General features: G+C 66.7%; 60 protein-coding genes and 2 pseudogenes (1 of these 62 cut by a window edge). 28 read left to right on the forward strand and 34 right to left on the reverse strand.

The genetic code is table 11. From position 1 onward, the window contains the following. Nucleotides 1–124 precede the first annotated feature (124 nt). Nucleotides 125–442, forward strand: a pseudogene (locus ABLE94_RS15435) (hypothetical protein); the annotation flags it as partial. A gap of 149 nt (nucleotides 443–591) precedes the next feature. On the opposite strand, the gene ABLE94_RS26460 reads toward ABLE94_RS15435, so the two are convergent. The 6 genes from ABLE94_RS26460 to ABLE94_RS15460 form a co-directional block, all read right to left on the reverse strand. After that, nucleotides 592–837, reverse strand: coding sequence for a DUF234 domain-containing protein (locus ABLE94_RS26460; protein ID WP_425476214.1), 246 nt, complete (start codon nucleotides 835–837; stop codon nucleotides 592–594). A gap of 182 nt (nucleotides 838–1,019) precedes the next feature. Beyond that, nucleotides 1,020–1,499: a hypothetical protein gene (locus tag ABLE94_RS15440; protein ID WP_348809190.1), complete on the reverse strand. Its 480-nt coding sequence runs from the start codon at nucleotides 1,497–1,499 to the stop codon at nucleotides 1,020–1,022. Further along, on the reverse strand, nucleotides 1,496–2,767 hold the full coding sequence (locus tag ABLE94_RS15445; RefSeq protein WP_348809191.1) for a TFIIB-type zinc ribbon-containing protein: 1,272 nt from the start codon (nucleotides 2,765–2,767) through the stop codon (nucleotides 1,496–1,498). The genes ABLE94_RS15440 and ABLE94_RS15445 overlap by 4 nt, the downstream gene beginning before the upstream one ends. A 28-nt stretch (nucleotides 2,768–2,795) precedes the next feature. Beyond that, nucleotides 2,796–3,965 carry an SPFH domain-containing protein gene (locus ABLE94_RS15450; RefSeq protein ID WP_348809192.1) on the reverse strand — a complete coding sequence of 390 codons (1,170 nt, stop codon included), beginning with the start codon at nucleotides 3,963–3,965 and terminating at the stop codon, nucleotides 2,796–2,798. A 136-nt stretch (nucleotides 3,966–4,101) separates the two neighbouring features. Next, nucleotides 4,102–4,875, reverse strand: coding sequence for a DUF2127 domain-containing protein (locus ABLE94_RS15455; protein WP_348809193.1), 774 nt, complete (start codon nucleotides 4,873–4,875; stop codon nucleotides 4,102–4,104). A gap of 99 nt (nucleotides 4,876–4,974) precedes the next feature. Beyond that, nucleotides 4,975–5,232, reverse strand: a complete 258-nt coding sequence (locus ABLE94_RS15460; protein WP_348804551.1) for a hypothetical protein — start codon at nucleotides 5,230–5,232, stop codon at nucleotides 4,975–4,977. 554 nt (nucleotides 5,233–5,786) lie between these two features. On the opposite strand from ABLE94_RS15460, the gene ABLE94_RS15465 reads away from it, so the two are divergent. From ABLE94_RS15465 to map, 10 genes are all read left to right on the forward strand, one after another. After that, the gene (locus ABLE94_RS15465) at nucleotides 5,787–6,716 is read left to right on the forward strand and encodes a hypothetical protein (RefSeq protein WP_348804550.1); all 930 of its coding nucleotides are present in this window, start codon (nucleotides 5,787–5,789) and stop codon (nucleotides 6,714–6,716) included. Between the two features lie 790 nt (nucleotides 6,717–7,506). After that, complete coding sequence (gene rpsH / locus ABLE94_RS15470; protein WP_348804549.1) at nucleotides 7,507–7,905, forward strand: 30S ribosomal protein S8; 399 nt, start codon at nucleotides 7,507–7,509, stop codon at nucleotides 7,903–7,905. 15 nt (nucleotides 7,906–7,920) lie between these two features. Further along, on the forward strand, nucleotides 7,921–8,457 hold the full coding sequence (rplF, locus tag ABLE94_RS15475) for a 50S ribosomal protein L6 (protein ID WP_348809194.1): 537 nt from the start codon (nucleotides 7,921–7,923) through the stop codon (nucleotides 8,455–8,457). 3 nt (nucleotides 8,458–8,460) lie between these two features. Then, nucleotides 8,461–8,868, forward strand: a complete 408-nt coding sequence (gene rplR, locus ABLE94_RS15480; RefSeq protein WP_348804547.1) for a 50S ribosomal protein L18 — start codon at nucleotides 8,461–8,463, stop codon at nucleotides 8,866–8,868. Between the two features lie 49 nt (nucleotides 8,869–8,917). Further along, nucleotides 8,918–9,568, forward strand: a complete 651-nt coding sequence (rpsE, locus tag ABLE94_RS15485; RefSeq protein ID WP_348809195.1) for a 30S ribosomal protein S5 — start codon at nucleotides 8,918–8,920, stop codon at nucleotides 9,566–9,568. Nucleotides 9,569–9,571: 3 nt separating this feature from the next. Then, nucleotides 9,572–9,751, forward strand: coding sequence for a 50S ribosomal protein L30 (gene rpmD / locus ABLE94_RS15490; protein WP_348804545.1), 180 nt, complete (start codon nucleotides 9,572–9,574; stop codon nucleotides 9,749–9,751). A gap of 3 nt (nucleotides 9,752–9,754) precedes the next feature. Continuing rightward, nucleotides 9,755–10,195 (forward strand): 50S ribosomal protein L15, encoded by a 441-nt coding sequence (rplO, locus tag ABLE94_RS15495; protein WP_348804544.1) that lies wholly within the window; start codon nucleotides 9,755–9,757, stop codon nucleotides 10,193–10,195. Between the two features lie 264 nt (nucleotides 10,196–10,459). After that, complete coding sequence (secY, locus tag ABLE94_RS15500; RefSeq protein ID WP_348804543.1) at nucleotides 10,460–11,782, forward strand: preprotein translocase subunit SecY; 1,323 nt, start codon at nucleotides 10,460–10,462, stop codon at nucleotides 11,780–11,782. Further along, a complete protein-coding gene (locus ABLE94_RS15505; RefSeq protein ID WP_348809196.1) occupies nucleotides 11,779–12,333 on the forward strand; it encodes an adenylate kinase in 555 nt (184 codons plus the stop codon). The genes secY and ABLE94_RS15505 overlap by 4 nt, the downstream gene beginning before the upstream one ends. A gap of 44 nt (nucleotides 12,334–12,377) precedes the next feature. Next, nucleotides 12,378–13,172 carry a type I methionyl aminopeptidase gene (map, locus tag ABLE94_RS15510; RefSeq protein WP_348809197.1) on the forward strand — a complete coding sequence of 265 codons (795 nt, stop codon included), beginning with the start codon at nucleotides 12,378–12,380 and terminating at the stop codon, nucleotides 13,170–13,172. 461 nt (nucleotides 13,173–13,633) lie between these two features. Here map and ABLE94_RS15515 read toward each other — a convergent pair. The 7 genes and pseudogenes from ABLE94_RS15515 to ABLE94_RS15545 form a co-directional block, all read right to left on the reverse strand. Further along, nucleotides 13,634–14,119, reverse strand: a pseudogene (locus tag ABLE94_RS15515) (TetR family transcriptional regulator); the annotation flags it as partial. Beyond that, a complete protein-coding gene (locus tag ABLE94_RS15520) occupies nucleotides 14,061–14,345 on the reverse strand; it encodes a ferredoxin (RefSeq protein ID WP_348809198.1) in 285 nt (94 codons plus the stop codon). The gene ABLE94_RS15520 and the pseudogene ABLE94_RS15515, both read right to left, overlap by 59 nt. After that, on the reverse strand, nucleotides 14,333–15,454 hold the full coding sequence (locus ABLE94_RS15525) for an NADH-ubiquinone oxidoreductase-F iron-sulfur binding region domain-containing protein (protein WP_348804538.1): 1,122 nt from the start codon (nucleotides 15,452–15,454) through the stop codon (nucleotides 14,333–14,335). The genes ABLE94_RS15520 and ABLE94_RS15525 overlap by 13 nt, the downstream gene beginning before the upstream one ends. After that, on the reverse strand, nucleotides 15,451–16,017 hold the full coding sequence (locus ABLE94_RS15530) for a ferric reductase-like transmembrane domain-containing protein (protein ID WP_348804537.1): 567 nt from the start codon (nucleotides 16,015–16,017) through the stop codon (nucleotides 15,451–15,453). Before ABLE94_RS15530 ends, ABLE94_RS15525 begins: the two co-directional genes overlap by 4 nt. Further along, a complete protein-coding gene (locus ABLE94_RS15535; protein WP_348804536.1) occupies nucleotides 16,014–17,030 on the reverse strand; it encodes an FAD:protein FMN transferase in 1,017 nt (338 codons plus the stop codon). Before ABLE94_RS15535 ends, ABLE94_RS15530 begins: the two co-directional genes overlap by 4 nt. Beyond that, nucleotides 17,027–17,563: a hypothetical protein gene (locus ABLE94_RS15540; RefSeq protein WP_348809199.1), complete on the reverse strand. Its 537-nt coding sequence runs from the start codon at nucleotides 17,561–17,563 to the stop codon at nucleotides 17,027–17,029. Before ABLE94_RS15540 ends, ABLE94_RS15535 begins: the two co-directional genes overlap by 4 nt. A gap of 19 nt (nucleotides 17,564–17,582) precedes the next feature. After that, on the reverse strand, nucleotides 17,583–18,806 hold the full coding sequence (locus ABLE94_RS15545; protein ID WP_348809200.1) for an oxygenase MpaB family protein: 1,224 nt from the start codon (nucleotides 18,804–18,806) through the stop codon (nucleotides 17,583–17,585). Nucleotides 18,807–19,109: 303 nt separating this feature from the next. Between ABLE94_RS15545 and ABLE94_RS15550 the strand changes: the two genes are divergently transcribed. From ABLE94_RS15550 to ABLE94_RS15565, 4 genes are read left to right on the forward strand one after another with little or no spacing between them, the layout of a single operon-like run. Further along, nucleotides 19,110–20,027 (forward strand): carbohydrate ABC transporter permease, encoded by a 918-nt coding sequence (locus tag ABLE94_RS15550; RefSeq protein ID WP_348804533.1) that lies wholly within the window; start codon nucleotides 19,110–19,112, stop codon nucleotides 20,025–20,027. Beyond that, a complete protein-coding gene (locus tag ABLE94_RS15555) occupies nucleotides 20,024–20,860 on the forward strand; it encodes a carbohydrate ABC transporter permease (RefSeq protein WP_348804532.1) in 837 nt (278 codons plus the stop codon). The genes ABLE94_RS15550 and ABLE94_RS15555 overlap by 4 nt, the downstream gene beginning before the upstream one ends. A gap of 49 nt (nucleotides 20,861–20,909) precedes the next feature. Then, entirely contained in the window at nucleotides 20,910–22,220 is a 1,311-nt protein-coding gene (locus ABLE94_RS15560) for an ABC transporter substrate-binding protein (RefSeq protein WP_348804531.1), read from the forward strand. A gap of 46 nt (nucleotides 22,221–22,266) precedes the next feature. Continuing rightward, a complete protein-coding gene (locus tag ABLE94_RS15565) occupies nucleotides 22,267–23,334 on the forward strand; it encodes an ABC transporter ATP-binding protein (RefSeq protein ID WP_348804530.1) in 1,068 nt (355 codons plus the stop codon). 6 nt (nucleotides 23,335–23,340) lie between these two features. Here ABLE94_RS15565 and fdhD read toward each other — a convergent pair whose 3' ends face one another. Next, nucleotides 23,341–24,201, reverse strand: a complete 861-nt coding sequence (fdhD, locus tag ABLE94_RS15570; RefSeq protein ID WP_348804529.1) for a formate dehydrogenase accessory sulfurtransferase FdhD — start codon at nucleotides 24,199–24,201, stop codon at nucleotides 23,341–23,343. 120 nt (nucleotides 24,202–24,321) lie between these two features. Here fdhD and ABLE94_RS15575 point away from each other — a divergent pair, with 120 nt between their 5' ends. Beyond that, nucleotides 24,322–25,011: a hypothetical protein gene (locus tag ABLE94_RS15575; protein WP_348809201.1), complete on the forward strand. Its 690-nt coding sequence runs from the start codon at nucleotides 24,322–24,324 to the stop codon at nucleotides 25,009–25,011. Between the two features lie 150 nt (nucleotides 25,012–25,161). Here ABLE94_RS15575 and dtd read toward each other — a convergent pair whose 3' ends face one another. Continuing rightward, a complete protein-coding gene (dtd, locus tag ABLE94_RS15580) occupies nucleotides 25,162–25,614 on the reverse strand; it encodes a D-aminoacyl-tRNA deacylase (protein ID WP_348804527.1) in 453 nt (150 codons plus the stop codon). 45 nt (nucleotides 25,615–25,659) lie between these two features. Between dtd and ABLE94_RS15585 the strand changes: the two genes are divergently transcribed. Beyond that, nucleotides 25,660–27,426, forward strand: a complete 1,767-nt coding sequence (locus ABLE94_RS15585) for a hypothetical protein (protein WP_348804526.1) — start codon at nucleotides 25,660–25,662, stop codon at nucleotides 27,424–27,426. A gap of 27 nt (nucleotides 27,427–27,453) precedes the next feature. Here the strand turns inward: ABLE94_RS15585 and ABLE94_RS15590 are convergent, their stop codons facing one another. Both ABLE94_RS15590 and ABLE94_RS15595 read right to left on the reverse strand, forming a co-directional pair. Continuing rightward, nucleotides 27,454–28,599 (reverse strand): EAL domain-containing protein, encoded by a 1,146-nt coding sequence (locus ABLE94_RS15590; protein WP_348809202.1) that lies wholly within the window; start codon nucleotides 28,597–28,599, stop codon nucleotides 27,454–27,456. Next, nucleotides 28,596–28,751: a DUF1059 domain-containing protein gene (locus ABLE94_RS15595; protein ID WP_348809203.1), complete on the reverse strand. Its 156-nt coding sequence runs from the start codon at nucleotides 28,749–28,751 to the stop codon at nucleotides 28,596–28,598. Before ABLE94_RS15595 ends, ABLE94_RS15590 begins: the two co-directional genes overlap by 4 nt. Before the next feature lie 202 nt (nucleotides 28,752–28,953). Between ABLE94_RS15595 and ABLE94_RS15600 the strand changes: the two genes are divergently transcribed. After that, the gene (locus ABLE94_RS15600; protein ID WP_348809204.1) at nucleotides 28,954–29,811 is read left to right on the forward strand and encodes an LLM class F420-dependent oxidoreductase; all 858 of its coding nucleotides are present in this window, start codon (nucleotides 28,954–28,956) and stop codon (nucleotides 29,809–29,811) included. Here ABLE94_RS15600 and ABLE94_RS15605 read toward each other — a convergent pair. The 11 genes from ABLE94_RS15605 to ABLE94_RS15655 form a co-directional block, all read right to left on the reverse strand. After that, nucleotides 29,808–30,203, reverse strand: a complete 396-nt coding sequence (locus ABLE94_RS15605) for a phage holin family protein (RefSeq protein ID WP_348804522.1) — start codon at nucleotides 30,201–30,203, stop codon at nucleotides 29,808–29,810. The genes ABLE94_RS15600 and ABLE94_RS15605 overlap by 4 nt on opposite strands. Nucleotides 30,204–30,239: 36 nt before the next feature. After that, the gene (locus ABLE94_RS15610; protein WP_425476215.1) at nucleotides 30,240–31,082 is read right to left on the reverse strand and encodes an MlaE family ABC transporter permease; all 843 of its coding nucleotides are present in this window, start codon (nucleotides 31,080–31,082) and stop codon (nucleotides 30,240–30,242) included. Between the two features lies 1 nt (nucleotide 31,083). Continuing rightward, complete coding sequence (locus ABLE94_RS15615) at nucleotides 31,084–31,944, reverse strand: hypothetical protein (RefSeq protein WP_348809205.1); 861 nt, start codon at nucleotides 31,942–31,944, stop codon at nucleotides 31,084–31,086. Between the two features lie 57 nt (nucleotides 31,945–32,001). Continuing rightward, nucleotides 32,002–32,970, reverse strand: a complete 969-nt coding sequence (locus ABLE94_RS15620; protein ID WP_348809206.1) for an MlaD family protein — start codon at nucleotides 32,968–32,970, stop codon at nucleotides 32,002–32,004. Further along, nucleotides 32,967–34,049, reverse strand: a complete 1,083-nt coding sequence (locus ABLE94_RS15625) for an MlaD family protein (RefSeq protein ID WP_348809207.1) — start codon at nucleotides 34,047–34,049, stop codon at nucleotides 32,967–32,969. The genes ABLE94_RS15620 and ABLE94_RS15625 overlap by 4 nt, the downstream gene beginning before the upstream one ends. Next, on the reverse strand, nucleotides 34,046–35,161 hold the full coding sequence (locus ABLE94_RS15630) for an MlaD family protein (protein ID WP_348809208.1): 1,116 nt from the start codon (nucleotides 35,159–35,161) through the stop codon (nucleotides 34,046–34,048). The genes ABLE94_RS15625 and ABLE94_RS15630 overlap by 4 nt, the downstream gene beginning before the upstream one ends. Next, nucleotides 35,161–36,219 carry an MCE family protein gene (locus ABLE94_RS15635; protein WP_348809209.1) on the reverse strand — a complete coding sequence of 353 codons (1,059 nt, stop codon included), beginning with the start codon at nucleotides 36,217–36,219 and terminating at the stop codon, nucleotides 35,161–35,163. Before ABLE94_RS15635 ends, ABLE94_RS15630 begins: the two co-directional genes overlap by 1 nt. Beyond that, nucleotides 36,207–37,238: an MlaD family protein gene (locus ABLE94_RS15640; RefSeq protein ID WP_348809210.1), complete on the reverse strand. Its 1,032-nt coding sequence runs from the start codon at nucleotides 37,236–37,238 to the stop codon at nucleotides 36,207–36,209. Before ABLE94_RS15640 ends, ABLE94_RS15635 begins: the two co-directional genes overlap by 13 nt. Continuing rightward, on the reverse strand, nucleotides 37,235–38,335 hold the full coding sequence (locus tag ABLE94_RS15645; RefSeq protein ID WP_348809211.1) for an MlaD family protein: 1,101 nt from the start codon (nucleotides 38,333–38,335) through the stop codon (nucleotides 37,235–37,237). The genes ABLE94_RS15640 and ABLE94_RS15645 overlap by 4 nt, the downstream gene beginning before the upstream one ends. Before the next feature lie 8 nt (nucleotides 38,336–38,343). Beyond that, on the reverse strand, nucleotides 38,344–39,201 hold the full coding sequence (locus ABLE94_RS15650; protein ID WP_348809212.1) for an MlaE family ABC transporter permease: 858 nt from the start codon (nucleotides 39,199–39,201) through the stop codon (nucleotides 38,344–38,346). Nucleotides 39,202–39,413: 212 nt separating this feature from the next. After that, nucleotides 39,414–39,758 carry an iron chaperone gene (locus ABLE94_RS15655; protein ID WP_348809213.1) on the reverse strand — a complete coding sequence of 115 codons (345 nt, stop codon included), beginning with the start codon at nucleotides 39,756–39,758 and terminating at the stop codon, nucleotides 39,414–39,416. Nucleotides 39,759–39,980: 222 nt separating this feature from the next. Between ABLE94_RS15655 and infA the strand changes: the two genes are divergently transcribed. From infA to truA, 8 genes are all read left to right on the forward strand, one after another. Continuing rightward, nucleotides 39,981–40,202: a translation initiation factor IF-1 gene (gene infA / locus ABLE94_RS15660; protein ID WP_005170487.1), complete on the forward strand. Its 222-nt coding sequence runs from the start codon at nucleotides 39,981–39,983 to the stop codon at nucleotides 40,200–40,202. 77 nt (nucleotides 40,203–40,279) lie between these two features. Further along, nucleotides 40,280–40,393: a 50S ribosomal protein L36 gene (rpmJ, locus tag ABLE94_RS15665; RefSeq protein WP_005207978.1), complete on the forward strand. Its 114-nt coding sequence runs from the start codon at nucleotides 40,280–40,282 to the stop codon at nucleotides 40,391–40,393. Nucleotides 40,394–40,610: 217 nt separating this feature from the next. Further along, nucleotides 40,611–40,979: a 30S ribosomal protein S13 gene (gene rpsM / locus ABLE94_RS15670; protein ID WP_348804512.1), complete on the forward strand. Its 369-nt coding sequence runs from the start codon at nucleotides 40,611–40,613 to the stop codon at nucleotides 40,977–40,979. Next, nucleotides 40,979–41,386, forward strand: a complete 408-nt coding sequence (rpsK, locus tag ABLE94_RS15675; RefSeq protein WP_006338095.1) for a 30S ribosomal protein S11 — start codon at nucleotides 40,979–40,981, stop codon at nucleotides 41,384–41,386. Before rpsM ends, rpsK begins: the two co-directional genes overlap by 1 nt. A 23-nt stretch (nucleotides 41,387–41,409) precedes the next feature. After that, nucleotides 41,410–42,015 carry a 30S ribosomal protein S4 gene (rpsD, locus tag ABLE94_RS15680; protein ID WP_348804511.1) on the forward strand — a complete coding sequence of 202 codons (606 nt, stop codon included), beginning with the start codon at nucleotides 41,410–41,412 and terminating at the stop codon, nucleotides 42,013–42,015. 155 nt (nucleotides 42,016–42,170) lie between these two features. Then, nucleotides 42,171–43,223, forward strand: a complete 1,053-nt coding sequence (locus ABLE94_RS15685) for a DNA-directed RNA polymerase subunit alpha (protein WP_348804510.1) — start codon at nucleotides 42,171–42,173, stop codon at nucleotides 43,221–43,223. A gap of 62 nt (nucleotides 43,224–43,285) precedes the next feature. Beyond that, nucleotides 43,286–43,912: a 50S ribosomal protein L17 gene (gene rplQ, locus ABLE94_RS15690; RefSeq protein ID WP_348809214.1), complete on the forward strand. Its 627-nt coding sequence runs from the start codon at nucleotides 43,286–43,288 to the stop codon at nucleotides 43,910–43,912. Nucleotides 43,913–43,915: 3 nt separating this feature from the next. Beyond that, nucleotides 43,916–44,842: a tRNA pseudouridine(38-40) synthase TruA gene (truA, locus tag ABLE94_RS15695; RefSeq protein WP_348809268.1), complete on the forward strand. Its 927-nt coding sequence runs from the start codon at nucleotides 43,916–43,918 to the stop codon at nucleotides 44,840–44,842. Nucleotides 44,843–44,860: 18 nt separating this feature from the next. Here the strand turns inward: truA and ABLE94_RS15700 are convergent, their stop codons facing one another. From ABLE94_RS15700 to ABLE94_RS15715, 4 genes are all read right to left on the reverse strand, one after another. Next, a complete protein-coding gene (locus tag ABLE94_RS15700; protein WP_348809215.1) occupies nucleotides 44,861–46,528 on the reverse strand; it encodes an ABC-F family ATP-binding cassette domain-containing protein in 1,668 nt (555 codons plus the stop codon). Beyond that, nucleotides 46,525–47,190 carry a TetR/AcrR family transcriptional regulator gene (locus ABLE94_RS15705; protein WP_348809216.1) on the reverse strand — a complete coding sequence of 222 codons (666 nt, stop codon included), beginning with the start codon at nucleotides 47,188–47,190 and terminating at the stop codon, nucleotides 46,525–46,527. The genes ABLE94_RS15700 and ABLE94_RS15705 overlap by 4 nt, the downstream gene beginning before the upstream one ends. Before the next feature lie 243 nt (nucleotides 47,191–47,433). After that, the gene (locus tag ABLE94_RS15710) at nucleotides 47,434–48,420 is read right to left on the reverse strand and encodes a shikimate dehydrogenase (RefSeq protein WP_348809217.1); all 987 of its coding nucleotides are present in this window, start codon (nucleotides 48,418–48,420) and stop codon (nucleotides 47,434–47,436) included. A gap of 60 nt (nucleotides 48,421–48,480) precedes the next feature. Next, nucleotides 48,481–49,839: an MFS transporter gene (locus tag ABLE94_RS15715; RefSeq protein ID WP_348809218.1), complete on the reverse strand. Its 1,359-nt coding sequence runs from the start codon at nucleotides 49,837–49,839 to the stop codon at nucleotides 48,481–48,483. A gap of 224 nt (nucleotides 49,840–50,063) precedes the next feature. Between ABLE94_RS15715 and ABLE94_RS15720 the strand changes: the two genes are divergently transcribed. Then, nucleotides 50,064–51,986 carry a sugar phosphate isomerase/epimerase and 4-hydroxyphenylpyruvate domain-containing protein gene (locus ABLE94_RS15720; protein WP_348809219.1) on the forward strand — a complete coding sequence of 641 codons (1,923 nt, stop codon included), beginning with the start codon at nucleotides 50,064–50,066 and terminating at the stop codon, nucleotides 51,984–51,986. 22 nt (nucleotides 51,987–52,008) lie between these two features. Here the strand turns inward: ABLE94_RS15720 and ABLE94_RS15725 are convergent, their stop codons facing one another. Both ABLE94_RS15725 and ABLE94_RS15730 read right to left on the reverse strand, forming a co-directional pair. Continuing rightward, entirely contained in the window at nucleotides 52,009–52,584 is a 576-nt protein-coding gene (locus ABLE94_RS15725; RefSeq protein WP_348809220.1) for an NINE protein, read from the reverse strand. Nucleotides 52,585–52,661: 77 nt separating this feature from the next. After that, a complete protein-coding gene (locus ABLE94_RS15730; RefSeq protein WP_348809221.1) occupies nucleotides 52,662–53,753 on the reverse strand; it encodes an alpha/beta fold hydrolase in 1,092 nt (363 codons plus the stop codon). Between the two features lie 196 nt (nucleotides 53,754–53,949). Between ABLE94_RS15730 and ABLE94_RS15735 the strand changes: the two genes are divergently transcribed. After that, nucleotides 53,950–54,181, forward strand: the 5' end (the start) of a protein-coding gene (locus tag ABLE94_RS15735; protein ID WP_348809222.1) for a DedA family protein. The gene runs 422 nt beyond the window's last position; 232 of the gene's 654 nt are visible here — the first part of the coding sequence; the start codon lies at nucleotides 53,950–53,952; the stop codon falls past the right edge of the window.

Genomic DNA, 54,181 nt, shown 5'->3' on the forward strand with positions numbered 1-54,181 from the left:
ACGCGGCAACTCCAGATACTCCCGGACATAGGCTGTGATCTCAGCGATCGTGTAACCAGCACTAATACTCATGTTGTGAACCTCCTCCTCGGAAGTGACTCACACCCAGATTGGCATACAACGCGACTCGCTACGCTCCGACGGAGCGGCGCCCGCTCCCGTTGCGACACCTGCGCCCGCGCCGCGTAAGCGCGCGCCCGCGAAGAAGCAGGTTCGTCGGCCGGCGGTCCTCGATCCTTTTGTCGTCTACCGTGAGTCGGGTGCGGCTGGGCTGGCCGAGAAGCTCGGTGCACTCGATCTAGAACAACTCCGCGACATCATCGCCGAGGAGGAGCTCGACACTCGTAAAGAGATGAGCCGTAAACGCAGCACGGCCGTCATCAGTGCGTGGATTGTCGAACGGGTTGAGGCGTCGGAGAACAAGGGGAGCGTGTTTCGGTAGGACGTTGCAAAGCGAATACGTCCGTAGCCGTAACGGTGAGGACGGATTCGTCTGTCTCGACCCTGTCACGCGCGGTCAGTAGATAGCTGACGGGACCGTCGCCGGCGAGCTCGGCCGCCTTGCGCTGAAGCCCACGCAAGATACGCGGATCATCGATGACACTGCGCCACTTGACCTCTCCGCACACCGGACACTCTGCGACCGCGGCGTGACAGCGCGGCGATGTCGATTTCGACGGAGGAGGTCTTGTTCCACCAACGTCCGACGGCGATGATGTCCGGACCGATGACGCCGTCGGCGGCAAGTCGCCGCACGTGGCGGGTCACCATATCCTCCCAACGAGCCCCCCATGAAATCGTTGAGGGACTCGACGAGAACCGGCAGAATCGAGTCACCGAGCCCTCGTTCGATCTCGGTTCGGTAGTGCGCGACCACCCGGAGTTCGCCGCGCTCGGCCTGACCGGTCGCCGTGTACATCACCATCGGCAGGTCTTGACCGAACTCGCTGATCAACAGGGTCGTGCCCACGCGCCGCGGGTGAGTTGGCTCAAGATGATGTGGCCGACCACGACGTCGACTACCCGCGCCCCAACGCCTTCGGCAGTTCGCCGACGAGTCCGTCGACCTCGGCATAGGACACCGGTGAGCCGGCCAGCAGGCCGGGTATCAGTGCCTCCAGGTGGGAGACCCAGACGTTGGCGCCGTCGAGCACCGGCCCGGTGAACCTGCGATCCGCGCCGGACAGCGCCACCAACTGCGCACCCATCTGCGCCACCGAGAGTTCGAGTCGGACGCGGCTGTCGATGAAACCGGCGTCCCCCGTGGAGACCGCATACAGCGGGCCCATCGCGTGCTGCATGCGCCGGTAGAGGCGTACCTCCGGATCATGGCCGAGCGCCCAACCAGGTGGTGCACTCGGCTGATGTCCGGGATAGAGGACCGCCGAACTCTCCGATTGCTGCCGCCCGGATCTGATGAGCACGACGACGACAATCACCAGTGCCACAACGAGCGCGATGCCGACCACCACGGCAGCGCCGAGAACGAGGATCATCATGACAGATACCGGTACAGCACAAAGATTCCGACGATGACGATGATCGCAGCGGTGATCGCGGAGACGATCTTGACCACGCTGTAGGGCCGGTCGCCTTGGACCTCACCGGTCACACCGTTGATGTAGACCTGGAAGGGCTTGCCGCCGTAGATCACGGTGAGCAGCCAGATCGGCACCAGCAGGTAGCGGAAACGCAGGGGATTGAAGTCGGTGTGCGAGGAGTGAATTCGCTGTTTGTCGCCACCGATGTCGCTGCGCACCGACGACTCGATCGCCGGGTCGATCTCCTCGGCGCGGGCACGGCCGAAGGTCTCGTCGGGCCCGTGGTCATAGCTGCGCGCGAGATGCCCGGCGAGGAACTGCCCGGTGAACGGCTGGGCCTGCTCGACCGGCCACGGTTTGAGCGCCTCGACCCGATGCGGATCGATGCCGTCGTTGGCCAGGGCCGGCACCTCGGTGAACTGGTCGGTGACGAGTCCGCTCACCGAACGCCAGCGGGTGCGGGTCTCGGTGCGCCGGTCCTTGCCGGAACCCACGGTCACCGTGTAGTCGTCGCCGCGTTCACCCTGATACGACGTGTGTGCCGTGGTGGTGTAACTGAAATACGAGAAGTACACGCTCTGCAGTGATCCCAGCTGTCGGTACTTCTTGAACTCCGACGGGGCGAACCATCGTGAATGTATCCACTGCTCAATGGATTTCGTTGCGGCGTCGTCGTCGACCCGAAACGGGATGACACCGTCGACCGGCAAGACCTCGGGCGCGGCGTGCACGTCGTCGCGCTGGATCGGTGAGGCGCAGTACGGGCAGCGGGTGGCGGTCAGTGTTCCGGTGAAAATGACTGCGCCACCACAGTTCTGGCAGGTGACCTGATGCTCGCTGGCGGCTGCCGGGTCGTTTGACGACAGCAGTCCGGGCGTGCTGAGTTGGCCGACGCGCGGATCGCGCAGGTCGTGTTGCCCGACGTGTTGGGTTGGATCGAGTTGAACGGCGCGGGTGGATCCGCAACTCGGACAGGACAACAGACCCGACGCCGGGTCGAACTCCAGATCATCACCACAGTTGACGCAGGGGAAGGTGCGGGTGTTCTCCGTGACGTGCAACGTCCCGGGCGGCGAGGGCTGAGCAACCGGTGGCTGCGGAACCGGGGGCGGTGGTGGCGGGGCCGGGTGCGGCACGGTTGGTGGCGGCGCGGACGCATGGGGCAGCAATGGCGGTGGTGTCGGCGGCCGGTACTGCCCGGGTCCGGGTGGCTGGGGTGCGTTCATCTGCGGTCCTCGAGGGTCGGCGCGGTGATCAGCCGTTCGGTCCGGCGGTGGGCGGCGGCGGTGGGGTGGCCGGTCGCGGCGGCAGCGGGGGTGGCGCTGCAAACAGGGGAGCGAGCGCCGGGACCCGGCCGGCCGCGGTCCACTGGGTCAACTCCGGCGACCACACCAGTGTCGCTGCGGTGACCGCGCCGGCCGCCACCGACGCCTGGATCTGCGCGACGGTGTACGGTCCGACGGCCTGGCCATTCTGCTCGACATGGAAGCTCGCCGTCGGCAGCGGCGGTGGTGCACTCGGCGCCACGCCCGGCTGCGCCGCCGGGGCGCCCGCGATCGCGTCACCGACCTGCTGTCCGAGTGCCAAACCCATTCCGGCGCCCAGGAAGTCGCTGACGCCGCCGCCGTTCTGTGCGCCGGTCACCAGGGCGTCGCCGAAGCGTCCCTGCTGGAACTTCTGCATGTCGTCGACCTGATCCAGGAAACCCTGCTCCTCGAGGCCACGGGCGACGCCACGCGTGATCGCCGCGGTGATCTCCTCGGGCAGGGAGACGTTGAGGATGACGTCGTCGATGGCGAGGCCGTACTCGTCGTCGACACGTTCGGCCACCAGTTGACGCAACTGGGCGGCGATCTCCCCGACGCGACCCTGCAGGTCGAGGACGCCGACACCGGACTTGATGATGAGGTCGGCGAAGGCCTGGGCGATCACTCGTCGCAACAACTCGCCGACCTCGTCGACGTCGACGTTGCTGTCGGTGCCGATCACCTGACGCAGGAAGATCGCCGGGTCGGCGACCCGCACGACGCACAGGCCGTTGGCGCGGACCGGCACCAACTTGAACTCGGGGTCTCGGATGGTGATGGGATTTGGTGTGCCCCAACGCATCTCGGTGACCGGGCGGGTGTTGATGAAGTAGACCTCGCTGCGGAAAGGGCTGTCGAAGCCGTGCTTCCAGCCCTGCAGCGTCGACAGGATCGGCAGGTTCTCGGTGGTGAGTTCGTAGTGGCCGGGCCCGAATTCGTCGGCGAGCTGGCCGCGGTAGACGAACACTGCCCGCTGGCCCTCGCGAACGATCAGCTGTGCGCCGTTCTTGATCTCGTTCTGATAGCGAGGGAACCGCCAGGCCAGCGTCGTCCGTGAATCATCGAGCCACTCGATGATGTCAACGAGCTCACCCTTGAGTTTGGCGATGACTCCCACTGGGGCCTCCGATGTCGTGTGTGCAACGGTCCGCGTGCAGCCCCCAACTGTAGGGCGATATGCGTGATCTGCAGTATGACGTGTCGGACGTTCGGACGAATGGCAAAGCGGCCGGGAGATGTGACCGCGTGGACGATCAGCGACTGGCCTGGGCGTGTGATTCCACCGCCGCGCGCTCCACCGTCAGCAGACTCTCGGCACTGTGCTCGGCGTGATACGCCGCGCCACCGCCGCGGAGCCCGAACAGGCGTTTGCTCCAGATCAGCCACACGACGGCGGCGATGTTGATCGCCAGCAGGCCGATGCGGAGCACGGTGATCCGTTCGAGGAGTTCGTAGATCTCGAGTGGGATGAACGCGCCGGTGACGATGACCGCGAAGTACTCGCCCCATCGCTTGGCGAACCAGAGTCCGTAGGCCTCGACGAATTGGCTTGCGGCATAGAGTAATACCGCACATCCGATGAGGACGATGGCGGTGGCCGACAGGCTGGTGGCCTTCTCTACCCACTGCACGACCTTGGAATCGTCGATGTTCCAGCCGATCTGGTCGGCCAGCGGGCGGAGCAGGGGCAGTTCCTGATTGAACTTGTCCTGCAATGACTGTTGGCTGTGACGCAGCTCGATGACGAAGATTCCGGCCACCAGCAGAAACAGGCCGCGGATCAGTCGTTCGGCGGCGAGCAGCCGCATGATGATCAGGTCGCGCAACAATGCGCCTCGTGGGACTTCCGGTGCATGGTCGGCCGGACCGTGCCGTCGTGGCTCGCCGACGACGAAGTCGCCGCAGCGCAGGCATCGCCACGCTTCGCCGGCGACGGTGGTCACCTGGAGACGGTTGGCGAGCTCGGCTTCGTCGGGCCGGTACGTCTCGTGTCCACGCAGCCCGCATGACAGTACTTCCCAGTCCATTCGGGCAGGTTACCGCCGGGTTCCGGTGGGCGAGCATGATCGTCATCCGGTGGGAACACCTCGTCGCCGGATACGTCGCGAACGCCCGAATCTCGGTTCTCAGAAGTGCCAGATGAAGCGGTACCAGTCACCGCTGAAGCGCGTGAAGGTGACGTTGAGGCGCGTCCGCGCGTCGGGCGGCGGACCGTCGGGCAGGAGTGCGTACCCCGTCCGGTCGATGAAGCCGCCCTTCGTATAGAGCAGACACACCTCGTCGACCTTCTCGACCGACTCGAGCCGAACGGTCCCGACCCATCCGGCATCCGTCGACGTGCAGGTGTCGGCGACATCGGCGAGCGCCGCCGATGAGGCCCACAACAGACGGGTACTGCCCGCCGGGGGTGCGCGTCCACCGCGACATCGGCGAGCGCCGCCGATGAGGCCCACAACGATGCCCGATTGGTCAGCCCGAACCATCCGACGACGACCGTGACGGCCACAAGGGCAGCAGCGATCGCCGGCAGTCGCCATTCGCGATAGAAGAAAGCGCCGATCGCCGTCGTGATGAGCCAGGCGCCGCCGATGCACACCAGCGCGACCAGCGCGATCAGTGGCCAGAAGAAGCCGATCCACTCGAGGTCGCCGAGCATCAGAAGTGCGCAGCACACGGCGGTCGAGACGACGATGGACCACGCCGACACCCGCCACCAGCGCGGCGGTGATTCGGTGACGACCCCCATGGGCTGCCAGGGTAACGGTTCCCGCCTCGCGCGATGCTTCCGTGCACGCGCGCCGTGGGCACAGACCGCGTGAACGCGGGGGTGCCGCGGCGGCAAGCTGGAACCGCGCGAAGAACAGCCGTCACCAGTCGGAGCCGAAAAATTTCCGACATTCGATGGAGCCAAATCGCCTCGGCGTGCGTCCAATCTCGCATGACACCTTTTCCGACTGACGAACACCAGATCATCTACCGGCACGTGGCCATCGCCGCGGGCTTTACCGACGCCGACCTCGGCAGAGCTTGCCGACGCGGCGACATCGTGTCGCTGGTACGCGGTGCGTACGTGCACGCCGCCGAGCGGGAGCCCGACGAGCATCATCGCCTGGAGGTGATCGCGTCGCATCGGCTCGGGCGGTTCGGCAAGTCGATCCCCAGCCATCAGTCCGCGGCCGCCCTTCATCGCCTGCCGATGCTCAAACCCAACTTCCGGCGACTGCACACGATCACCGGACACACGGCCGGCGGCGGGCGCACGTCGACGCGTCATGACCACGTCGGCGTCGTCGCACCCGAGGAGCGGACCGAGGTCGACGGCATCGTCGTCCCGATCATCGAACGGGTCGCCGTGGACGTCGCCTGCACCACGACGATGGGATTCGCGGGAGCACTCGCGGTCTTCGACGCGGCCCTCCGTGCGGGTGCCGACCGGCAGAAGATGGAGAAGATGCTGCGCGGCCGCCGACTCGGCGTGAACACCGCCCGACGTGCGCTGCGGTGGGCGGACGGCACTGCCGAAAGTCCTGGCGAATCGTGGAGTCGGGCACAGATGATCGAGGCGGGCCTGCTCCTGCCGCGCCTGCAGCACACCTTCGTCAACGACGAGGGGAAAGAGGTGGCGCGCACCGACTTCGACTGGGATGGGCTGCTCGTCGGTGAGTTCGACGGAAAGGTCAAGTACCAGAAGCACTTACGGCCGGGGGAGAAGCCTTCCGACGCCGTGATCCGGGAGAAGCAACGCGAGGATCGGCTGCGGGCGATGGGGATCATGGTCGTCCGCTGGCTGTGGACCGACCTCGAGAACGGCACCGTCGTCGGCCTCGTCCGCCGGTGGCTGGTGCACTTCTCGCTGATGGCGGCGTGACTGGCGCGGGTGGTGCTGGTTGGCGCGGTGCCCTCGTGCTTGCGCTGTTTGTTGCAATGACCGCGCGTACGTGGGGGTGCCGCGTGGGCGAGTTGGGCCCGCGGGAACGGGGCCGGGACCTGGGTCGTCGGCGGTTGGCGCGGGTGGTGCTGGTTGGCGCGGTGCCTCTGTGCTCGCGCTGTTTGTTGCAGTGACCGCGTGGGTGTGGGGGTGCCGCGTGGGCGAGTTGGGCCCGCGGGAACGGGGCGGGGTTTCGGGGTCGTCGACGGTTGGCGCGGGTGGTGCTGGTTGGCGCGGTGCCTCTGTGCTCGCGCTGTTTGTTGCACTGACCGCGTGAGTGTGGGGGTGCCGCGTGGGCGTGGAGGGCCCGCGGGAACGTGCCCCGGGGCTCGGGTCGTCGGCGGTTGGCGCGGGTGGTGCTGGTTGGCGCGGTGCCCTCGTGCTCGCGCTGCTTGGTGCAATGACCGCGCGTACGTGGGGGTGCCGCGTGGGCAAACAACACCCGCGCGAACGCCCCACCAAGCACCCCGCGACCGACGATTTGGGTCTGGCCAGGGAATTCTCTACACTAGACCGGTTGCCTGTGCACCTCAGGTGTCCGGGACGTTCATCTGCACCCCGGTGCAGATCACAACTGAATAGTCTCCGATGCCGGCGAAAAGCCAAGGGCATCGGCGACGAGACATCACACAACTATCCACTTCGTGGAAGGCCCACCGCAGGTCAGGGGAGTAATCCTCACGGATCGGCGCTGTATGGGAACCGCTACGAGAAAGGTTGACGGTCAACCATGACCATGACTGACCCGATCGCAGACTTCTTGACGCGTCTGCGTAACGCCAACTCGGCGTTCCACGACGAGGTGACCCTGCCCTCGTCGAAGCTCAAGGTGAACATCGCTGAGATCCTCAAGCGCGAGGGTTACATCACCGACTACCGCACCGAAGACGCCGAGGTCGGTAAGAACCTCGTCGTCTCCCTCAAGTACGGCCCCTCCCGGGAGCGCAGCATCGCCGGCCTTCGCCGCGTGTCCAAGCCGGGTCTGCGGGTGTACGCCAAGTCCAACAACCTGCCCAAGGTTCTGGGCGGCCTCGGCGTGGCCATCATCTCCACGTCGTCGGGTCTGCTCACCGACCGCCAGGCAGCCAACCAGGGCGTGGGCGGCGAAGTCCTCGCCTACGTCTGGTAAGGGGAGGTAGCAACAATGTCGCGTATCGGTAAGAACCCGATCCAGATCCCCGCGGGCGTCACCGTCGCCATCGACGGACAGACCATCACCGTCAAGGGACCCAAGGGCGAACTCTCCCACAACGTCACCGCGCCGATCGTCGTCGCTCAGGAAGACGGCGCCATCGTGGTGACCCGCCCCAACGACGAGCGTCGTAACCGCGCCCTGCACGGCCTGAACCGTTCGCTGGTGAACAACCTCGTCGAGGGCGTCACCAAGGGCTACACCACCAAGATGGAAATCTTCGGCGTCGGTTACCGCGTCCAGGCCAAGGGCCGGGACCTGGAATTCGCGCTCGGTTACAGCCATCCCGTGCCGATCGAGGCTCCCGAGGGCATCACCTTTGCCGTCGAGTCGCCCACCAAGTTCTCGGTGTCGGGTATCGACAAGCAGCAAGTCGGCCAGATCTCGGCGAACATCCGCCGCCTGCGTCGTCCGGACCCCTACAAGGGCAAGGGCATTCGCTACGAGGGTGAGCAGATCCGTCGCAAGGTCGGAAAGACGGGTAAGTAAGCCATGAGTGATACAGCAACCAAAAAGAACGTTCGCAAGCCGCTCGGCAAGGACGTCTCGACGCGTCGTCGCACCGCGACCAACCGTCGTCACTTCCGCCTGCGCAAGAAGGTCGCCGGCACCGCCGAGCGTCCGCGTCTGGCCGTCAAGCGCAGCAGCCGTCACATCCACGTGCAGCTGATCGACGACCAGGTCGGCAAGACCCTGGCCGCCGCGTCGACCATCGAGGCCGACGTCCGTGCCGCCGGTGGCGACAAGTCCGCGCAGGCCCGCAAGGTCGGCGAACTGATCGCCGCCCGCGCCAAGGCAGCAGGTGTCGAGACCGTCGTGTTCGACCGTGGTGGCAAGGAATACCACGGCCGGATCGCCGCGCTCGCCGACGCCGCCCGCGAGGGAGGCCTGCAGTTCTGATGATGACCATCTACACCAGCAAGACCAATATGACCGGAGGGAACCTCTGATGCCCGGACGTCAGCGTGACGGCGGAAACGGACCCGCCGGAAACGACAACAACAGCAACCAAGGTGGCGACCGCAACGATCGCCGGGGCGGCCGCGACCGTCGCGGCGGCAACGACCGCGGTGGCCGCGACCAGGACCGCAACCAGCTCGAGCGGGTCGTCGCCATCAACCGTGTGTCCAAGGTGGTCAAGGGTGGCCGCCGCTTCTCCTTCACCGCTCTCGTGGTGGTCGGAGACGGCCAGGGCATGGTCGGCGTCGGCTACGGCAAGGCCAAGGAAGTTCCGGCCGCGATCCAGAAGGGTGTCGAAGAGGCTCGCAAGAACTTCTTCCGCGTCCCACTGATCGGTGGCACCGTGACCCACCCGGTTCAGGGTGAGGCCGCCGCCGGTGTCGTGATGCTCCGCCCGGCCAGCCCCGGTACCGGTGTGATCGCCGGTGGCGCGGTGCGTGCCGTGCTCGAATGCGCGGGCGTCCACGACGTCCTCGCCAAGAGCCTCGGCTCGGACAACGCGATCAACGTGGTCCACGCGACCGTCGCGGCCCTGAAGATGCTGCAGCGTCCGGAAGAGGTCGCGGCCCGCCGCGGACTCCCGATCGAAGACGTGGCACCGGCCGGTATGCTCCGCGCCCGTGCCGGCCAAGGAGTGTAAGAGATGGCACAGCTGAAGATCACCCAGGTCAAGGGCACCATCGGTACCAAGCAGAACCAGCGTGACAGCCTGCGGACCCTCGGTCTGCGCGGCATCCGCAAGTCGGTCACCCGTGAGGACACCGCCGTCAACCGCGGCCTCATCAACGTGGTCCGGCACCTCGTGACAGTCGAAGAGGTTTAAGCAATGACCATCAAGCTCCATCACCTTCGCCCCGCTCCGGGCGCGAAGACCGACAAGACCCGCGTGGGTCGCGGTGAGGGCTCCAAGGGTAAGACCGCCGGTCGCGGCACCAAGGGCACCAAGGCACGCAAGAACGTGCCCGCCGCATTCGAGGGCGGCCAGATGCCGATCCACATGCGACTGCCGAAGCTCAAGGGCTTCACCAATCGCAACCGGGTCGAGTACCAGGTCGTCAACGTGGGCGACATCGCCCGCCTGTTCCCGCAGGGCGGCACCATCGGCGTCGACGAACTCGTCGCCGCCGGCGCCGTGCGCAAGAACCGGCTCGTCAAGGTCCTCGGCGACGGGGAACTGGGCGTCAAGGTCGACGTGACCGCCGACAAGTTCACTGCATCCGCCAAGGAGAAGATCGCCGCTGCCGGTGGCAGCGTCACCGAACTCTGAGTCGGATTCGCCGGGTCCGCGGAGTGTGTGCAGATTGCCTCGCCACACCCGCGGACCTTGGCGTCGCCGCGGCAGAAATGCCATCTCAGCGCCGACGACCGGCGTTGCGCAGGTGGTTTTCCGCGGCTGTTAGAGTTTGCATCGTTGTGTGTGTGCACACCTCATAACCGTTGCGTGCACACATCCCGCAAGATCATCGTCGATTGTCGAGCATGCGCGCCTGAAGGGTCCGGGCGGTGAGCACGTGTGCTCTAGGAGGAATTAGTGCTCTCCCCCCTCATCGCGGCCTTACGGACGCCCGATCTGAGGAAGAAGATCCTCTTCGTCATCGGCATCATCGTCCTGTATCGCCTCGGGGCCACGGTTCCGTCGCCGGGTGTCAACTACGTCGAGGTGCACAAGTGCATCGACACCATCAACAGTGGCGGCGGCAATCAGGTCTACTCGCTGATCAACCTGTTCTCCGGTGGTGCGCTGCTGCAGCTGTCGGTGTTCGCGATCGGCATCATGCCGTACATCACGGCGAGCATCATCGTCCAGCTGCTCACCGTGGTCATCCCGCGGTTCGAGCAACTGCGCAAGGAAGGCCAGTCCGGCCAGGCCAAGATGACGCAGTACACCCGCTACCTCACGGTGGCGTTGGCGTTGCTGCAGTCCACCGGCATCGTGGCGCTGGCCGATCGTGGCAATCTGCTGCCGGCCAGCTGTGGCGACAACATCCTCAACGACAAGAGCATCTTCGGCCTGACCATCATCGTGCTGGTGATGACCGCGGGTGCCTGCCTGGTGATGTGGTTCGGTGAGCTGATCACCGAGCGCGGCATCGGCAACGGCATGTCGCTGCTGATCTTCGCCGGTATCGCCGCCCGCATCCCCGCCGAGGGACGTGCCATCCTCACCAGCCGCGGCGGCCTGGTCTTCGGTCTCGTCGTCGTCGCGGTGTTGATCATCGTGGCCGGCGTGGTGTTCATCGAGCAGGGACAGCGCCGTATCCCGGTGCAGTACGCCAAGCGCATGGTGGGCCGCAAGATGTACGGCGGTTCGTCGACCTATCTGCCGTTGAAGGTCAACCAGGCCGGCGTCATCCCGGTGATCTTCGCGTCCTCACTGCTGTATCTGCCGCAGCTGATCGTCCAGCTCACCCAGTCCTCCGACGGCACGCAGTCGAGCTGGCAGCGGTGGGTGGCGACGTATCTGGCCGACCCGAGCAATTACGTCTACATCATCGTCTACTTCCTGATGATCATCTTCTTCACATATTTCTATGTGGCGGTGACATTCAATCCGGAAGAGCGTGCCGATGACATGAAGAAGTACGGCGGCTTCATTCCGGGTATTCGTCCGGGACAGCCGACGGCCGACTATCTCGGCTATGTCCTCAGTCGCATCACGCTGCCGGGTTCGATCTACCTGGGTATCATCGCGGTACTGCCAAACCTGTTCCTCGAGATCGGTAACAGCGGTGGTGTTCAGAACCTGCCATTTGGGGGCACGGCCGTCCTGATCATGGTCGGTGTGGGACTGGACACGATGAAGCAGATCAACAGTCAATTGATGCAACGCAAGTACGAAGGATTCCTGAAGTGAGACTTGTCATTCTCGGCCCCCCCGGAGCAGGTAAAGGTACCCAGGCGGAACTGTTGAGCGAAGCGCTCGGCATCCCGCACATCTCCACCGGAGACCTGTTCCGCGCCAACATCTCACAGGGAACCGCGGTCGGTATCGAGGCCAAGCGCTACCTCGACGCCGGTGACCTGGTCCCGTCCGAGATCACCGTCGACATGGTGCGCGCCCGCGTCGGGGAACCCGATGCGTCCAAGGGATTCATCCTGGACGGCTTCCCGCGGTCGACCGAGCAGGCCGATGCACTCAAGGACATCCTGTCCGCACTGGAGACCTCGCTGGACGCGGTGCTGTCCTTCGTCGTCGACGCCGACGTGGTGGTTGAGCGGATGCTGGCGCGTGGTCGTGCCGACGACACCGAAGAGGTCATCCGTAACCGGATGGCGGTGTATCAGAAGGAAACCGCACCGTTGCTCGACTACTACGGTGATCAGGTCAAGACGATCGACGCGGTCGGCGACGTGCAGGACGTGCATCAGCGGGTGCTGAGCGCGCTTGGCGCGGGCGTGTCCTGACGTCATCCTCCAAACGAATCGAAGGAACCGAACCGGGGCCGGTCATGGGATTTCGCAAGCGTAAACGAGTGCCCTTCCGCAGTGCAGGAGAACTCGACGCGATGGCCGCGGCCGGTGCGGTGGTGGGTGCGGCGCTCGTCGCCGTTCGCCACGCCTCGAAGCCGGGTGTGAGCACCCTGGATCTCGACGAGATCGCCGAGACCGTCATCCGGCAGGCCGGCGCGGTCCCGTCCTTCAAGGGTTACCACGGGTTTCCCGGCACCATCTGTTCCTCGGTCAACGATGTTGTGGTGCACGGGATCCCCTCGGCGGATGTGATCCTCGCCGAGGGTGATCTCGTGTCCATCGACTGCGGGGCCGTTCTCGAGGGCTGGCACGGGGATTCGGCGTGGACCTTCGGCGTCGGTGAACTGTCGCAGGCGGATTCGGAACTGTCCGAGGCCACCCGGCTGTCGCTGGAGGCCGGTATCGCGGCCATGGTCGACGGTGCGCGGCTGTCCGACATCTCTCACGCCATCGAGACCGGTACCCATGACGCGGAACGAAAGTTCAGTCGTTCCTTCGGCATCGTCGACGGTTACGGCGGACACGGCATCGGCCGCGAGATGCATCTGGCTCCCTACCTTGCCAACGAAGGGGAACCGGGTAAGGGGCCACTGCTGGTGGTCGGTTCGACCCTGGCGATCGAGCCGATGCTGACGTTGGGCACCACCGAGACGTCGGTGCTCGACGACGAGTGGACCGTCATCACCGACGACGGTTCACGCTCGGCGCACTGGGAACACACGGTCGCAGTGACCGCCGACGGCCCGCGCATCCTGACACAGCGCCCCGAATGAGGTGATCGGCCCTCGGTGGCCACGTCGGTTGCCCATGCGCTGCCGCGGAGCAACGGCACCAGGAAACTGCGGGCGACGTGCGCGAGCTGGTCGTGATCATCGACGTCGACGACATCGCTCGGCACGGCCAGGAATGACGCCGAGATCCGCACCATGAGTTCCGCGATGAGATCGACGTCGGCGTCGGCGGCAACGTGACCGGCGGACTGCTCCTGACGGAGTTGTACGGCCACGAATTGGCGTACCACCGAAACCATCTGGCCGTCGTCGCTGACCATCGACGAGGCGAGGATGCCGGGATCGGCGAGCATGAGTCCGACGAACACCGGGTTGTGGCGGATCGCGTGCAGTGAACTCGCGAATCCGAGCACGACACGGTCGGCGGCGGTCGGCGCATCCCGGATGTCGATCAGGAACTGATCGAAGTACGCACGGAACTCCCGCAGGATGACGGCCTCGACGAGTGCGTGCTTGTTGGGGAAACGGCGATAGATGGTGACCCGGGCGACACGCGCCCGACGGGCGACGTCCTCCATCGCCGAGTGCCGCAGCCCGAACCTGCTGAACTGCTCCCGCGCAGCGTCGACGATGCGCGTGCGCACATCGTCGACGCCGTCACCGGATGTCGCCTGATCGGTGAGGACGCGCTGGAGCAGAACGGCCGCACCGGGATGGGAGTCGTCGATCACCGACACGAGATCTCGATTCCGTGGACTGCCGGCGATCAGTAGTGGGGGAACAGTGAGATCATGTCGAACTGGTTGAGCAGGTTCTGGATGACGTAGAAGATGTCGTTCCAATGATTCATGGGATGAAACTCCTTCGGGTTGTGCGGTTTCGGATGGTGATCGTTGGCGGTATGCGATAGCGGTGGCGGTGTCTCGGTGACTACTCCTTCTTGCTGATCTGCCGCTCCTTTCGGATCTGACGCTCCTGTCGGATCTCATGCAGTGCGCCGGTGGGACACAGGGACATGGCGGTCCGAGCGGCGCGGGGATCGGGATGCTCGTCGACGATGATGGGGTATCCCCACTCGTCGAGGTGGATGGACTCGGGCAGCAGGTGCGCGCAGATTCCCCTGCCCGTGCAGGCAATTCGATCGACGACGAGGGTCGGTGCCGGTCCGGATTCGTCGGTGCCGGCCCGGCCGGTGAGCGAGGTCAACCAGGACATGGGTGTGCTCCTGTCCGTGTCAACTCCCTCTGCGTCAACTCACTCTGCGTCAACTCGCTCGGCGCAGACTCGGGTCGGCGAGGCGCTCCGAACACCTCGAGCGCCGACGCGACGAAATCCGCGACGCCGTCGGGGAATCGGCATGCACCGCGGCCGCGCACCATCGCGACTCGACGGGTCAGGTGTGATGCCGCGCCGGGATCGTCGGCGTTGCGGAGGTCGGCGACGGTGGAGGCGATCGCGGGCAGACCGAACATGCATGGCCCGCACTGCCCGGCGGTTTCGGCCGCGGCGTAGTCGAGTGCGGCCGCCACCTGCGCCCACGGATCGGCATCGGCCTCGATCAGACGGACGGTCGCAGCTCCCATGCGAACGTGATGCGGCGCCAACCCGGCCCGAGACCACGCGGTTCGTGACGCGTCGGCGGCCGGCAGGAATCCGCCGCCGAGTCCGCCGAGCCAGAACGCCTGTGCCGCAACGGTCTGACCGCCGGCGAGCCCGAGGAGATCACCGACCCGCGGGCCGGCCTCCGCCTCGACGACTCCGGGTCTGCCGACACCGTTGGCCACTGTCACCAGTCGGGGTCCGGGCTCGGCCCGCGTACCGAAGGAGCGGAACCAGCGCACTCCACGATCGGCGATCTGGGCTGCACGCCACACGGTTTCGGCATTGAGGACGAGCGTCGGCCGGAGTCGGCGACCGTCGTGACCGCGGGCGCCGGCGGTCACCGGCGACCACCGCATCAGCGGACGGGCCTGCCCGCCATGGGCCAGACTCACCAGCGAGGACTCCTCGGAGGCGACGTAGCGGTGCGGTACCGCGACGGTGTCACACCCGTGCTCGTCGAGGATGGCGAGGGCAGCCGAACCGCGATGTGCCGCAACCCGAATCCGGCCGGCGGTCAGCAGCCGGGCGCCGGTGAGAACCGCGTCGAGGCGGTGAGCGATGACCCATCCGTCCTTGGTCGCGTCGATCTCGCCGTCGCAGGCGTTGATGATGAGATCGGCGCCGTGGCGGTGTGCCAGATCCACTTTGACGCCGGTGGGGAACCCGGCGCCGCCCCGCCCGGTGAGGCCTGCGTCGGTCAGCAGGTCGGCGATGGCGTTCATGTCCAACCTCCGATCGCGATCTCGGCGCGCCGGCGGCGATCGGCGGTGCGACTGAGCAGGCGCCACGCGGTGGCCGCCGCCATGACGAGACCGCAGGCCACGGTGACGATCCGCAACGCCTGCTGATCGTCGGCGGACATCATCAGTCCGTGCAGGACCGCGCTCGCCGCGAGCAGATACGACAGCCAGTGCACGGCCCGCCAGACCCGATGGGACAGGCGCAGCCGCAGAATCGACGTGACGAGCACGAGGATGAAGATGTCGACGGCGATGGCACCCACACCCACCCACATGCGGTGGTAATCGGAGGTGAACGGCACGACCACCGCGATCCATCCCAGGTCGACGTAGGCGTCGAGGACGGCGGTCGAGATGTGGATGGCGACGAACACGGTGGTGCCCAGGGCGAGGGTGCGATGCAGGCTCACCGCGACCGCGGTGAGGGAGCTCTCGGGTCGGAGGCCGACGGCGGTGGCGGCACCGAGCACGACGACCGCGGTGAGCAACATCAGACTGACGATGCCGCAGGCGCGGGAGGCGAACCACAGCCACGGACTGGTCATGACACACCCACCGCAGGGGTTGTGATGCCGGGCCATCCGGGGGCGGTGGTGATCTGGTGATCGGCGGCGATGAGGCACGCCGGAACCCGGCGGGCGGTCAGCCAGTCCGGGGCGCGGTCATCGAGGATGACCGCGGCGGTCGACGCGGCGTTGGCCTGGACCGCCGTCGGTGCCGCACAGGTCGCCTGGGCCCACCGCGTGTGGGCGGGCATCCCGGTTCGCGGGTCGATGATGTGATGCCGGTGGCGCCCGTGCTGTCGCCACGTCCGCAGCCTCGTCGACGAGGTGGCGAATGCCTGGCCGTCGGAGCGAACGACCTGAACCTGTGCGCCATCGGGTCCGAGGACGCCGATCGCCCACCCGTCGTCGGGCACGACTCCCGAGACCGCGGTGTCGCCGCCGAGGTTCACCAGATACCCACCGGAGCCCGACCGCGCGAGTTCCTCGGCGATGGCGTCGGCGGCCCATGCCTTGGCGACGGCACCGAGATCGAGTGCGGTCCCAGCCGGGAGTGTCACCCGGGCGCGCTGTTCGTCGAAGTCGGTGCGCCGCGAGACCGCCTGCCGTGCAGTGTGTTCGGGTGTCGGTCGGGAACCGGTGTCGGTGCGTGCGCGCACGATGTCGATGTCGTCGTCGTATCCGCAGGCGGCCAGCTCGGCACCCAACGATGCGCAGACCAGTCCGTCGGTCAGTCGCTCGGCGTGCACCGCCGCGCCCAGGCATCGGGCGAGAACCTCGCCGACGGGAAGGCACACCGAACCGTCGGGATCGGTGCGGGCGCGCTCGGCGCTCGCGGTATTGATCTGTGCCAGTTCGGAATCGGTGCGGAAGCGGGACGCCGCCCGATCGAGTTCGGCGAGTCGCCGACGCATCAGGGCGGCGGCCTCGTCGAGCTCGTCGGCGACGGTGCAGAGCACCGTGACGGTGGTGCCGATGGCCGAGAACCCGGCCGAGGCGACGGTTTCGGGGCCGGCTGTGGGCACGGCGGGGGAGTCGTGGTGGGTGTCGATCATGATCCGGCCGTCTGGGTCTGAGGTGGTGCGGCCGTCTCGGCGACCGGCGGCGGCGCCTCCCAGCCGCCACCGCCAGCGCCACCGCCACCGCCGGAGGCCGCACCTGAGCCGCCGCCAGGGCTCTCCGGTTGCACCGCAGTGGGCTCGGGGACAACCACTTCCGGGGCGGTGTACCCGGTCTGCGCCGGCGCCTGTTCGACGGGGGGTTGGTAGGTCCCGGTCGGGGTCACGGCGGTGGGTGTCACGGCGGTCGGGGTCGCGGCGGTTCTGGGCGTCGCCGAACGCGGTGGCACGGGAGCACCCGACGTGCGTGCGGCGGGTCGTCGGGGTGGCGTCGTCGACGACGGTCCGGACGCGGTCGCCACCGTCGTGGAGGCGGCCGACGTCGTGGACTCATTCTCGCCGGCGGACTGGCCGGCGTCGGCGTGGCTCACCGCCAGCTGGCCGGTGAGCCCGGCGGCGGTGAGTGTTGCGGCGGCGAACACTCCGGCGGCCAGGCGCCGGGAGGTGATGATCGCGTTGGCCTGCTTCATGGCGTTGCCGAGAGGAACGTCAGAATCGCCGGTTCGCGGTCGGGATCTCGATGCTGATGGGCATGCGCAGTTCGGCGGCGTACCAGAGGACGAACTGGCGGAGGAATTCGTCGAACAGCCAGTAGGCGTTCTCGGTGATCGGCGCGACACCCAGGATTCCCGAACGGATCTGGAGGAACGGCGGCCAGGCCGTCTCGAGCAGTGGGCTCCACACCGGCTCGCGGGGCACCTGAATCCAATCGGCGAGCTTGGGGCCGAGGATGTAGCGGGTGAAGGCGCCCAGGATCGGCTTCGACAGCAGGCTCAGGTCGAGGTCGTGTCCGAGTTCGAGGAGCTGTTCGGCGAGCACCGTGCCCTCCGGCGTGGGTGCCAGCACCGGGTCGAGGACCTGCTTGGCCTGCGAATTGGCCTCCGCCCAGGACTGCGGCAGGTATTCGTCGCGGATGCCGAGGAAGTGGCCGCAGAGCTGCCAACTGTGCAGGTAGCCCTGGGATTCGTTGCGCGGGATGGGGATTCCCCACTTGACGAGGTTCTGCATGATCGTCGTCGGCAGACTGTGCCAGGTGACCAGCAGGTCCTCCTGGCTGATCGGCACGACGTTGTCGGGCCAGTGCGGCGACTGGGGCAGCAGGTGGCGGACGCCGGCGTGGATCATCCGGGTCTTGATGCAGGTCACGATCATCTGGCCGTCGGGATCGTAGGCGTTGATGGTGCCGATGTCGTAGCCCAGTTTGGCGGTCTTGGCGATCCGGTCCTTGAAGTACACCGGGTGCCCGCCCTTGGAGTAGTACACCGAGCGCGCCTCGTTGGGGATGACGGTGGCCATCATGCCCGCGGCGAAGGCGTACAACACGGAGATGATGGTGTCCTGCTTCTTGACGAAGGTGAACGAATCCGCCAGTTTGCCCTTGTCGGTCCATGACGGCAGTTTGCGGGCCTCGTGGATGAAGTCCTTGAGGTTGCTCGGCAGCGACGCGGGGATGGGCTGATCGTTGCGGACCCATCCGCGGAGGGCGCGGTTGATGGCGGCGACGTCGTGGTGTTCGATCACGTCGGCGATCACCGCGTCGGCCTCGGGGTCCCACAGGTGGCGGGGATCGGCGCCGGCTCCGGTACCGGGCACCGAACCGGCGGGCGACCATGACCACGGTTGTGCGCGTGCGGGTTTGGCGCCGAACGCCATCGATCCCGCCACGGCGAGCGCTCCCGCGCCACCGGCCCGTAGTGCATTCCTTCTGTTCATGTCGACGCTCATTGGTCCCCCGATCTCGGTTCGGCATAGAGTTACAGATCGTGTCACTCTGTAACTCATGTATGAAATCACATATTGGTAGCGAAGTGGTGTGGATAACGAAAAATCTCCGAGGATGACCACATCGGTCACCGTCGGAGATGGCATTCTCCCGCCCGCCCACGCGGGTTGTGCCTGTTGACGCGGTACCCCGCGCGAATGTGAACCCTTGCCAACTATCGGTTGGTGAACCGTTCACCGATGTGTCGATGAGTGTTGTGCCGTACGACGGCTGAGGCACGCACACTCACTCGCGTGCCACCGGTGACCGAGCATGTCCTGCCACAAGCGGGTCATCGTCGTCCGTGGCGCACCTACCTGTTGTTCCTGGCCATCGTCGGCCCCAATCTCGTTCTGCTGGTGGTGTTCACCTACCGGCCACTGATCGAGAACATCCGGATGTCGTTCTACGACTGGAACATCTCCTCGCCCGGCGCCACCTTCATCGGTACGGACAACTACCGCGAGTGGGCCACCCGATCCGACACGGCGATCATCGTCACGAACACGGTGGTCTTCACCCTCGCCGCGGTGATCGGCAGCATGGTCATCGGACTGGCGCTCGCGGTCCTGCTGGATCGCAAACTGGCCGGACGAAACCTGGTGCGCTCGACGGTGTTCGCGCCGTTCGTGATCTCCGGCGCGGCCATCGGCATCGCCTTCCAGTTCGTCTTCGACCCGAATTTCGGACTCATCAACGACCTGATGGTGCGCACCGGTCTCGGTCCGGCGCCCGACTTCTATCAGCAACCCGGGTGGGCGATGGTGATGATCACGGTGACCTACCTCTGGAAGAACGTCGGGTACACCTTCGTGATCTACCTCGCCGCGCTCCAGGGACGACGCGCCGATCTGGATGAGGCGGCCCTGATCGACGGGGCGGGACCGGTGACGCATTTCCGGCGCGTCCTGCTGCCGCAACTGCGGCCCACCACCTACTTCCTGTCGATCACGGTGATGCTGAACTCGCTGCAGGTCTTCGACATCATCAACGTGATGACCCGCGGCGGGCCGCTCGGCAACGGCACCACGACGATGGTGTACCAGGTCTATGAGGAGACCTTCCGCAACTTCCGGGCCGGCTACGGCGCCACGGTGGCGACCGTCATGTTCGTCGTCCTGCTGATCATCACGGTCCTGCAGGTGCGGGTGATGGATCGGGGCGAGCGATGAACGCATCGACCCGCGCCCGGATCGCCACCGCATCCGGCTACCTCGCGATGGCGGTGGTCGTCGTGGTGGTCGCCCTGCCGCTGATCTGGATCCTGTTGGCCTCCTTCAAGGATCGTTCCGAGATCTATGTGCAGCCCGCCGTGTGGTGGCCGTCGACCTGGCACCCGGAGAACTATCGCGAGGCGACGACATCGGTGCCGTTCTGGCGGTTCCTGGGCAATTCCCTGATCACCGCGGGCGCGTTGACGATCATCAAGTTCGTCCTCGGTGTGCTCAGTGCGTACGGACTGGTGTTCCTGCGATTCCCGTTCAAGAACCTGGTGTTCCTGACGATCATCGCGGCACTCATGGTGCCCAACCAGATCACGGTGATCACCAACTATTCGCTGGTGGCGCAGCTGGGATTGCGCAACACCTTCGTCGGGATCATCGTGCCGCTGGCCGGGGTGGCGTTCGGAACGTTCCTGATGCGCAACCACTTTCTGTCGATTCCGGCCGAGATCATCGAGGCCGCGAGGATGGACGGCGCCGGGCACGTCCGGCTGTTGCTGCGCGTGGTGCTGCCGATCTCGATCCCCACGATGGTGGCGTTCGCCCTGATCACGTTGGTCAACGAGTGGAACGAATACCTGTGGCCCTTCCTCATGGCCGACGATTACCGCGTCGCGACCCTCCCGGTGGGGCTCACCCAACTGCAGAACAACGACGGCCTCACCAACTGGGGGCCGGTGATGGCCGCGACCGTCCTCGCGATGCTGCCGATCCTGCTGATCTTCCTTGTCCTGCAACGCCAGATGATCAAGGGGCTCACATCGGGGGCGGTCAAGGGATGACAGTCATGCACGCAGGAAACGACATGCACACTCCAGGAGGGGACTCACGATGACCGACATCTCACGCCGCGCGGTACTCACCGGCGCTCTTGCCGCGGCCGGAGCCGCCACGCTCGCGGCCTGCGCCGGTTCCGGCGGCAGCGGCGGCTCGGGCGGGGACGCCAACAATCTCACGTTCTGGTCCAATCACCCGGGCAAGTCGACCGACGTCGAGAAGGAACTGATCTCGCGATTCGAGGCGGCCAATCCCACCATCAAGGTATCCCTCGTCGACGGTGGCAAGAACTACGAAGAGCTGGCCCAGAAATTCAATGCCGCCCTCTCCGGCGGGGACCTGCCCGACATCGTGGTGCTCTCGGACGTCTGGTGGTTCAATTTCGCACTGCTGAAAGCGATCACGCCGCTCGACGATCTCTACGGCGACGCGGGCGTCGACCCGTCGACCTACGTCACCTCGCTCTACGACGACTACCACTGGAACGACAAGCACTGGGCGCTGCCGTACTCGCGCTCGACGCCGTTGTTCTACTACAACCAGGACGTCTGGACCCGTGCGGGACTGCCGAATCGGGGACCCAACACCTGGCAGGAATTCGGGGAGTGGGGACCGCGCATTCAGCAGGCGGTCGGCGACGGCAAGCAGGCCCACGGCTGGGGCAACGCCACCGACTATCTGGGCTGGACCTTCGAGGGGCCCACGTGGACGTTCGGTGGCGCCTACTCCGACGAATGGGACCTGCAGTTCACCAATCCGAAGACCATCGCCGCGGCCACCTGGTTCTCCGATTCCATCAACACCGGCCGCTACGCCAAGATCTCCAATGACATCGCGGGCGACTTCAGTGCCGGGATCATCGCATCCACCGTCGCCTCGACCGGCGACCTGTCCGGAATCACCGACAACGCCCGCTTCGGTGTCGGTACCGCCTTCCTGCCCGCGCCCGACGGGATCAAGGGATGCCCGACCGGCGGTGCCGGACTGGCGATTCCCGCGAACATCTCCCGGGAACGAAAGATCAATGCGCTCAAGTTCATCGACTTCATCACCAACACCGCCAACACGGTCTACTTCTCCCAGAACGTCGGCTACATGCCGGTGCGCAGCGCGGCCGCGTCCGATCCGGCGATGACATCCTTTCTCGCCCAGAACCCGAATTTCGCCACCGCGATCACACAACTCCCGCAGACCCGGTCGCAGGACTATGCGCGCGTGTTCCTGCCCGGTGCCGACAAGATCATCGGCACCGGATACGAGCGGATCGGACTGCAGAACGCGAACGTGACCGACACACTCGCCGACGTGCAGAGCCAGTTGCAGCAGATCTACGACACCCAGATCAAGTCCAAGCTGCCCAACTGACCTCGCTCGCAGGGTAGACGAAAAGCATAGGCAGAACACCTCATTCATGGCATCCATCACCTTTGACGCGGTCACCCGGCAGTTCTTACCCGACGCGCCGCCGGCTGTCGACGCACTCGACCTCGACATCGGCGACGGCGAATTCATGGTGCTCGTCGGCCCTTCCGGATGTGGCAAGTCGACCACCCTGCGGATGCTGGCGGGCCTGGAGCCGGTGGAATCGGGCCGAATCCTCATCGATGGTGCTGATGTCTCCGGAAAGGCGCCCAGGGAGCGCGACGTGGCGATGGTCTTCCAGAACTACGCGCTCTACCCCAACATGTCGGTCGCGCAGAACATGGGGTTCGCACTCCGCAACGCGGGAATGTCCAAGGCGGACACGCAGGCCCGTGTCCTCGACGTCGCCCGGATGCTCGAGCTCGAATCGTTGCTCGGGCGCAAACCGGCGAAACTGTCCGGCGGTCAACGTCAGCGGGTGGCGATGGGCCGGGCCATCGTCCGTCGGCCGCGGGTGTTCTGCATGGACGAACCGCTGTCGAATCTCGACGCCAAACTCCGGGTGAGCACGCGGGCGCAGATCGCGGCGCTGCAACGCGAACTGGGTACCACCACCCTGTATGTCACCCATGATCAGGTGGAGGCCATGACGATGGGGCATCGTGTGGCCGTCCTCGATCATGGTGTGCTCCAACAGGTCGGGACCCCCAGAGAGATCTACCGCGATCCGGTCAACATGTTCGTCGCCGGATTCATGGGCAGCCCGCAGATGTGCCTGGTCGACGTCGAACGCGACGGTTCGGCGGTGGCGTTGGGCGACGCCACGATTGCGGCCCCACCGGGCGCGCCGGCGCGTGTCACCGTCGGCCTGCGGGCGCAGGCGTGGCGCGTCGGGCCGGTGCACGAACCCGAAACGGTCAGAGCCCGAGTGGAATTGGTGGAGGAACTCGGCGCCGAACAGTACATCTACTGCTCCGCCGAGGTGACACCACGGTCCGGGCGGGTGGTGGTGCGCGCCGATCATCACCGGGAGTTCGCCGTCGGGGACGAACTCGGGCTGACCCCGTTGCCGGAGGAGATGCACTGGTTCGACACCGCGACCGGCACCCGGATCTGAGGGGGCTCAGCCCACCTGCGATCCGGCCTGCGTGGCCACGGTTCTGATCCGGTCGGCGCGGCTGTAGATCACCATCGACCCGCCGCGCACGAAACCGGCGAGGGTCAATCCGTGCTCGTCGGCGAGATCGGCGGCCAGCGACGACGGCGCCGAGACCGCCGACAGCATCGGGATGCCTGCCATGACCGCCTTCTGCACCAACTCGAAACTGGCCCGCCCGGAAACCTGTAACACGGTGCCACGCAACGGAAGTCGATCCGCGATCGTCATCGCTCCGATCACCTTGTCGACGGCGTTGTGGCGACCCACGTCCTCGCGGAGTGTCAGCAGCTCACCGGTGACGGCGTCGAAGAGCCCGGCCGCATGCAACCCGCCGGTCTTGTCGAACACCTTCTGCTTCTTGCGCAGTCGATCAGGCAGGGCGAGAACCTGATCGGCGTCGATCACCATCGGGTCGTCGGCGACGGTGAACCGCGACCGGGTCCGGACGGCGTCGATGCTGTCCTTGCCACACACGCCGCACGCGCTGGTGACGGTGAAACTACGGGCCAGGGACGGATCCGGCGGTGGGACGCCGGGCGCGAGCGTGACGTCGAGAACGTTGTAGGTGTTGACCCCGTCGGCGGTGGCGCCGGCGCAGTAGCGCGCCATCGAGACGTCGTGGGCCCGCGCGATCACGCCCTCGGCGACGAGGAAGCCGGTGGCGAGATCGACGTCGTCACCCGGCGTGCGCATCGTGACGACCAGTGGGCGGCCGTCGACGCGGATCTCCAACGGTTCCTCGACGGCGAGGACGTCGGCCCGCGACGTCGGTTCGGCACCCTGCCGGACGCGGACGACGCGGCGTCGAGCGGTGATGCGTCCCATGGCCTCACGGTACCGCGCGAACCGTTGGTCCGTTCGGACGACGTGCCCCTCCCGGGGCGCTGACCTGCACATCGCCGGTCTAAAGTGAGCTCACGCCAACCCCGATCGGATGGAGTCGCGATGACCTGGCCCGGACCGGATCCGCAACGGGACCCATGGGCTCGGCCCGCGTCGCCGTACGGGCCGGGGGCATATCCGCAGCCGGGCCCGAGCCCGCAGCCGTATCCCCAGAATCCGTACCCCCAGAATCCGTACGCACAGAATCCGTATCCCCAGAATCCGTACCCTCAGAATCCGTACGCTCCTGGTCCGTATCCACCGAATGCCGCCGCGCCGCAGTTCTATCCCGGCGGCCTTCCGCCGGCGGGGCCGCCACCGCGGCGTGGATCGGGTGGCGTCTGGGCCGTCGTGATCCTCTGCGTCGTCGTGGTGATCGGTGCCGTCATCGGCGGAGTCGTCCTCCTGAGCCAATCCGGTTCGGGTGGGGTGCTCGCGTCGTCGAGCTCCGATGAGCAGGCGGTGCGCGCGGCCTACGAGGGATACACCCAGGCGTTGAGCACCTACGACATCGAGGGCGCCAAGGGGTACATCTGCCCGGAGTCCACCGAGCTTCTCGGAGTTCTCGATCTCCTCGGCGCGTTCGCGCCGGAGGGTGAGACCGCCGATGTCGACCTCGATGTGCAATCAGTGGAGATCGACGGTGATCGGGCGACGGTCACGGCCTCGATCTACGCACCGACACTCAACATGTCCGACGTCCCCGGGCACGCCCGCCGGATCGGTGACGGCTCGTGGTGCCTGCTGGACTGATGGTTCCTGCGTGACTGGCCCGCTTGGCGCGGGTGGTTCTCGTCCGCGCGCCTGCTCCACGCTCGCGCGCGTCGTGCAATGACCGCGTGGGGGCGGGGGTACCGCGCGGACGTGGAGCGCCCGCGCGAGTGGGGCGGGACGTCGATCGTGTCAGACCTCGACGGTGATCGTCACCGGTCCGTCGTTGACCAGGTGGACGGCCATGTGCGCGCCGAACCGGCCGGTCGCCACGGTGGCGCCGGCCGACCGCAGCGCCTCGACGACGGCGTCGACGAGTGGTTCGGCCACCGGTCCGGGGGCCGCGGCGTTCCACGACGGCCGACGGCCCTTGGCGGTGTTCGCGTACAGGGTGAACTGGCTGATCACCAGGATCGGGGCGTCGACGTCGGCCGCGGATACCTCGCGGACCTCGCCGTCGCCGTCGAGGATGCGTAACCGCCAGATCTTGTCGGCGAGTGCGGCCGCCTGCGGCGGGCCGTCGTCGTGGGTGACCCCGACGAGGACCACCAGGCCTTGCCGGCCGTCGGTGAGGTCGAGCTCGCCGACCGTCGTGTCGTCGACGATCACCCGGGCCGCGGTCACCCGCTGGATCACTGCTCGCATGAGCAGTCAGGGTAATCCGGGCGCGGTCGGTAGGCTGCTGTGGCCATGGGCAAGAAAACACGGCCGGGGAAACGCGGCGGCACCAAGAAGCAACGCCCACGGCACCTGCGTCCGGTGCCGTCCGCGCCGCGGGAGTCCTCGCGGGCGGAGGACCAGCCGCTGATCGCGTCGATCCGAGGAGCGTTGCGGTCCGAGGAACCGCTCGACCTGCTCATCGCCGTCAGTGGCCTCCTCGAGGTCACCGACGCGCGCAGGGACCTGCTGGGTCGCGGCGATGTGGCCGAACAGCGTGAGACCCTGATCGAGTCGTTCCTGGAGATCTCCTTCGCGGAGACGACGGCCGCGCTGATGGTCATTCGCGAGTTCCTGCCCGACGAGGTGCTCGGCGCCCGGATCACCCGGGAACTGGCCTCCCGCCGGCAACCGATGCCGGACTGGCTGCGTCATCTCGGCGACGTCCGGGTGACCTCCGGGGTGTCACTGGTGACCCACGAACTCGGCGACGGCGACGACTACATGTTCACCGTCGCCTTGTCGTCGGGACACGAGATATCGGTGGTGGCATTCCTCGACCACAACATGGGCTCGGCGCTCAAGGACGGCTTCGTGGTGCCCAGCGGGCACGAGGAACTGCTCGACCACATCCGCTCCAGTGCGCCGAGGACGCAGTCCGCGCCCACCATCGAGGCGGTTGACCCGGTCACCGCTCGCGCGATCATCGAGCGTGCCGGCGAGGACGGCAGAAGGGTGTTCCCGCCGCCGGAAAGTGACTCCTGGCCGATGTGCCGGCCGCTGGTGGAATGGCTGGTGCGTCTGCTGCCGCCCGGTGGTGTCGTACCCGAGGCGCGGGAGTGGTCGGCCGAGGACCTCGACGAACTCACCGAGGTCTTCTTCGCCTCCCCGTACGGCCGGGACATCGACACCCCCGAGGCGCGCGACGCGGTCGAGGCGTTCCTGTGGCTCGTCGAGGCCGATCCGCTGCGGTGGAGCCCGGTGGTCGTGGAGATCCTCCTGCTCGACCGCATCCCGCGCAAGGTCCGTTTCGATCCGCAGGAGATGGCGGGCTATCCCGACGTCATGCGCGCCTTCGTGCGATTCGCCCACGCCGAGCAGGAGGTCACCGCCGCCTCGACCGCCGAAACCCTGCGTGCCATCGATGAATACGAGCCGGACTACCTCCGCGAGATCCGCCGCAGCGATCGGCCGTCGAGTGCGGACATGCTGGCACACGCCCTGGGGTCGGCACTGACCGGCGCGGACGAACCGTCGGCGCTCGGTTCGGCCGAGATCGCCCTCTCGCGGCTCGACCGTATGGTCGGCGGCCGGCCGGCGTTGCTGGCACTTGACGATCGGCCGCTGCCCGACGAGGAGTTCGAGACCGCCGGTATCGCCCCCGACATCGTCGACGCCGTCGCGGACATCGGTGCGCTCTGCGACGCCGCGGCCGACGAGTTCTTCGATGTGGAGCACCGAACGGCCATGCGCCGCTTGCTGTCCCGTGTCGCACGAAACGATCCGGCGGTGTTTCGACGCCGGGCATCGGTGGCGAGGTCGGCGGCCTCGGCCGGCTGGATCATCGGCCGGGCCAATCACACGTTGAACGGCGAGTTCGCCACCATGACCGTGGGCGACTTCGTCTCGTGGTTCGGCGTCTCGGGGAGCGTGTCGCAGCGGGCCGGTGCCCTGCTGGCGGCGATCGGTGTCCATCCGGCCGGCTCCGCGGCGATCGAACTCGGCACCGCGGACCTGCTGACCTCGCAGATGCGCCGAGACATCATCGAACGTCGCGATCGGGCGTTGTCGCAGGTGTGACGGCACGCCGCCGTGTCGCCCGCCACGTCATTGCGGTGGGGTGTAGCGCCACGCCAGCGCCTCGACGAGTCGCTCGATCAGAACCATGCCGCGGAGCCGGCCGGATCGATCGCAGCAGGCCAGCGGGTCGAAGCGGGACAGGTGAGGTCGGGTCATCGCCCGGGACACGGCCTGACGCAGGTCGGTGGTCTCCAGCATGCGCAGCACGTCGCGGCGATCGATGCCCGAGCAGCCGGTCCGGACCGCGTACAGGGCGGGCCGGTCGGTCGGGTCGAGCAGGATCACCCCGTGATGGCCCGGATCGTTGCCGAGCCGGGTATCGAGCGCCGCGTCGGTGCTGGCCACCGGCGCGGTCAGGGCGGCCTCGACGAAGTGACCGATCATGTCCGCGGACGGTGGTGGGTATTGGCCCGAGTCGGGGCACACCTGCGCCATCGGACCCATCTCTGCGGCGGGGCGGCCCAACAGGTTTCCCTGCCCGAGAGGCACCCCGAGCTGGATCAGCCGGCGCAGTTCGTCGAGGTTCTCGATCCCCTCGGCGACCAGCCAGGCGTCGGTGCGGCTGGTGAAGTGCCCGAACATCTCCACCAGCGCCCCCTTGGCCTCGTCGGCGTGAATGCCGACGATGAGGGTGCGGTCGAGCTTCACGAAGTCCGGGCGAATGACCAGGATGTGGTGCAGACTCGCGTAGCCGGCTCCGGCGTCGTCTACCGCGACGAACCCACCCGCGGCGCGGATGTCGGCGATCACCCGCAGGACGCCCTGGTAGTCCTCGACCTCGGAATGCTCGGTCAGCTCGAACACCACCCGCGACAGCGGGGCGTCCCGCAGCAGCCGCCCGACCTGCGGGGACACCAGCGCCTCCGGTGAGACATTCACCGACAGAAAGCAATTCGTCGGCAGCCGGGTGCGGGCGGACAGGGCCGCGGCGATCGCTGCCGACTCCAGCTCGATACCGCAACCGATGCGGTCGGCCGCGGCGAATGCCGCGTCGGGAGCGAGGTCGACCGGGCCGGGGAAGCGGCTCAACGCCTCGTATCCGACCACCACCATGCGTCGGATGTCGACCACCGGCTGGAACACCAGCCGCGGTGGGCGGCCGGTGCGGACGAGGGCGTCGACGATGAGTTCGGCGTCGGAGTTCGACGGTGCCCGTTGGTGTTCCGGCGTCACGTCCCCCGATCGGTGATCGCGTGCCTGATCTGCTCACGCGTCGTCGCCGACAGTGCGGTGATCCCGTGATCGGTGGCGTCGTGCTCGGTGACCTTCTCGAGGATCCGTTCCTCGCTGCCGTCCTCGAAACGCGCGTCGCAGTCGGGGACCACGGATCAGCACCAAAAACCTTCATGAGATGCCTCTTTCGAATACGCGGACGGGTATTCACATGCTTTCCTGCCGTGCCCCGCCCCGGCATCCGCTGCCCCGATGCTACGCGCGTGCCGCGCTGGACCGGTCCGGTCATGAATCAGGCTGGGCCGATCGCGGTGAGCCGGAATAGTGCACGTACCCCGGGTGTTGGCGCTCAACATGAGCGCCTCATCGACGTCGAAGTCAGAACACGTCCAGCGTTTCGGCCGATACGGCATCTGGGGGTGGTTCGGTCGGTTCTCCCCCGAGGAGGCCGCCCAGATCGAAGAACTCGGGGTCGGCACGATCTGGCTGGGGGGTTCACCGAAACATCTGAAGCCGATCCGAAAGATCCTCGAGGCCACCGACAACATCACCGTGGCCACCGGCATCGTCAACATCTGGAACACCGACCCGGATGCGATCGCCGGTGAGTTCCATCAAATCGAGCAGGACTTCCCGGGACGTTTCTATCTCGGGATCGGTGCCGGGCATCCGGAGGCCACTGCCGAATACACCTCGCCGTTCCGGGCGGTCGGGCACTATCTCGATGCCCTCGACGGCAAGAAGGTGCCGCCGGAGCGTCGGCTTCTCGCCGCTCTCGGTCCGCGGATGCTACGGATGTCGGCCGAACGGGCGTTGGGAGCGCACCCGTACCTGACCACTCCCGCGCACACCGCTCAGGCCCGCGAGATCCTGGGGGAGGGGGTGCTGCTCGCCCCCGAGCACAAGGTGGTCCTCGACACCGACCCGGAGGCCGCGCGTGCCGTCGGCCGCCCGCCGGTCGACCAGCCGTATCTGCACCTGCGCAACTACGTCACCAACCTCAAGCGGCTCGGGTACACCGACGCCGATATCGCCAACGGCGGCAGCGACGCCCTGATCGACGCGCTCGTCGCCCACGGTGACGCGGCCGTGGTCCGTGCTCAGATCGACGAACACCTCACCGCGGGCGCCGATCACGTGGCCATTCAGGTGCTCGGTTCGGCCGCACCGGTACCCCAGCTGGCCGCGATCCTGGGTCGACAGGTTCCTTAGTCGACAGGTTCCTTGAGGATCATCGAGATCAACCAGCTCACCACCGAGATCACCAGCGCACCGAAGATCGCGGACCAGAAGAAGCCGTCGACCTCCAGACCCCAGTGCGTGGTGTTGTGGGTGATCCACGAGGTGATCTCCAGCATGAACGCGTTGATCGCGATGTGGATCAGACCCAACGTCAGGATGTAGAGCGGGATCGCCAGGATCTGGACGATGGGCTTCACGAACGCGTTGATGACACCGAAGATCAGTGCCACCAGCACGACGATGCCGAGTTTGAGGCCGAAGCCCGCGTCGGCGGGGTAGACGAAGTCCAGTCCCGGCACGATCAGGGTGGCGATCCACAGGGCGAGGCCGGACAGGGCGCTCTGGATCAGAAAGGCACGCATGGTCAATAGTGTGCCAAACGCTCGTCGTCGTGCATCTCAGCCGATCTGCAGGGGGAAGAACACGGTGTAGATCAGCGTGATGATGAAGTTCACGCCGATGATGCCGACGGTCGAGACCACCACGGTGGCGTTCACGCCGTCGGCGACACCGCGGGGGCCGCCCTTGGCCTCCAGTCCGCGCTGACATCCGATCACCGAGATGATCACCCCGAAAATCGAGGCCTTGATCATGCCCAGCAGCAGATCTCGTTGGGATGCGAACGATCCGAAGGACTGCCAGTAGCTGCCGGGGCCGGCGCCCTGGATGATGACCGCGAGATAGAAGGCGGCGATCACGCCGACCAGGATGATGAACAGCGCGAGCAGCGGGGCGACGACGGCCGCGGCGATCACCCGGGGCACCACAAGCCGCTGAACGGGATCGATACCCATGGTGCGCATCGCGTCGATCTCCTCGCGCACCGTGCGGGCACCGAGGTCGGCGGCGATCGCCGACGCCCCGGCGCCGCCGAGCAGCACACCCGACGCCAGCGGTGCGGCCTGCTGGATGACGGCGAACCCGCTGGCTGCGCCGAGCAGCGACTGAGCGCCCAACTGGTTGATGATGTTGCCGATCTGGATCGTGACGATGACACCGAACGGGATGGCCATCAGAAAGGCCGGTACCGCGGTGACACTCACCAGGTACCAGCCCATCACCACGGTCTCCTTGACCTTGAGCTGCCCACGCAGGATGTCCAGCCCGATCTGCAGGACCGTGGTGATCGCCAGCCGGAACGTGCGGCCCAGGGTGCGCACGGGTCCGAGCGCATTGTCGGAGAAGTTCTGCGCGAACGCTTTCCGAGCTGTCAGTCCCGGCGAGATGGTCGGCGCGCTCACCTCAGCCCCCGGGAGCCGGGGTCGGAGCGGGCAGCGCGGATGTGGTGGGAGTCGGGGTGGCACCGGCGCTCGGCTGGCCCTGCTGCCCGCCACCCGCTGCGGCGGACCCCAGATTGCCCGCGATGCTCTGGGTGGGATCGCCGACCTGGGTGATCAGCCAGTTCTGCGAGCGGTCGAGGGTGATGGTGTACACGGCGACGGCGGTACCGCCGGACGGATTCTGCACCGTGGAGGTGGTCACGTTGACCACCGCATCCACCTTGAACATGTCGCCTGCATGCTCGGTGGTCTTGGCGAGCACCAGTTCGGCGGTGGTCTTCATCCGCAACGGGGTGATGATCTGCTCCATCGTCTGGCCGACGACGTCGTATTTGCGTTGCAGTTCCGGACTCACGCCCTTCTTCATCGCGGCGATCCACGGGGTGAGGTCCTGGTAGTCCAGGGTCGCCGCGGCCACCGCGTAGGTGCCGGCGACCTCTTGCGCCTTGGCATTGTCGGCGGCGGCGGAGGCCATGTCGCCGAGCTCGTTTCGTGCCGCGGTGTCGCGGACGATGAACACGATCATCACCGCGGTCGCCGCGATCAGCAACAAGGTCTGGAAGATCACGAGCGCCGAGACCACCAGCGTCCGCGTCGACAGGGTCACCTGCCCGCGCCGTGCGCCCTTCCCGGTGTCGGCCTCGACGGTCGGTGCCTCGACGGTCGGTGCCTCGACGGTCGGTGTCTCGGCGGCCGTCGCGTCGACGGTCGTGTCCTGCTCGGGTGCCGATGGCTGCGGTGCTGTGGATTCGGCGCCGGTGTTGTCGGTCTCGGTGTTGTCGGTCTCGGTGTTGTCGGTCTGGGCGACCACTCGGTTCGACATGGGGTACTCCACTTCTCGTGCGGGCCGTGGGTGCGGCTCGCGGTACTTCGTCGGTGTTCAGTTGGGTTGGGTGATGACGAGGTTGACGCCGTCGCCGGCGCCGAACAGTTGCAGGGCCTGGGACAGGAACTCGCTCATGTTGATCTGCGGGACGGTGTCGTTGACCGCCGTGGCGATCGGCATCAGGGGACCCACCGCATCCATCACATTCGGGATGATCTCGGCCAGATACGGATTGAGCTTCTGGAAGAACGGGTACAGCGATTGGGTCATCGCCCCGTAGAGGTTGCCGCGGTTCACCAGTTCTCCCGTCGCGTCCAGAGCCCCGAGGAAGTGCACGACGATGTCGCGCAGGCCGCCGGAGAACTGGGGCAGCGTGGTGATGATCCAGCCCAGGTTGGCGGTGTAGATCTGCGTGTTGGAGAACATCTTTCGCAGCTGGGGCGACCTCGAGATGAGTAGGCCGGCGACCAGTTTGGTGCCGTCACTGATCTGATTGAGTGAGTTCCCGGTGCCGTCGAGGGCCTCGGACACGGTCTTGAGGATTCCGGCCATCGGATCGGCGGCGACCACCGACGACATCGTCGAGATCTGTTGGAAGATACCCGGAATGGATTGTGGTTCCACGATTTTCTGTGCCGACACCTGCGCCCCGTCGGGCAGCGTGGGGCCACCCGCGGTTCCCGGGGTGATGTTGAGGTACGGCTCACCGAGGGCCGATTGCAGACCGATGGTCACCACCGAATCGGCGGGGATCGCATTGGCCGCGTTGTACCGCAGCTCCAGTTTCGCGCCGGTGGTCCCGATCTCGACGTTGCTCACCTGGCCGATCCGCACGCCGCTGACGAACACCCCGGTGCCGGTCAGCACCAGGTTGGTGTCGGCGACCTCGAGATAGGCGACTCGGGTCTTCTCCAACGGGTTCCAGTGATAGGCCTGCGTGGCCAGATAGGTTCCGCAGGCGCCGATGACGACGACGAAGGCCACGATGTTGAGCACCAGCTCGCGTGCGGTCTCTCGGCTCATTGCACCATTCCCAACATGCGGAAGACCCGGACCATCTGCTGTGACAGATCGCGGTCGGACACATCGTTGGCGATGGTCAGAGAACGGATGTTGAGTCCGGGCGCATTCTTGAAGTACGGCAGGAGTTTGTCGTTGATGACGTCGGCGAGCAGTTCGGCATTGGAGATCTGATTGTCCGGCCATCCCGGGATCAGGATCGGTTTGACGACGGTCTCGATCAGCCGGGTCACCCCCGACAGCACCGGGACGAGCGGCATCGCCGGGCCGAGGGCCTCGGACAGCCGCGCGAGGATGACCACCATGTAGGTGGTGTCGCTGACTGCGCGGAACTGGTCGACACCGTCCTGACTCAATGTGAACTCCAGGGTCCCGGTCATGGTCTTGAGTTGTTCGGTGACCGCGGCGACATTGGTGAGGATGGTGTCGAGGGCCGAGGTGTTCTGCGCCCACGTGTCGAGGGTGTCGGTGAGCACCCCCTCGATGTCGCGGACCTGCTGCGGATCGGCCGGGAACTGCTTGTTGAGCGTGGCGAAGGTGTTGCCGAGCTGGGGCAGGCTGCCGCTGCCTAGGAAGTTCGCCAGGCTCGACATCAGCTGTTCCACCTGAACGGGTTGGGCGACCTGCGCCAGACCGAGCGTTCCGCCGGCTGGTAGGGCATCGGCGGTCGGGTTGGACGGATTGGTGATCGACACGTAGGTGTCGCCGAGCAGGGTGTCCTGTTTGAGTTCGAGGCGGGCGGTTCGCGACACCACGACGTCGTTGTCGATCCGCATGCGTACCAACGTCTTACCGCCGCCGGGTTCGATGCGTTGCACCGATCCGGAGTCGATGCCGTTGACGACCACCTTGGCCGAGGTCGGCAGGTTCACCGCGGTCGGCACTTCGGCGGTCACCTCCCGGCCGTCGCGCAGCGATTGGGGAGTGGGCAGTTTGTCCGGGGAGAAGTTGGCGTAGGCCGAACACCCGGTGAGCAAGGACGCCGCGATCAGCATCGCGATCAGCGACAGGAGCCTCGTGCGGCGGTGGCCGCGGGTGGGGATGGCCGTGCGGCGGTGGCCGCGGGTGGGGATGGCGATCATCGCGCGGCCCCGGTCAGGGTCAGTGCGAGCGTCAGTGCGTCGATCTGCATTCCGGCCGGATCGGTCACCGTGCACTGGCCGGGCGCGAGTCGATTGATGTTGGCGCAGGTCAGCTCCGGGTTGTTGGCCGGGATGCGGGTGGTCGGCGGGGTGTAGCGAATCCGTAGCCCGAGCGAGCTCTGATCGAAGGAGATGTCGAAGGCCCGGATGAAGACGGGGACGATCCCCAGGATGTCACCGAAGTTCCGCATGCCCGCACCGACGAGACGCGCAATCGGTACCACCACGTCGACGGCGGGCCAGATGAAATGGCTGTAGTGGTCGATGACGTTCGTCAGCACGTTCAGGGTGTCGGGGAGTGCGGCGATGATGCGGGTGACACCGCCGACGGTCGGCAGGATCAGCGGTTGCACCACCCCGGAGATCTCGGTGATGAAACCCTCCAGGAAGGTCCAGTTGGTTGCGAGGCCGGTCGACATCGCCGAGACGCTGTCGATGATCTGTGCGCTGTCGGCCAGTGCGCCGGCCATCGGGGTGTGGGCCGGTTCGGCGAGCTGCCGGATGATCGTGTTGAGCAGCGGCCCGGTTCCGTCGAGTTCCTTGTTCAGGTTCGACACGGTCGAGAGCACCTGCTTGAGCTGTTGGGGACCGCCGGCGGTGGTCAGTTGGGTGGCCACATTCGACAGGCTCTCCAGCGAGTCGGAGATGGACGCCGGTGTGTTGGTGTCGGCCAGCTGGATGCACTGGCCGGGCCGCAATGCGGGACCGCCGTGATCGTCGCCGATGAGTGCGAGTTGGCGGACCGCGATCACCGACGGTGCGACGGTGGCCGCCTTGACCTCGGCGGGGATCGGCTGATCAGAGTTGGCGGTGAAGGTGACCTGGGCGTGGCCGTGGGAGGTGTCGACCGCGGTGATCTTGCCGACCTCCACGCCGCGACGCGTCACCTGATTGCCGACGAACAGGCCGATGGCGTCGTTGAACTCGGCGCAGTACTGCGGGTTGCGGGTGTCGGAGGTGGCGTAGGAGAACGCCCCGGCCAATGCCGCGAGCACCACGATCACGGAGGTGCCGGTGATCAGCCACTTGGAACCGAGAACCTTGGTCAGCATCAGCAGTTCACCCCCGGCATCGGGACGCAGAAGTCCGACGACAGAACCAGTCCGGATTGGTCGATGTTGATCGTGCCGTCGGGTGCGACCATGCCCTCGAGTCGCTTGATGAGGTCACGGGCCTGCTCGATCATCGGCGTGTACCGCTGCAGTGCCGGGCCGAAATCCCGTCCGATGGCATCGATCTGGGCGACGAGAGGCGAGATGTCGGTCTTGTAGAGCAACGCCACTCCGCGCACTCTTTCCAGGATCAGGGCCAGATGATCGAGGACCACGTTCAGTCGGGGCCCGAACACGGCGTACTCGGAGACGAAGGAACTCAGGTTGCGGGCGAGCTGCGTGATGACGTCGCCGTTGGCGTTGATCTTGTCGGCGTAGTCGGCGGCCAGTCGCAGCATCGAACCGAATTGGTCTTGTCGCGCTTGGAGATTGGTCAGCATCGAGTGGGCGATCTCGAGGTTCTCACGGAGTGCGCCCGGGTTGTCCTCCAGCGCCGTGCCGATCTGGGCGACGCTTTGCCGCAGGGGATCGGCGTTGATCTCGTTGAGCTTGGGCTGCATCGTCTGGAACGTCTGCATCAGGCTGTAGGGCACACTCGTGCGATCCACCGGGATCGTCGCGTCGCCGAGGGCGTCGGTGCCCGAGGTGGTGAGGTCGATGAAGCTGCCGCCGACGATGGTGAGCATCTTGACGTCGGCGTAGGTCTCGTTGCCGAGGAAGGTGCCCCAGCGGATCGCCATCTCGACGTCGACGTGATCGCCTGCGAGGGTCACCTTCTTCACACTGCCGACCGGCACACCGGCGACGCGGACGCTGTCGCCGCTGTGGATCTGGCCGGCCTCGGTGAACTGGGCCACCACCCGGTAGTGCCCGGGGGTGAACACGTAGATCCCGACCGCGATGAGCAAGCTGACCAGCGTCACCGCGACGGCGGCGACACCCCAGCGGACCTGCAGTCGACGATCGTGCTGCGCGGTCCGCGGTCGGGGATTGACGAAGGAGTCGACGAGGGCGTTGCCCCATTGCCAGGGACGCCGGATGAGGGTCAGCGCTTGCACAAGGTCACCTGACTGTCCCGGATGAACAGCGCGACGTCGGTGGGCAGCGCGGCGCGGCCGCGCGAGCAGGTGAGCGTCGTCTGCTGGGCGCCGGCCGGGGGGATCACCGAGTTGATGGCGTTGAGGACGGCGGGGGACAGGGCGAGCAGGTTGAGCGCGGCCTGCCCGAGCGGCTTGAGCTGCCCGACGAAGAATTCCGCGTCGGGTGTGCGGTTGGGTTGCAGGCCGAGCGCGGCGAGCAGGTAATCGGCCTGGACGAGCAGGTTGCCGGTGTTGTCGGCGAGGCCGCGCAGCTGCGGGGTCCACTGCGCGAGGACGGTGCCGAATCGTGAGACGTAGTCGATGATCGGGGTGATGTACTGCGACCGTCCCTGCACCGAACCGGACAGCTGAGCGAGGTTGTCGACGAGGGTGTTGATGATCTTGTCGCGGTCGTCGGCGAACCGGACGACGGTGGTCAACGAGCTGACGAAGTCGGAGAAACCGCTGCCGTCGCCTTCGAGGAGGGCCAGCAGACTCTCGGCGAAGTGATTGATGTCGTTGGTGTTCATGGTCGCGAACACCGGCGCGAGACCGTGGAAGACCTTGGTCACGTCGAAGGACGGGATGGTGGCCTGCGCCGGGATGACGGTGTCGGCGCCGGGCACCGGGGCGTCGGGATGGGCGTCCTGCTGGATGTCGATGTAGCGGATTCCGGTCAGGTTGAGGTACCGGATGGCCAGCTTGCTGTTCCGGTAGAGGCGCTGGCTGGTGTCGAGCTGGAAGCGGACGCGGGCGACGCTCGAGCCGCTCTGCGTGTCGTGATACACCGACATGTCGGTGACCTTGCCGACGCGGGCGCCCAGGATGCGGACGTCGTTGCCGACCTTGAGCCCGGCGGCGCTGGTGAAATCCGCGGTGTAGGTGCCGGTGTCGGCGGCGACCGGCCGATCGATGGCGTTGTTGATGAACAGACCGCCGCCGAGGCAGAACAGCCCGAACACGATGAGATACACCAGCGCGTGGGAGAACTTGGTCATCGATGTCCTCCCTGCGTCGGCGTCGTGGGGGCGGGCGTTGCCTGTGTGCGCGGCGTCGGGGTGGGGATGGATGGTGCGCGCAGGGCGGCGTTGAGTCCGGGCGCCGATGCGAGCACCGCGTTGACCGTCAGCACGGGTCCGTTCGGGCCGTCCGGCAGTGCGCGGCGCAGCTTCTCGATCAGCGTGGCGATCTGGATGCCGTTGGTCCGCGAGTCGGGGAAGGTGTCCTGGATGCGTGCCACCAGCGCGGTGAGCACCGGCATCAGCGGGGCGGTCTGTCCCAGTTCCGGCATGCTGAGGAGCTTGGTGATCTCATCCATCGCCGGACCCGCGGTGAAGGCGAGGCCGTTCTGCGAGCGTTCCAGGTAGCCGGGATCGCGCGGTGCGTCCCACTCCATGATCTGCGGGATCACCGGCAGCAGGTCCCCGACGGCCCCGCGCACCTGGGTGATGAGCTGGGTGAACTGCGGCAGGGTCTGACGCGGTGACACGACCTGGGTCTCGACGATGTCCCCGGCGATCTGACCGGCGGCGCCGAGGATGGGCAGCAGGCCCTGCGTGGCCTGCGAGGCGATGGCGAGGATGTCGCTCATGTACGGGTCGAAGGCCTCGTTCTGCAGATCGCTGAGGTTGCGCAGCAGGGTGGTGAGGGTGGCGTCGGTGGGCGTGGGCGGCCGGAACGCGGATCCGTCGCGCAGGGGTTGCCCGCCGGGCTGACTCTGCAGGACGACCGCGGAGATACCGAACAGGTTCTTCGGGGCGTAGCTGACCTGCGCGGTGTCGGTGAGGACGTCGAGGCGGCCGCCGGCGCGGTCGGGGTCGAGGTCGAGGACCACGGCGTAGGTGTTGGCGGAGACGACCTTCACCTGCTCGACGAGGCCGACCTCGGAGCCGTTGAGGACCACCGAGGTGCCCGTGTCGATGCCACCGGCGACGGTCGTGGTCACCATCGTGACGCGGACGTTGTCCTCGGGCCAGCTCCGTACGGCCACGGAGATGAGGATGCCGGCGAGTACGGCGACGGCGAGGAAGCCGAGGGCGCGGTTGCGGTAGGCCGACCTGCTCGCCGACATTCCCGGGATGCGGAATTCGCTCATCTCTCGCCTCAGCCCCGGAACACGAACGGCGAGTTGACGCCCCAGAAGGCGATGGTCAGGGCGAGATCGAGGATCATGATGGCGACCAGGCTGGCGCGGACCGCACGGCCGGACGCCACACCCACGCCCTCGGGCCCACCGCGCGCGAAAAAGCCCTTGTAGCAGTGGATCAGGGTGATCGCGACGACGAAGGTCACGCACTTGACGGTCGCCGCGAGCAGGTCGGGGAAGTTCACGAACTGATCGAAGTAGTGGGCGTAGGCGCCGGCGGAGCCGTTCTGGTAGACGACGACGAGGGCGCTGCTGAGGTAACTGGCGACCAGTGCCACCAGGAAGGTGGGGATGGTGGTGATGATGCCGGCGATCACGCGGGTGGTGACCACGAAGGACATCGCGTGGACACCGATGACCTCGAGGGCGTCGATCTCCTCGCTGATGCGCATCGAGCCGATCTCGGCGGTCATCCGGCAGCCGGCCTGGATCGCGAAGGCGACGGCGGCGAGGATCGGTGCGAACTCCCGGGTGATGGCGAACGACGAGACCGCTCCGGTGACCGCGCCGAGTCCGATCAGATCCAGGGTGCTGACCGCGATGATCGCGACCGTCGCCCCGGCGGCGATGCCGAGGGCGGCCATCACCAGTGCGGTGCCGCCGCCGACGATGACCGCACCGCGACCCCACGCGAGGTCGGTGACCATGCGGATCGTCTGCCGGGGATACCGAATCGGTGTGACCGGCGCATAGCGGATGGTGAGCCAGACGAAGGTCAGGAACTGGCCGAGGTAGGCCAGGCCGGAGTCGGTGGAGTCGCGGACCCCGCGAATCCATCGGGCCCCCGGGCGCTCATATGTTGACGGAATTCCCACCGACCCCGACGACCTACCTTCCTGCGCATCGGTGCGAAATGAACACCGGTGCCCCCCGACAAAACTGCTCTCAGGAATCGTCTCTGCGTTACCTGGTATAAAATTTTATATCACATGTTCAACCTCATGTGTGCCCCGTCTCATGCGGGCAGAGGGACTCACATGTGGGTCTCAGGGAGGAATCGATCCGGTTCGGTGATCCGGTTCAGTGATCAGTGATCGATCTGGTCGCGACGCGCGAGGACGAGGGCGGTGATCGCCTCGTCGCCGAGACGATGATCGGCGGTGAACCGCACCGTCCCCTTGGAATGGTCGTGATCGGCCAACTCCGGTTCCGCAGCGAGCACCGCGTCCTGGCTGAAGGGATACACGCCGAAATGCTTCTTCGCCCGCATCACCGACAGCAGGGGTTTCCCGCGGTAGGTCAGCGCCGGCATGCCATACCCGGTGCCCTGCTCGGCGTCGGGGACGAGGTCACGCGCGATCGCATAGATCCGCTCGATCTCGTCGCGGTCGGCAGGGTCGAGACCGTCGAGGTAGTCGTCGATCGATCCCATGCCGACTCTCCTCGCTGGTCCGGGGCGGCGACGGTTTGGACTGTTCCCGCAGTTCGCGTAACATAGAACGTCGGGTGTGCGCCGCACGCCGTCCTCGCCGTGTCGGCTGACGCGGCGGCTCGGCAGATGTTGTCCACACCCTAACGGATAAACACGGTTTCAACCGGGCTTCTTGCCCGCGATCGCGCAGATCGCGGGACCGGAGCCAGGATCGCGGAGGACATGGCGAAAAAAGACGGGGCCATCGAGGTCGAGGGACGAGTCATCGAACCCCTGCCCAATGCGATGTTTCGTATTGAGCTGGAGAACGGTCACAAGGTTCTCGCCCACATCAGTGGCAAGATGCGGCAGCACTACATCCGCATCCTGCCCGAGGACCGGGTCGTCGTGGAACTCTCGCCCTATGACCTCGGTCGTGGGCGCATCGTTTATCGGTACAAGTAGGACTTCCTTCCCCGAACACGGGTGAGGACGGCACGGGTGCGGCTTCGTCGTGCCCGGACATTCAAGGAGAAGCGGACGTGAAGGTTCAGCCGAGCGTCAAGCCGATCTGCGAGAAGTGCAAGGTGATCCGCCGTAACGGGCGGGTCATGGTGATCTGCGAGAACCTGCGTCACAAGCAGCGTCAGGGCTGATCACTCGCAACCCTCCGGGTCGCTTGAGAAATCACGACAACTGAATACGAAACACCAGAGCTGAACAAAGACTTGTGAAGCCCTCCTGGCACCAGCACCGACATACGGGTCGGCGCCCACCTCCGGTTCAGAGGCCGGAGCCCCGCAGCATTTCGCAGTAGAAGAGTCGGGGACGGACCAGGAGCAGACCTCTGAGAAGTAAAGGAAATCACGCCACATGGCACGTGTTGCTGGTGTGGATCTCCCCCGCGAGAAGCGGCTGGAGATCGCACTGACCTACATCTACGGAGTTGGGCGTACCACCTCCAAGGAGATCCTCGACGCCACCGGCCTCTCGGCCGACCTGCGCGCCAAGGACCTCACCGACGCAGACGTCGCAAAGCTGCGCGAGTACATCGAAGCCTCGGTGAAGGTCGAGGGTGACCTGCGCCGCGAGGTGCAGGCCGATATCCGTCGCAAGATCGAGATCGGCTGCTACCAGGGTCTGCGCCACCGTCGGGGCCTGCCGGTCCGCGGACAGCGCACCAAGACCAATGCCCGCACTCGTAAGGGCCCGAAGAAGACCATCGCCGGGAAGAAGAAGTAATGCCTCCGAAGTCACGTAGCGCAGGCCCGAAGAAGGGCGCACGCCGTCGCGATAAGAAGAACGTCCCGCACGGCAACGCACACATCAAGTCGACGTTCAACAACACCATCGTTTCGATCACCGACCCCAACGGCAACGTCATCAGCTGGGCGTCGTCGGGTCACGTCGGATTCAAGGGCTCGCGCAAGAGCACCCCGTTCGCGGCTCAGCTCGCGGCGGAGAACGCTGCGCGCAAGGCCGCCGAGCACGGCGTGAAGAAGGTCGATGTGTTCGTCAAGGGACCGGGTTCGGGTCGTGAGACCGCCATCCGTTCCCTGCAGGCCGCCGGCCTCGAGGTCGGCACCATTTCTGATGTCACCCCGCAGCCGCACAACGGTTGCCGTCCGCCCAAGCGGCGTCGGGTCTAGCGGGAAAGGGAGGAAGAGAAACCATGGCTCGTTATACCGGCCCCGCAACAAAGAAGTCCCGTCGTCTGCGCGTCGACCTCATCGGAGGCGACCAGGCGTTCGAGCGTCGCCCCTACCCGCCCGGCCAGCACGGTCGCGCGCGGATCAAGGAGAGCGAATACCTGCTGCAGCTGCAGGAGAAGCAGAAGGCCCGCTTCACCTACGGCGTGCTCGAGAAGCAGTTCCGTCGCTACTACGAGGAAGCCAACCGTCGCACCGGCAAGACCGGTGACGAGCTGCTGAAGCTCCTCGAGTCGCGTCTGGACAACGTTGTCTACCGTGCCGGCATCGCCCGCACCCGTCGTCAGGCCCGCCAGATGGTCAGCCACGGCCACTTCACCGTCAACGGTGTCAAGGTGGACGTGCCCAGCTACCGGGTGAGCCAGTACGACATCATCGACGTCCGTCCGAAGTCGCTGGCCACCACTCCGTTCCAGATCGCCAAGGAGCTCGTCGGCGATCGTCCGGTTCCGGGTTGGCTGCAGGTGGTTCCGTCGACGCTGCGCATCCTCGTGCACAACGTGCCCGAGCGCGCACAGATCGACGTTCCGCTGCAGGAACAGCTCATCGTCGAGTTCTACAGCAAGTAAACGCACGGGGGCTCCGCCCCCGTGTACCCCCGAAAGCCCGCGTGGTTGCGTTGGGTGATCGGGGGCTGGAAGAACTCAAGAATCCAAACAGCACAAGCTGTTCGGTCAACCTTCTACGAAGTCATATAGCGGGCTTCACAAGGAGAAATCCAAGAATGCTCATCTCACAGCGACCCACTCTGACCGAGGAGATCATCGCCGAGGATCGGTCGAAGTTCGTCATCGAACCGCTCGAACCCGGCTTCGGTTACACCTTGGGCAACTCGCTGCGTCGTACCCTGCTCAGCTCGATCCCGGGTGCTGCCATCACCAGCATCCGCATCGACGGTGTGCTCCACGAGTTCACCACGGTGCCCGGTGTGAAGGAAGACGTCACCGACATCATCCTGAACCTCAAGGGCCTCGTGGTCAGCTCCGAAGAGGACGAGCCGGTCACCATGTACGTGCGTAAGCAGGGTCCGGGCACCGTCACCGGCGCCGACATCGTGCCGCCGGCCGGTGTCACCGTGCACAACCCCGATCTGCACATCGCCACCCTGAACGACAAGGGCAAGCTCGAGATCGAGCTCGTCGTCGAGCGGGGCCGCGGCTACGTCCCGGCCGTGCAGAACAAGGCGTCGGGTGCCGAGATCGGCCGGATTCCGGTCGACTCGATCTACTCGCCGGTGCTCAAGGTCACCTACAAGGTCGAGGCCACCCGTGTTGAGCAGCGCACCGACTTCGATCGGCTCGTGCTCGATGTGGAGACCAAGAATTCGATCAGTGCGCGTGACGCGTTGGCGTCGGCGGGCAAGACCCTGGTGGAGCTGTTCGGGCTCGCCCGGGAACTGAACGTCGAGGCCGAAGGCATCGAGATCGGGCCCAGCCCGGCCGAGGCCGATCACATCGCGTCGTTCAGCCTGCCGATCGAGGATCTCGATCTCACGGTGCGGTCCTACAACTGCCTCAAGCGCGAGGGTGTGCACACCGTCGGCGAGCTGGTGGCCCGGACCGAGTCGGATCTGCTCGACATCCGCAACTTCGGGCAGAAGTCGATCGACGAGGTGAAGGTCAAGCTGCACGCACTGGGACTGGCCCTCAAGGACAGCCCGGCGAGCTTTGACCCGTCGCAGGTGGCCGGTTACGACCCGGCGACCGGAACGTGGTCGGACGACGTGTCGTTCGACAGCGACTCCGGTGAGGATTTCGCTGAGACCGAGCAGCTGTAAGGCTGTCGCCAACCCCTGACCTCTCCGTCTCGTGATGGGGAAGTCCCTTCTAGGAGAAGACAATGCCCAAGCCCACCAAGGGTGCCCGCCTCGGCGGGTCGGCGAGCCACCAGAAGGCGATCCTGGCGAACCTCGCCACCTCGCTCTTCGAGCACGGCCGCATCACCACCACTGAGGCCAAGGCCAAGCGCCTGCGCCCGTACGCGGAGAAGATCATCACCCACGCCAAGGCCGGCAAGCTGGCCAACCGTCGTGAGGTGTTGAAGGTCATCCGCGACAAGGACATCGTGCATGTCCTGTTCGACGAGATCGGCCCGAGCTTCGCCGATCGCAACGGCGGTTACACCCGCATCATCAAGACGCTGCCGCGCAAGGGCGACAATGCCCCGATGGCCGTGATCGAGCTGGTGACCGGTGAGACCGTGGCCACCGAGGCCAACCGCGCGAACCGCGTGGCCGCCTCGAAGAAGGCCGACGCCGGGAGCGCAGCGAGCGGGTCGAATGACGCCGCTCCGGCCGCTGAGGCCGAGAACGTCGTCGAGGCCGTTGAGGCCGACGCGTCCGACGCCGCTGTCGAGAACGCCGAGGCCGTGGCCGAGGCCGTCGACGACGAGTCGACCGCTGCGACCGCAGTCGAGGCCGCCGACGAAGGCGCCGATGTCGACGGTGACGCCGAAGACAAGAAGTAGTCGCTGAGCGACAACGCAACGACACGACCCGTCGTCACCGATTCCGGTGACGGCGGGTTCTGTCGTCTCCGCCTCGACATCGGTTATGACGGCACCGATTTCGCCGGGTGGGCCCGGCAGGTCGGGCAACGCACGGTGTGCGAGGTGCTCGAGGACCGGCTCTCGACGGTGCTGCGGGTACCGGTGCGGCTGACCGTGGCGGGGCGCACCGACGCCGGTGTGCATGCCACCGGTCAGGTGTGCCACGCCGACGTGCCCGAGTCCGCGTTGGACACGCGGTCGATCGCCGGTGATCCGTCGAGCCTGGTGGGGCGTCTGGCGAAGATGTTGCCCGATGACGTACGCATCAAGGCGGTCTCGCGGGTGAGTGCGGATTTCGACGCCCGATTCTCGGCGTTGCGCCGGCATTACCGGTATCGGCTCACCGATACGCGGTGGGGTGCCGAACCCGTCGTCGCCCGGACCACCGCCACCTGGCGACAACCCCTCGACGTCGACGCGATGAACGCCGCGTCGCAGGCATTGGTGGGGCTCAACGACTTCGCCGCATTCTGTCGTCGACGTGAGGGTGCGACGACGATCCGTGACCTGCAACGCTTTTCGTGGGAGCGCGATCGGGACGGGGTGCTCGTCGGTCAGGTCAGCGCGGACGCATTCTGCTGGTCGATGGTGCGGTCGCTGGTGGGCGCCGTCGCCTCGGTCGGTGACGGTCGGCGTGACATCGACTGGTGCCGCGCACTGTTGACCGAGCGCGAACGCAGCCCGAAGGTACCCGTCGCGCAGGCCCGCGGGCTGTGCCTGGTCGGCGTCGACTATCCCGCCGACGATGAACTGGCGCAACGTAATGCGGTCACGCGGGATGTGCGGTCGGAGTCCTCTCGCGGGATCTCCGGCGACGCGGCGGCCGGTGATGGCTGCTGCGGCGGCTGAGTCTCACCAGGCTGAGTCTCACCAGGCTTCGGTCACCTGTCCCGCGTCGACATTCCAGCTCCGGTTGAGCCGGACGTGCTCGAGCATCCGCCGGTCATGAGTGACCAACAGCAGTGCGCCGTCATAGGATTCGAGCGCCTGCTCGAGTTGTTCGATGGCGGGCAGGTCGAGGTGATTGGTCGGTTCGTCGAGAACCAGCACGTTGGTGCCCCGGGCCTGCAGCAGTGCCAGTCCCGCACGGGTGCGTTCGCCGGGGGAGAGGTCGTCGACGGGTCTGCTGACGTGGTCGGCGCGCAGCCCGAATTTGGCCAGGAGGGTGCGGATGTCGGCGGTGGTCCAGTCCGGCAGCAACTCCTCGAACCGATCGGTCACGGTCCGTGTGCCCGCGACGAGGGCGCGCGCCTGATCGATCTCGCCGATCGCGATCGAGGTTCCGAGCGCGGCGCTGCCCTCGTCGGGTTCGATCCGGCCGAGCAGCAGCCGCAGCAGCGTTGTCTTACCTGCGCCATTCGGGCCGGTGATCCCGATCCGGTCGCCGGCATTGACCTGCAGCGACACCGGTCCGAGGGTGAAATCCCCGCGGCGCACAACGGCGTTGTTGAGGGTGGCGACGACCGAACTCGCCCGGGGCGCGGTGCCGATGGTGAATTCGAGGACCCACTCCTTGCGGGGCTCGGCGACCTCGTCGAGTCGTGCGATGCGGCTCTCCATCTGCCGGACCTTCTGGGCCTGCTTCTCGCTCGATTCGGTGGCCGCCTTGCGGCGGATCTTGTCGTTGTCGGGGGCCTTCCGGATCGCATTGCGCACGCCCTGACTGGACCACTCGCGCTGGGTACGTGCCCGCGACTCGAGATCGGCCTTCTTGCGTGCGAATTCGTCGTACTCCGCACGCGCGTGTGCCCGTGCGATCGCACGTTCTTCGAGATAACTCTCGTATCCGCCGCCGTAGACGGCGGTGGTGTGTTGCGCCAGATCGAGTTCCAGGACGCGGGTGACGCTGCGGGACAAGAACTCTCGATCGTGACTGACGAGCACGACGCCGCCGCGCATGGAGGTGATCACCGACTCCAACCGGGCCAGCTCGTCGAGGTCGAGATCGTTGGTCGGCTCGTCGAGCAGTGCGATGTCGAATCGCGAGCAGAGCAGCGCGGCCAGCCCGACCCGGGCCGCCTGCCCACCGGACAGCGCCGTCATCGGCGTCGCCTCCGGGTTCACCGTGTCGACGCCGAGGCCGAGGTCGGCGAGCACCGCGGGCAGTCGCTCGTCGAGATCGGCGGCGCCGGTGGCCAGCCAATGATCCAGTGCGGCAGCATAGGTCGCCGCCGGATCGGTGTCGCCGTCGGCCGGTGACGGCTCGGCGAGCGCGGCTGCCGCGGCATCCATCGCGACGGTGGCACGAGTGCAGCCGGTGCGGCGCGCGACGTACTCGCCGACGGTCTCACCGGCGACTCGCTCATGTTCCTGGGGAAGCCAGCCCACGAAGGCGTCGGCGGGCGCGAGCGACACCGAACCCTCCAGCGGGGCGAGGTCACCGGCCAGGATGCGCAGCAGGGTGGTCTTGCCGGCGCCGTTGGCCCCGACCACCCCGATGACATCGCCCGGTGCGACCGTGAGGTCGAGATGATCGAAGAGCGTGCGGTGGCCGTGGCCGCCGGCGATCCCGGTCGCGACCAGTGTTGCGGTCATCGGTCGGTGCCGGGGTCGGGGTGGGTGTGGGTGTCGGTGAGGTAGGCGACGATCATGTCCCCGAGCATCTTTCGCTGATGGTCGCGTTGATCGGTGGCCGCGAGATCGCGGTCGAACAGGGTCTTCCAGGTGTAGCGGTTGGCGACGCGGAAGAAGCAGAAGCTGCTGATGGCCAGGTGGACGTCGAGGGCGTCGACGTCGGTGCGGAAGATGCCCCGTTCGCGGCCGGCGTCGAGAATTCGGGTGAGGACGTCGAGAGCCGGATTACCCAGTCGCGCAACACTGGACGTGTGTTTGAGGTGGACCGCGCGCAGGATGTTCTCACCCGCGACGATGCGGATGAAGTCCGGATTGCGGTCGTGGTGATCAAAGGTGAGTTCGGCGACGTGGCGGAGCGCGGCCACCGGATCGTCGGCGATGTGGGTGACCTTCTGCTCGAGTCGCCGGATGCGGCCGTAGGAGGCATCGAGGACCGCCTGGTAGAGCCCGTCCTTGTCGCCGTAGTAGTAGTAGATCATCCGCTTGGTGGTGTGCGTCTTGGCGGCGATCTCGTCGACCCGGGCGCCGGCGTAACCCTTGTCGGCGAACTCCTTGGTGGCGACCTTGACGATGTCGGCCTTGGTGCGTTCGGCGTCGCGGCGTCGGGCTGAGGGAGCGGTCACACATGAACTCTATCGTTCGTACACTCACGGGTGTCCCGCGGCGACGGGATGCCCGGCCCCGGACCGCTGGTTTCGTCATTGACAGCGCTCTCTTGTTCGTCGACGGCGCTCGCCACCACGTTGACAGCGCTTGCCACGACGTTGACAGCGCTTACGAAAGCGCTGTCAACGTGGAGCAGAGCGCTGTCAACGTGCGATAGAGCGCTGTCAACGTGGGACAGGGCGCTGTCAGCGGTGCCCGGGTCAGGCACTGCGGCGGTCGGCGAGATCCCGTGCGGCGAGATCCCGGGACGCCTGGTCTTCGGCGGCGATGAGTTCGGCGATGTGGCGGGTCATCCGGTCGGCGTCGGGTTCGATCCCGGTGAACAGGCGCAGGGCGTCGACGGCCTGCCCGACCGCCATTCCATCGCCGGGCAGGGTGCGGGCACCCACCGCGCGTGCGGCCGCGATGAGTTCGGTGATCACCGGACGGTAGACCACGTCGGCGACCCAGAGGTCCGGCCGCAGGAGCGCGGGGTCCACCGCGATCCCGGGATGGTGGGCCATCCCGATCGGGGTGGCGTGCACCAGACCGTCGGCGACGGGGAGTGCCGCCGGGATGGAATCGATTCCGCCCGAGGTGATCTCGGTGTCGAACAGTGACCGCATCGATGCGGCGAGGGCCGCGGACCGGGTGGTGTCGGTGTCGACGAGGTGGAAGTGCCCGACCCCGGCGTGCAGCATCGCGTAGGCGACGGCCGAACCCGCGCCGCCCGCCCCGATCTGCACCACCGATCCGCGCGCCACGGGCGCGGAACCGTCGACGGGGGTGCCGAGTCCTCGGTCGAAGCTGCGCGCGAAGCCGGACCAGTCGGTGTTGTGGCCGATCATCCGGCCCTCGTCGAACACGACGGTGTTGACCGCGCCGAGACGTTGCGCGTCGGGGGAGAGCTCGTCGAGATGGGCCAGCACTCGCTGTTTGAACGGGTGGGTGACATTCATGCCGACGAGTCCGGCCGCGGCGGCCCGGTCGAGGACGGCGCCGAGGTCCAGGGTCGCCGCCGAGGCGGCGGGGACGTCGAGCACGAGGTAGCGGTAGTCCAGGCCGTGGTGGGCCGCCTCCCGCTCGTGCATCGGTGGGGTGAGGGAGCGGGCGATCCCTTGCCCGATCAGCGCGGCGACCTGGACTCCGCTGGTGGTGCGGCGAGCGGCGGAGGTGAACTCGGTGTCGAACGGTGTGGTGTCGAGCATCGGTAGGTCTTTCTGGTGATCGGGGTCGGGATCGTCCCGCCCGGGATGGATGGTGGAAGGTCAGGCCATGCTGGGCGTCGCCGCGGGTGACGCGGTCGCGCCTGCGTGCGGGGCCGGCTTCTCGCCGAGGCTCATCGTGTCGGTCTTGTGTGTCTCGATGGCGGTGGCCGCCGCGAGCGCGGCCAGCAGCGAGAAGGCGGCGACGACGATGGCGACCGGGAGCCAGCCCAACCGCCCCTCACCGAGGATCGCCGCGGCGATCAGCGGCAGGAATCCGCTTGCCATGAAACCGATCTGGGTGCCGATGGCCACACCCGAGTAGCGGACCCGGGCCGGGAACATCTCGGAGTAGAAGGACGGCCACACGGCGTTGGCGGCGGCGTAGACGACCGACTGGATGAGCAGGGTGGCGAACAGGATGGCCCAGAACGATCCGGTGGTGATGATCATCAGATACGGGAAGGCCAGGATGGCGCAGCCGAGCGCACCGCCGATGAACACCGGCTTGCGTCCGATGCGGTCGGACGCAAGGCCCCAGAGCGGCTGGCTGAACAGCATCACCAGGTTGGCGACGACGCTGACGATCAGCATGGAGGTCTTGGAGACCGCGAAGTCGGTGGTCGCGTACTTCAGGGCGAAGGTCGAGAACAGTGTGCTCATCACCGAGACGGTGGCGCAGGCGATCACGCGGAGCAGGGTGCGCCAGTGGAAGCGCAGCAGCACCAGCAGCGGGATGTCGGAGACGCCCTCGGACTCCTTGACCTTCTCGAAGACCGGGGTCTCGGGCATCGAACGGCGGATCAGGTAGGCGACGATCATGACGACGGCGCTGAACCAGAACGGGACGCGCCAGCCCCAGCTGAGCAGGATGTCCTCGGGCAGGGCGGCGACCGGGATGAAGGCGAGGGTGCCGACGAGCAGGCCGGCCTGGGTGCCGTTGAGCGTCCAGCTGGCGTAGAAGGCGCGCTTGCCCTGATCGGCGTGCTCGACGGTGAGCGAGCTGGCGCCGGACTGCTCACCCGCGGCCGAAAGGCCCTGCAGCAGGCGGAGAGTCACCAGCGCGATGGGGGCGGCGATGCCGATGGCGTGGTAGTCGGGGAGGCAGCCGATCGCGAAGGTGGCCAGGCCCATCAGGATGAGGGTGAACACCAGCACGCGCTGGCGGCCGATCCGGTCACCGAAGTGACCGAGGACCACCGCGCCGATCGGGCGGGCGATGTAGGCGACGCCGAAAGTGGCGAAGGATGCCAGGGTTCCGGCCGTCGCGGAGAAGTCGGGGAAGAAGATCTTGTTGAACACCAGCGCCGAGGCGGTGCCGAAGATGAAGAAGTCGTAGTACTCGACCAGGCTGCCCATGAAACTGGCGAGGGCCGCCTTGCGCGGCTGGGCGGCCGGCAGGTCGGGGGTTGTCGTGGTCATCAGTCCTCCAAGGTGTGCTCGCCGACACGTGGTGCCGTGCGTGTGACTGACGATACAAAGGACTTTCGTCCCGGTCAAGACAACTAACCAGATCGTTCATAAAAACTTTGAATTGCCTGGTGGAAGGGGTTTGTGTTGTGGCGGGGCGTCGAGATTGTTCGGGCAGCGATGAACCATCTGGTACATTCGGCACCACGTGTTCCAGCTCACAGGAGGCGGCAACCGTGTCCCTGACCCAGTCCCTGAACGGCGGTGCCCGCGACGTGGCGATCCCGGCGGCTCGCACGTCGATCGCCACGGTGTGCCTGTCCGGCACCCTCGACGACAAGCTCGATGCGATCGCCGCCGCCGGCTTCGGCGGGGTCGAGATCTTCGAGCCCGACCTCGTCGCGTCACCTCGACGCCCGGCAGAGCTGGCGCGGGCAATCGGCGATCGGGGGCTGCGGATCGACCTCTATCAGCCCTTCCGCGATCTGGACTCCGATGATCTGAAGCGGTTCGACCGCAACATGATTCGGCTCGAGCGTAAGTTCGACGTGATGGACGAGCTCGGTTGCGAGCTGCTCCTGGTGTGTTCGTCGCCGCTGCCGTCGGCGGCGGCCGACGATGCACTCCTCGTCGACCAGCTCGGCGCCGCCGCGCAACGTGCCGCCGAGCGGGGCAAGCGCATCGCGTATGAGGCCCTCGCGTGGGGACGTCACGTCAACGACTATCGGCACGCCGCCGGCATCGTTGCCGCCGTGGGGAATCCGGCCCTCGGAACGTGTCTGGACAGCTTTCACATCCTGTCACGCGGCGCGGATCCGTCCGCGATCGCGGATCTGCCCGCCGACTCGATCTTCTTCCTGCAACTCGCCGACGCGCCACAGATGACGATGGATCTGCTGCAGTGGAGCCGTCATCATCGTTGCCTGCCCGGTCAGGGGAATTTTGATCTGACCGGCTTCATGCATCACGTCCTCGCCGCCGGCTACGACGGGCCGTGGTCGCTGGAGGTGTTCAGCGACGTCTTCCGCCACGCGGATCCGGAGCGCACCGCCCGCGACGCGCATCGCTCACTGCGCTACCTCGCCGAGTCGACCGGGGCGTCCACCGGTGCCCGCCGGGCCGATCCGCCGGTGGCCGGCGGGGTGGTGTCGATCCGGGTGGCGGCCGGCCCGACGTCGGCACCCGCGGTGGGAGAAACGTTGCGGCAGATCGGTTTCGATCTCGGCGGCATCGACAGCAGGACCGGACTGCAGCTGTATCGCGACTCCGATCTCGCGATGGTGGTGGATCCGACCGTGGGCACCGTGTGGACCGCGCCCGGAGCCGCCGGCGCCACCCCGACCGTCGCGCAGATCGGTCTGCGGACCGACGATCCGGCGGCGTGGGCCGCGCGTGCGGCCGAGTTCGACGTGCCGGTGGCCCCCGTCGCCGCGCCGGGCGGGAGCCGGGACCCGTCGGTGGCCGAGGTCGTCCGCCTCGACGTGACCGACGCCTTGTCGATCGACCTGCGCCCGGCACCGTCGGCGGCGCTCTGGCAGCGCCACTTCGACCTCGTTCCGCGCACCGCGACCGAGCCGCCGTCGCTCTACACCGGCGTCGATCACGTGGGGATCGGCATGAGCCCGGCCGACTGGGAGGGCGCGATGCTGTTGCTGCGCTCGGTGTTCGGGATGGCCGTCGAGGACGGCCTCGACGTCCCCGATGCCGTCGGCACCATGCGCAGCCAGGCACTCACCTCCGGTGACGGCGAGGCAGCAGTGGTGCGATTCGTCGCATCCCTGGTGCCGTCACGACTCGACGGGGCCGGCCCGCCCCGTCGGCGCGGTGGGCTCACGCATGTGGCCTTCGCCTGCGACGACATCATCGCGACCGCCCGGGCATGCGGTGAGCGGGGATTGAGCGCACTACCGATCCCCGAGAACTATTACGACGACCTGCAGGCGAGATGCGATCTGGCACCGGAGATCGTCGACGACCTCCGGCGCCATCACATCCTGTACGACGCCGACGACACCGGCGGGGAGTTCTTCCACTTCTTCACCCCGACCATCGACGACGAACTGTTCTTCGAGGTCGTCTGCCGTCGCGGGGGCTACCGCGGATACGGGGAGGTCAACTCCCCGGTCCGGGTGGCGGCGGCACTGGCTGCCGGCGGTTGAGGTAGCCGGCGGTTGAGGTCGGTCAGCTACGAAGCTTGCGGCCCTGCGGATCGCGCACGCTGCCGACGAACATCATGATGGCGTCGACGAAGACCCAGATGCCGATACCCGCGAGGATGAGCCAGCCGATGAGGAACAAGAAACCACCGAAGGCCGCCCCTCCTCCACCGGTGGACGCCGCTGCTGCGATCGCACCGACGATGATCAGGAACCAGCCGAAAACGTTGCCGCCGAGCTGGAAGCAGGCGATCTTCATGTCGCCGATGTAGAAGCGTCCGGCGGCGAAACCACCGAGGAACAGCTGCAGGAGCCCGGCGGTCAGCTTGCTCTTGTCCGACAGCGGCTCACCGGTCAGCGGGTCGACGTTGTATGCGCCGTAGCCCGGTTGGGCGCCGTACGCGCCGTAACCCGGCTGGGCCCCGTAACCCGGCTGGGCCCCGTAGGCGGGCTGGGCGCCATAGGGCTGCGCACCGTATCCCGGCTGGGAACCGTAACCGGGCTGGGAACCGTAACCGGGCTGGGAACCATAGCCGGGCTGGGAACCATACGGGGACTGGCCCTGATCGCCCGGCTGTCCGGGGTGCTGCGGATAACTCATGCGCCCATACTCTCACGGCTTCCCGGGATCGGGCGTCCTGGCGTCATCCTTCTGACAGACCCGGGGACGTCATCGATTCAGGTGGCGCTGCGTTCGTCCTCGATGGCGTCGAGGACGGCCTCGACGGTCTCCTCGTCGCCGACGAACTCCTCGGGACGGACCCCGCCGGTCGACATCAGTTCACGCCAGTTCTGCGGATCGAAATCCACCGGATCGGTCCGTTCCAGGAAACCGGTGACCACCTGCACGAACCGTTCGGGGTCGTCGTGGAAGGGGAAATGTCCCGCGTTCGGGAACGGCACGAGTTCCGAATGCGGTATCGCGGCATGGCCGATCAGCGCGTGCTCGTAGGGGATGACGGTGTCCTTCTCGCCCCAGATGAACAGCACCGGCAGCCGTTCGGTGAGGTAACACCGGTCGAGCATGGTGACGGCCTGCCCGCGCCAGTCGACGACGGCCCGCAGGGTCCGCAGGAAAGCCGCGGAGGCGTGCGGATCGGCGAGATCGCCGAGGACCCGGACGAGGTCCTCGTGGTCGTTGAGTGCGTTCTTCGGGGAGATGGACCGGGGGACGAAGGGAACGTGCGGCAGCGACACCAGGGCCGAGGTCGCGGTACGAACGGCCGGCATCACGCCGGGAATACGCAGCAGGGTGAGGATCTCGTTGACCACCGGCAGCGTCGCCAATCGCAGGGCCGGGTTCACCTCCCGGGTGACACCGCCGGCCGCGACGAGTACGAGCCGCTCGGCGAATCGCGGGAACTGATAGCAGAACTGCATGGCGACACCACCGCCGAGCGAATGTCCGACGACGGTGACCTTGTTGATGCCCAGCACGACGAGCAGATCGCGCATGCCGTTGGCGAAGGCCGGGACGGAGTAGTCGGCGCGCGGTTTGTCCGAGCGGCCGTGCCCGAGGAGGTCCGGTGCGATCACCGTGTAGTGCTGGGCGAGCATCGGGATGATCTCGTTCCAGGTCGACGAGTTGTCGCCGATGCCGTGGATCAGCAGCAATGCCGGACCGCTCCCGGCGATCCGGTAGGCGCGTCGATATCCGTGGATCGTGTGGTACTCCACCCGTACCTCGGTGTCGGAGACCGGCCGCAGGTTGGGGGTGGCCGACGCCTTGGGGCGGGTGGCTGTGGGACCCGGGGGCTGTGGTCCGGACACGGTGAACTCCTCGACTTCACGGCGTTGTGAAAACGCTTGTCGGCGGTTTTCTTCCGCCGGATTCTAACTGTCGAGTTAACACCAGGTTGGGACTTTTCGCCCGTCGTGTTGCATCGAGTTAACGTGCCGGCGAAACCCTCGGCGGGCCCCGGCTGCGGCGGCGTCGCGCTCCGCGCACGACCTAGGGTGGACGGTGATGAATCCCTTCGACATCGACTCGTTTCTCGCGACCGGCGGCGTGATCGGCCTGTGCGTGCTGATGTTCGTCGAGACCGGCATCCTGATCGGGTTCCTGTTTCCCGGTGACTCGGTGCTCTTCACCGCCGGAGTCCTTGCCGCCCAGCCGAATCCGTTCGCCTCGGTGTGGTGGCTGTGCATCGTGGTGCCGATCTCGGCCGCCCTCGGCGATCAATGTGGCTACTTCATCG

This window comes from Gordonia sp. VNK1 (genome assembly GCF_040049135.1).
Lineage (GTDB): Bacteria > Actinomycetota > Actinomycetes > Mycobacteriales > Mycobacteriaceae > Gordonia > Gordonia oleivorans.

What these genes read in the sequence shown, in the direction of transcription:
- ABLE94_RS15440 (WP_348809190.1), bottom strand. Translation starts at nt 1,499, where the DNA reads ATGATGATCCTCGTTCTCGGCGCTGCCGTGGTGGTCGGCATCGCGCTC.
- ABLE94_RS15445 (WP_348809191.1), bottom strand. Translation starts at nt 2,767, where the DNA reads ATGAACGCACCCCAGCCACCCGGACCCGGGCAGTACCGGCCGCCGACA.
- ABLE94_RS15455 (WP_348809193.1), bottom strand. Translation starts at nt 4,875, where the DNA reads ATGGACTGGGAAGTACTGTCATGCGGGCTGCGTGGACACGAGACGTAC.
- ABLE94_RS15465 (WP_348804550.1), top strand. Translation starts at nt 5,787, where the DNA reads ATGACACCTTTTCCGACTGACGAACACCAGATCATCTACCGGCACGTG.
- rpsH (WP_348804549.1), top strand. Translation starts at nt 7,507, where the DNA reads ATGACCATGACTGACCCGATCGCAGACTTCTTGACGCGTCTGCGTAAC.
- rplF (WP_348809194.1), top strand. Translation starts at nt 7,921, where the DNA reads ATGTCGCGTATCGGTAAGAACCCGATCCAGATCCCCGCGGGCGTCACC.
- rplR (WP_348804547.1), top strand. Translation starts at nt 8,461, where the DNA reads ATGAGTGATACAGCAACCAAAAAGAACGTTCGCAAGCCGCTCGGCAAG.
- rpsE (WP_348809195.1), top strand. Translation starts at nt 8,918, where the DNA reads ATGCCCGGACGTCAGCGTGACGGCGGAAACGGACCCGCCGGAAACGAC.
- rpmD (WP_348804545.1), top strand. Translation starts at nt 9,572, where the DNA reads ATGGCACAGCTGAAGATCACCCAGGTCAAGGGCACCATCGGTACCAAG.
- rplO (WP_348804544.1), top strand. Translation starts at nt 9,755, where the DNA reads ATGACCATCAAGCTCCATCACCTTCGCCCCGCTCCGGGCGCGAAGACC.
- map (WP_348809197.1), top strand. Translation starts at nt 12,378, where the DNA reads ATGGGATTTCGCAAGCGTAAACGAGTGCCCTTCCGCAGTGCAGGAGAA.
- ABLE94_RS15520 (WP_348809198.1), bottom strand. Translation starts at nt 14,345, where the DNA reads ATGTCCTGGTTGACCTCGCTCACCGGCCGGGCCGGCACCGACGAATCC.
- ABLE94_RS15525 (WP_348804538.1), bottom strand. Translation starts at nt 15,454, where the DNA reads ATGAACGCCATCGCCGACCTGCTGACCGACGCAGGCCTCACCGGGCGG.
- ABLE94_RS15530 (WP_348804537.1), bottom strand. Translation starts at nt 16,017, where the DNA reads ATGACCAGTCCGTGGCTGTGGTTCGCCTCCCGCGCCTGCGGCATCGTC.
- ABLE94_RS15535 (WP_348804536.1), bottom strand. Translation starts at nt 17,030, where the DNA reads ATGATCGACACCCACCACGACTCCCCCGCCGTGCCCACAGCCGGCCCC.
- ABLE94_RS15540 (WP_348809199.1), bottom strand. Translation starts at nt 17,563, where the DNA reads ATGAAGCAGGCCAACGCGATCATCACCTCCCGGCGCCTGGCCGCCGGA.
- ABLE94_RS15545 (WP_348809200.1), bottom strand. Translation starts at nt 18,806, where the DNA reads ATGAACAGAAGGAATGCACTACGGGCCGGTGGCGCGGGAGCGCTCGCC.
- ABLE94_RS15555 (WP_348804532.1), top strand. Translation starts at nt 20,024, where the DNA reads ATGAACGCATCGACCCGCGCCCGGATCGCCACCGCATCCGGCTACCTC.
- ABLE94_RS15560 (WP_348804531.1), top strand. Translation starts at nt 20,910, where the DNA reads ATGACCGACATCTCACGCCGCGCGGTACTCACCGGCGCTCTTGCCGCG.
- ABLE94_RS15565 (WP_348804530.1), top strand. Translation starts at nt 22,267, where the DNA reads ATGGCATCCATCACCTTTGACGCGGTCACCCGGCAGTTCTTACCCGAC.
- fdhD (WP_348804529.1), bottom strand. Translation starts at nt 24,201, where the DNA reads ATGGGACGCATCACCGCTCGACGCCGCGTCGTCCGCGTCCGGCAGGGT.
- ABLE94_RS15575 (WP_348809201.1), top strand. Translation starts at nt 24,322, where the DNA reads ATGACCTGGCCCGGACCGGATCCGCAACGGGACCCATGGGCTCGGCCC.
- dtd (WP_348804527.1), bottom strand. Translation starts at nt 25,614, where the DNA reads ATGCGAGCAGTGATCCAGCGGGTGACCGCGGCCCGGGTGATCGTCGAC.
- ABLE94_RS15585 (WP_348804526.1), top strand. Translation starts at nt 25,660, where the DNA reads ATGGGCAAGAAAACACGGCCGGGGAAACGCGGCGGCACCAAGAAGCAA.
- ABLE94_RS15600 (WP_348809204.1), top strand. Translation starts at nt 28,954, where the DNA reads ATGAGCGCCTCATCGACGTCGAAGTCAGAACACGTCCAGCGTTTCGGC.
- ABLE94_RS15605 (WP_348804522.1), bottom strand. Translation starts at nt 30,203, where the DNA reads ATGCGTGCCTTTCTGATCCAGAGCGCCCTGTCCGGCCTCGCCCTGTGG.
- ABLE94_RS15615 (WP_348809205.1), bottom strand. Translation starts at nt 31,944, where the DNA reads ATGTCGAACCGAGTGGTCGCCCAGACCGACAACACCGAGACCGACAAC.
- ABLE94_RS15620 (WP_348809206.1), bottom strand. Translation starts at nt 32,970, where the DNA reads ATGAGCCGAGAGACCGCACGCGAGCTGGTGCTCAACATCGTGGCCTTC.
- ABLE94_RS15625 (WP_348809207.1), bottom strand. Translation starts at nt 34,049, where the DNA reads ATGATCGCCATCCCCACCCGCGGCCACCGCCGCACGGCCATCCCCACC.
- ABLE94_RS15630 (WP_348809208.1), bottom strand. Translation starts at nt 35,161, where the DNA reads ATGCTGACCAAGGTTCTCGGTTCCAAGTGGCTGATCACCGGCACCTCC.
- ABLE94_RS15640 (WP_348809210.1), bottom strand. Translation starts at nt 37,238, where the DNA reads ATGACCAAGTTCTCCCACGCGCTGGTGTATCTCATCGTGTTCGGGCTG.
- ABLE94_RS15645 (WP_348809211.1), bottom strand. Translation starts at nt 38,335, where the DNA reads ATGAGCGAATTCCGCATCCCGGGAATGTCGGCGAGCAGGTCGGCCTAC.
- ABLE94_RS15655 (WP_348809213.1), bottom strand. Translation starts at nt 39,758, where the DNA reads ATGGGATCGATCGACGACTACCTCGACGGTCTCGACCCTGCCGACCGC.
- infA (WP_005170487.1), top strand. Translation starts at nt 39,981, where the DNA reads ATGGCGAAAAAAGACGGGGCCATCGAGGTCGAGGGACGAGTCATCGAA.
- rpsM (WP_348804512.1), top strand. Translation starts at nt 40,611, where the DNA reads ATGGCACGTGTTGCTGGTGTGGATCTCCCCCGCGAGAAGCGGCTGGAG.
- rpsK (WP_006338095.1), top strand. Translation starts at nt 40,979, where the DNA reads ATGCCTCCGAAGTCACGTAGCGCAGGCCCGAAGAAGGGCGCACGCCGT.
- rpsD (WP_348804511.1), top strand. Translation starts at nt 41,410, where the DNA reads ATGGCTCGTTATACCGGCCCCGCAACAAAGAAGTCCCGTCGTCTGCGC.
- ABLE94_RS15685 (WP_348804510.1), top strand. Translation starts at nt 42,171, where the DNA reads ATGCTCATCTCACAGCGACCCACTCTGACCGAGGAGATCATCGCCGAG.
- rplQ (WP_348809214.1), top strand. Translation starts at nt 43,286, where the DNA reads ATGCCCAAGCCCACCAAGGGTGCCCGCCTCGGCGGGTCGGCGAGCCAC.
- ABLE94_RS15700 (WP_348809215.1), bottom strand. Translation starts at nt 46,528, where the DNA reads ATGACCGCAACACTGGTCGCGACCGGGATCGCCGGCGGCCACGGCCAC.
- ABLE94_RS15710 (WP_348809217.1), bottom strand. Translation starts at nt 48,420, where the DNA reads ATGCTCGACACCACACCGTTCGACACCGAGTTCACCTCCGCCGCTCGC.
- ABLE94_RS15715 (WP_348809218.1), bottom strand. Translation starts at nt 49,839, where the DNA reads ATGACCACGACAACCCCCGACCTGCCGGCCGCCCAGCCGCGCAAGGCG.
- ABLE94_RS15725 (WP_348809220.1), bottom strand. Translation starts at nt 52,584, where the DNA reads ATGAGTTATCCGCAGCACCCCGGACAGCCGGGCGATCAGGGCCAGTCC.